The sequence below is a fragment of the Maribacter spongiicola genome, from assembly GCF_004364165.1.
Classification (GTDB): domain Bacteria; phylum Bacteroidota; class Bacteroidia; order Flavobacteriales; family Flavobacteriaceae; genus Maribacter; species Maribacter spongiicola.
The window spans coordinates 922741-980411 of the sequence record NZ_SOAY01000011.1; the positions used below are offsets into that span (position 1 = coordinate 922741).

At 35.0% G+C, this 57671-nt stretch carries 61 protein-coding genes (2 of these 61 only partly in view); 30 read left to right on the top strand and 31 right to left on the bottom strand.

Annotated elements, in window-relative coordinates:
* The 4 genes in view from CLV90_RS12400 to CLV90_RS12415 are tightly spaced (at most 1 nt apart) and all read left to right on the top strand, a layout consistent with a single transcriptional unit that may run on beyond the window.
* Window positions 1-129: the 3' end of an exonuclease domain-containing protein gene (locus CLV90_RS12400; protein ID WP_133687782.1), read on the top strand. 1239 nt of this gene lie to the left of the window's left edge; 129 of the gene's 1368 nt are visible here — the last part of the coding sequence; its start codon lies beyond the left edge, outside the window; its stop codon occupies window positions 127-129.
* Window position 130: 1 nt separating this feature from the next.
* Window positions 131-988: an ion transporter gene (locus tag CLV90_RS12405; RefSeq protein ID WP_243835411.1), complete on the top strand. Its 858-nt coding sequence runs from the start codon at window positions 131-133 to the stop codon at window positions 986-988.
* The gene (miaA, locus tag CLV90_RS12410) at window positions 981-1901 is read left to right on the top strand and encodes a tRNA (adenosine(37)-N6)-dimethylallyltransferase MiaA (RefSeq protein WP_133687783.1); all 921 of its coding nucleotides are present in this window, start codon (window positions 981-983) and stop codon (window positions 1899-1901) included. The genes CLV90_RS12405 and miaA overlap by 8 nt, the downstream gene beginning before the upstream one ends.
* Window positions 1894-2382, top strand: a complete 489-nt coding sequence (locus CLV90_RS12415; protein ID WP_133687784.1) for a gluconokinase — start codon at window positions 1894-1896, stop codon at window positions 2380-2382. Before miaA ends, CLV90_RS12415 begins: the two co-directional genes overlap by 8 nt.
* A 52-nt stretch (window positions 2383-2434) precedes the next feature.
* Here CLV90_RS12415 and CLV90_RS12420 read toward each other — a convergent pair whose 3' ends face one another.
* The 13 genes from CLV90_RS12420 to CLV90_RS12480 form a co-directional block, all read right to left on the bottom strand.
* On the bottom strand, window positions 2435-3148 hold the full coding sequence (locus tag CLV90_RS12420; protein ID WP_133687785.1) for a response regulator transcription factor: 714 nt from the start codon (window positions 3146-3148) through the stop codon (window positions 2435-2437).
* Window positions 3149-3154: 6 nt separating this feature from the next.
* Window positions 3155-4738 carry a sensor histidine kinase gene (locus CLV90_RS12425; RefSeq protein WP_133687786.1) on the bottom strand — a complete coding sequence of 528 codons (1584 nt, stop codon included), beginning with the start codon at window positions 4736-4738 and terminating at the stop codon, window positions 3155-3157.
* A gap of 83 nt (window positions 4739-4821) precedes the next feature.
* Window positions 4822-5406: a dephospho-CoA kinase gene (coaE, locus tag CLV90_RS12430; RefSeq protein ID WP_133687787.1), complete on the bottom strand. Its 585-nt coding sequence runs from the start codon at window positions 5404-5406 to the stop codon at window positions 4822-4824.
* Window positions 5403-6368: a CdaR family protein gene (locus CLV90_RS12435; RefSeq protein ID WP_133687788.1), complete on the bottom strand. Its 966-nt coding sequence runs from the start codon at window positions 6366-6368 to the stop codon at window positions 5403-5405. Before CLV90_RS12435 ends, coaE begins: the two co-directional genes overlap by 4 nt.
* Window positions 6368-7375: a glycosyltransferase gene (locus CLV90_RS12440; protein WP_133687789.1), complete on the bottom strand. Its 1008-nt coding sequence runs from the start codon at window positions 7373-7375 to the stop codon at window positions 6368-6370. The genes CLV90_RS12435 and CLV90_RS12440 overlap by 1 nt, the downstream gene beginning before the upstream one ends.
* Window positions 7376-7426: 51 nt before the next feature.
* Window positions 7427-8233 (bottom strand): enoyl-ACP reductase FabI, encoded by an 807-nt coding sequence (locus tag CLV90_RS12445; protein WP_133687790.1) that lies wholly within the window; start codon window positions 8231-8233, stop codon window positions 7427-7429.
* Between the two features lie 168 nt (window positions 8234-8401).
* Window positions 8402-10063 (bottom strand): DNA repair protein RecN, encoded by a 1662-nt coding sequence (gene recN, locus CLV90_RS12450; RefSeq protein WP_133687791.1) that lies wholly within the window; start codon window positions 10061-10063, stop codon window positions 8402-8404.
* Window positions 10064-10118: 55 nt separating this feature from the next.
* A complete protein-coding gene (gene porD, locus CLV90_RS12455; protein ID WP_133687792.1) occupies window positions 10119-11012 on the bottom strand; it encodes a type IX secretion system protein PorD in 894 nt (297 codons plus the stop codon).
* Window positions 11005-12210 carry a bifunctional phosphopantothenoylcysteine decarboxylase/phosphopantothenate--cysteine ligase CoaBC gene (gene coaBC / locus CLV90_RS12460; protein WP_133687793.1) on the bottom strand — a complete coding sequence of 402 codons (1206 nt, stop codon included), beginning with the start codon at window positions 12208-12210 and terminating at the stop codon, window positions 11005-11007. The genes porD and coaBC overlap by 8 nt, the downstream gene beginning before the upstream one ends.
* Window positions 12211-12215: 5 nt before the next feature.
* Window positions 12216-12542, bottom strand: coding sequence for a DNA-directed RNA polymerase subunit omega (locus CLV90_RS12465; RefSeq protein WP_133687794.1), 327 nt, complete (start codon window positions 12540-12542; stop codon window positions 12216-12218).
* A 17-nt stretch (window positions 12543-12559) separates the two neighbouring features.
* On the bottom strand, window positions 12560-13387 hold the full coding sequence (locus CLV90_RS12470; RefSeq protein WP_243835412.1) for an outer membrane protein assembly factor BamD: 828 nt from the start codon (window positions 13385-13387) through the stop codon (window positions 12560-12562).
* Between the two features lie 119 nt (window positions 13388-13506).
* The gene (dapA, locus tag CLV90_RS12475) at window positions 13507-14397 is read right to left on the bottom strand and encodes a 4-hydroxy-tetrahydrodipicolinate synthase (protein ID WP_133687796.1); all 891 of its coding nucleotides are present in this window, start codon (window positions 14395-14397) and stop codon (window positions 13507-13509) included.
* A gap of 2 nt (window positions 14398-14399) precedes the next feature.
* Window positions 14400-14933 carry a DUF6913 domain-containing protein gene (locus CLV90_RS12480; RefSeq protein ID WP_133687797.1) on the bottom strand — a complete coding sequence of 178 codons (534 nt, stop codon included), beginning with the start codon at window positions 14931-14933 and terminating at the stop codon, window positions 14400-14402.
* 45 nt (window positions 14934-14978) lie between these two features.
* Between CLV90_RS12480 and CLV90_RS12485 the strand changes: the two genes are divergently transcribed.
* The 7 genes from CLV90_RS12485 (at window position 14979) to CLV90_RS12510 (ending at window position 20932) form a co-directional block, all read left to right on the top strand.
* On the top strand, window positions 14979-15764 hold the full coding sequence (locus CLV90_RS12485; RefSeq protein WP_133687798.1) for a 5'-nucleotidase C-terminal domain-containing protein: 786 nt from the start codon (window positions 14979-14981) through the stop codon (window positions 15762-15764).
* 1 nt (window position 15765) lies between these two features.
* Entirely contained in the window at window positions 15766-16671 is a 906-nt protein-coding gene (locus tag CLV90_RS12490) for a bifunctional metallophosphatase/5'-nucleotidase (protein WP_133687799.1), read from the top strand.
* A 14-nt stretch (window positions 16672-16685) separates the two neighbouring features.
* Entirely contained in the window at window positions 16686-17138 is a 453-nt protein-coding gene (locus CLV90_RS12495; protein WP_133687800.1) for a GNAT family N-acetyltransferase, read from the top strand.
* A gap of 195 nt (window positions 17139-17333) precedes the next feature.
* Entirely contained in the window at window positions 17334-17474 is a 141-nt protein-coding gene (locus CLV90_RS19290) for a hypothetical protein (protein WP_166638576.1), read from the top strand.
* Window positions 17475-17576: 102 nt separating this feature from the next.
* The gene (locus tag CLV90_RS12500) at window positions 17577-18827 is read left to right on the top strand and encodes a hypothetical protein (protein WP_133687801.1); all 1251 of its coding nucleotides are present in this window, start codon (window positions 17577-17579) and stop codon (window positions 18825-18827) included.
* Window positions 18828-18950: 123 nt separating this feature from the next.
* On the top strand, window positions 18951-19565 hold the full coding sequence (locus CLV90_RS12505; protein WP_133687802.1) for a fumarylacetoacetate hydrolase family protein: 615 nt from the start codon (window positions 18951-18953) through the stop codon (window positions 19563-19565).
* Between the two features lie 467 nt (window positions 19566-20032).
* Window positions 20033-20932: a helix-turn-helix domain-containing protein gene (locus CLV90_RS12510; RefSeq protein WP_166638577.1), complete on the top strand. Its 900-nt coding sequence runs from the start codon at window positions 20033-20035 to the stop codon at window positions 20930-20932.
* Window positions 20933-20940: 8 nt separating this feature from the next.
* On the opposite strand, the gene CLV90_RS12515 is transcribed toward CLV90_RS12510, so the two are convergent.
* Genes CLV90_RS12515 through CLV90_RS12540 form a run of 6 tightly spaced genes read right to left on the bottom strand, consistent with a single transcriptional unit; the run spans window position 20941 to window position 26420 of the window.
* On the bottom strand, window positions 20941-21246 hold the full coding sequence (locus tag CLV90_RS12515; RefSeq protein WP_133687804.1) for a hypothetical protein: 306 nt from the start codon (window positions 21244-21246) through the stop codon (window positions 20941-20943).
* Complete coding sequence (locus CLV90_RS12520) at window positions 21243-22481, bottom strand: cation:proton antiporter (protein ID WP_133687805.1); 1239 nt, start codon at window positions 22479-22481, stop codon at window positions 21243-21245. Before CLV90_RS12520 ends, CLV90_RS12515 begins: the two co-directional genes overlap by 4 nt.
* A 6-nt stretch (window positions 22482-22487) precedes the next feature.
* Window positions 22488-24479 (bottom strand): NAD-dependent DNA ligase LigA, encoded by a 1992-nt coding sequence (ligA, locus tag CLV90_RS12525; protein WP_133687806.1) that lies wholly within the window; start codon window positions 24477-24479, stop codon window positions 22488-22490.
* A gap of 5 nt (window positions 24480-24484) precedes the next feature.
* Entirely contained in the window at window positions 24485-25066 is a 582-nt protein-coding gene (locus CLV90_RS12530; protein ID WP_133687807.1) for an LOG family protein, read from the bottom strand.
* A complete protein-coding gene (prmC, locus tag CLV90_RS12535) occupies window positions 25063-25932 on the bottom strand; it encodes a peptide chain release factor N(5)-glutamine methyltransferase (RefSeq protein WP_133687808.1) in 870 nt (289 codons plus the stop codon). The genes CLV90_RS12530 and prmC overlap by 4 nt, the downstream gene beginning before the upstream one ends.
* 2 nt (window positions 25933-25934) lie before the next feature.
* Window positions 25935-26420, bottom strand: a complete 486-nt coding sequence (locus CLV90_RS12540; protein WP_133687809.1) for a GNAT family N-acetyltransferase — start codon at window positions 26418-26420, stop codon at window positions 25935-25937.
* A gap of 77 nt (window positions 26421-26497) precedes the next feature.
* On the opposite strand from CLV90_RS12540, the gene ribD reads away from it, so the two are divergent.
* The 4 genes from ribD to CLV90_RS12560 are packed head-to-tail and all read left to right on the top strand — an operon-like array spanning window position 26498 to window position 29705.
* Window positions 26498-27604, top strand: coding sequence for a bifunctional diaminohydroxyphosphoribosylaminopyrimidine deaminase/5-amino-6-(5-phosphoribosylamino)uracil reductase RibD (ribD, locus tag CLV90_RS12545; protein ID WP_243835414.1), 1107 nt, complete (start codon window positions 26498-26500; stop codon window positions 27602-27604).
* On the top strand, window positions 27597-28199 hold the full coding sequence (locus tag CLV90_RS12550) for an HAD family hydrolase (RefSeq protein WP_133687810.1): 603 nt from the start codon (window positions 27597-27599) through the stop codon (window positions 28197-28199). The genes ribD and CLV90_RS12550 overlap by 8 nt, the downstream gene beginning before the upstream one ends.
* On the top strand, window positions 28200-29084 hold the full coding sequence (locus tag CLV90_RS12555; protein ID WP_133687811.1) for a DMT family transporter: 885 nt from the start codon (window positions 28200-28202) through the stop codon (window positions 29082-29084).
* Between the two features lie 18 nt (window positions 29085-29102).
* On the top strand, window positions 29103-29705 hold the full coding sequence (locus CLV90_RS12560; protein ID WP_133687812.1) for an IMPACT family protein: 603 nt from the start codon (window positions 29103-29105) through the stop codon (window positions 29703-29705).
* Window positions 29706-29708: 3 nt separating this feature from the next.
* Here the strand turns inward: CLV90_RS12560 and CLV90_RS12565 are convergent, their stop codons facing one another.
* Entirely contained in the window at window positions 29709-30107 is a 399-nt protein-coding gene (locus tag CLV90_RS12565) for an acyl-CoA thioesterase (protein ID WP_133687813.1), read from the bottom strand.
* Between the two features lie 202 nt (window positions 30108-30309).
* On the opposite strand from CLV90_RS12565, the gene dnaA reads away from it, so the two are divergent.
* The 3 genes from dnaA to CLV90_RS12580 all read left to right on the top strand — a co-directional run bounded on the left by dnaA (window position 30310) and on the right by CLV90_RS12580 (window position 33018).
* Window positions 30310-31734: a chromosomal replication initiator protein DnaA gene (gene dnaA / locus CLV90_RS12570; RefSeq protein WP_133687814.1), complete on the top strand. Its 1425-nt coding sequence runs from the start codon at window positions 30310-30312 to the stop codon at window positions 31732-31734.
* Between the two features lie 12 nt (window positions 31735-31746).
* The gene (locus CLV90_RS12575; protein ID WP_133687815.1) at window positions 31747-32205 is read left to right on the top strand and encodes a low molecular weight protein-tyrosine-phosphatase; all 459 of its coding nucleotides are present in this window, start codon (window positions 31747-31749) and stop codon (window positions 32203-32205) included.
* Between the two features lie 90 nt (window positions 32206-32295).
* The gene (locus CLV90_RS12580; RefSeq protein ID WP_133687816.1) at window positions 32296-33018 is read left to right on the top strand and encodes an SAM-dependent methyltransferase; all 723 of its coding nucleotides are present in this window, start codon (window positions 32296-32298) and stop codon (window positions 33016-33018) included.
* A gap of 56 nt (window positions 33019-33074) precedes the next feature.
* Here CLV90_RS12580 and CLV90_RS12585 read toward each other — a convergent pair whose 3' ends face one another.
* From CLV90_RS12585 to dapF, 4 genes are all read right to left on the bottom strand, one after another.
* Entirely contained in the window at window positions 33075-33704 is a 630-nt protein-coding gene (locus CLV90_RS12585; RefSeq protein ID WP_133687817.1) for a hypothetical protein, read from the bottom strand.
* Window positions 33705-33850: 146 nt separating this feature from the next.
* Window positions 33851-34894 (bottom strand): endolytic transglycosylase MltG, encoded by a 1044-nt coding sequence (gene mltG, locus CLV90_RS12590; protein WP_133687818.1) that lies wholly within the window; start codon window positions 34892-34894, stop codon window positions 33851-33853.
* Window positions 34894-35418, bottom strand: a complete 525-nt coding sequence (locus CLV90_RS12595) for a GNAT family N-acetyltransferase (protein WP_133687819.1) — start codon at window positions 35416-35418, stop codon at window positions 34894-34896. The genes mltG and CLV90_RS12595 overlap by 1 nt, the downstream gene beginning before the upstream one ends.
* Window positions 35412-36188: a diaminopimelate epimerase gene (gene dapF / locus CLV90_RS12600; RefSeq protein ID WP_133687820.1), complete on the bottom strand. Its 777-nt coding sequence runs from the start codon at window positions 36186-36188 to the stop codon at window positions 35412-35414. The genes CLV90_RS12595 and dapF overlap by 7 nt, the downstream gene beginning before the upstream one ends.
* A 126-nt stretch (window positions 36189-36314) precedes the next feature.
* Here dapF and CLV90_RS12605 point away from each other — a divergent pair, with 126 nt between their 5' ends.
* The 10 genes from CLV90_RS12605 (at window position 36315) to CLV90_RS12650 (ending at window position 48251) form a co-directional block, all read left to right on the top strand.
* Entirely contained in the window at window positions 36315-37706 is a 1392-nt protein-coding gene (locus CLV90_RS12605) for a S1C family serine protease (protein ID WP_133687821.1), read from the top strand.
* Between the two features lie 115 nt (window positions 37707-37821).
* The gene (locus CLV90_RS12610; protein ID WP_133687822.1) at window positions 37822-39270 is read left to right on the top strand and encodes a glyceraldehyde-3-phosphate dehydrogenase; all 1449 of its coding nucleotides are present in this window, start codon (window positions 37822-37824) and stop codon (window positions 39268-39270) included.
* 144 nt (window positions 39271-39414) lie between these two features.
* Entirely contained in the window at window positions 39415-40038 is a 624-nt protein-coding gene (locus CLV90_RS12615) for a tRNA (guanine-N1)-methyltransferase (protein ID WP_133687823.1), read from the top strand.
* Window positions 40039-40070: 32 nt separating this feature from the next.
* Window positions 40071-40514, top strand: coding sequence for a GNAT family N-acetyltransferase (locus tag CLV90_RS12620; protein ID WP_133687824.1), 444 nt, complete (start codon window positions 40071-40073; stop codon window positions 40512-40514).
* Between the two features lie 16 nt (window positions 40515-40530).
* Window positions 40531-41205: a tRNA (guanosine(37)-N1)-methyltransferase TrmD gene (gene trmD / locus CLV90_RS12625; RefSeq protein WP_133687825.1), complete on the top strand. Its 675-nt coding sequence runs from the start codon at window positions 40531-40533 to the stop codon at window positions 41203-41205.
* 136 nt (window positions 41206-41341) lie between these two features.
* On the top strand, window positions 41342-41692 hold the full coding sequence (rplS, locus tag CLV90_RS12630) for a 50S ribosomal protein L19 (protein ID WP_133687826.1): 351 nt from the start codon (window positions 41342-41344) through the stop codon (window positions 41690-41692).
* Window positions 41693-42287: 595 nt separating this feature from the next.
* On the top strand, window positions 42288-44504 hold the full coding sequence (locus tag CLV90_RS12635; RefSeq protein ID WP_133687827.1) for an NADP-dependent isocitrate dehydrogenase: 2217 nt from the start codon (window positions 42288-42290) through the stop codon (window positions 44502-44504).
* A 197-nt stretch (window positions 44505-44701) separates the two neighbouring features.
* Window positions 44702-47101 (top strand): TonB-dependent receptor, encoded by a 2400-nt coding sequence (locus tag CLV90_RS12640; RefSeq protein WP_133687828.1) that lies wholly within the window; start codon window positions 44702-44704, stop codon window positions 47099-47101.
* A 3-nt stretch (window positions 47102-47104) separates the two neighbouring features.
* Window positions 47105-48025, top strand: coding sequence for a DUF4249 family protein (locus CLV90_RS12645; RefSeq protein ID WP_133687829.1), 921 nt, complete (start codon window positions 47105-47107; stop codon window positions 48023-48025).
* The gene (locus tag CLV90_RS12650; RefSeq protein ID WP_133687830.1) at window positions 48012-48251 is read left to right on the top strand and encodes a DUF6095 family protein; all 240 of its coding nucleotides are present in this window, start codon (window positions 48012-48014) and stop codon (window positions 48249-48251) included. The genes CLV90_RS12645 and CLV90_RS12650 overlap by 14 nt, the downstream gene beginning before the upstream one ends.
* On the opposite strand, the gene CLV90_RS12655 is transcribed toward CLV90_RS12650, so the two are convergent.
* Window positions 48248-48940 carry a DUF4294 domain-containing protein gene (locus tag CLV90_RS12655; RefSeq protein WP_133687831.1) on the bottom strand — a complete coding sequence of 231 codons (693 nt, stop codon included), beginning with the start codon at window positions 48938-48940 and terminating at the stop codon, window positions 48248-48250. The two genes, CLV90_RS12650 and CLV90_RS12655, sit on opposite strands and share 4 nt — an antisense overlap.
* Before the next feature lie 104 nt (window positions 48941-49044).
* Between CLV90_RS12655 and CLV90_RS12660 the strand changes: the two genes are divergently transcribed.
* Complete coding sequence (locus CLV90_RS12660) at window positions 49045-50133, top strand: M42 family metallopeptidase (protein WP_133687832.1); 1089 nt, start codon at window positions 49045-49047, stop codon at window positions 50131-50133.
* A gap of 42 nt (window positions 50134-50175) precedes the next feature.
* Entirely contained in the window at window positions 50176-50730 is a 555-nt protein-coding gene (locus CLV90_RS12665; protein ID WP_133687833.1) for an NUDIX hydrolase, read from the top strand.
* A gap of 33 nt (window positions 50731-50763) precedes the next feature.
* Here CLV90_RS12665 and CLV90_RS12670 read toward each other — a convergent pair whose 3' ends face one another.
* From CLV90_RS12670 to rplI, 6 genes are all read right to left on the bottom strand, one after another.
* Entirely contained in the window at window positions 50764-51198 is a 435-nt protein-coding gene (locus CLV90_RS12670) for an RbsD/FucU domain-containing protein (RefSeq protein ID WP_133687834.1), read from the bottom strand.
* A gap of 79 nt (window positions 51199-51277) precedes the next feature.
* Window positions 51278-52048, bottom strand: a complete 771-nt coding sequence (locus CLV90_RS12675; RefSeq protein ID WP_133687835.1) for an SDR family NAD(P)-dependent oxidoreductase — start codon at window positions 52046-52048, stop codon at window positions 51278-51280.
* Between the two features lie 136 nt (window positions 52049-52184).
* A complete protein-coding gene (gene hisS / locus CLV90_RS12680; protein WP_133687836.1) occupies window positions 52185-53564 on the bottom strand; it encodes a histidine--tRNA ligase in 1380 nt (459 codons plus the stop codon).
* Between the two features lie 82 nt (window positions 53565-53646).
* Window positions 53647-54123 (bottom strand): DUF6495 family protein, encoded by a 477-nt coding sequence (locus CLV90_RS12685; protein ID WP_133687837.1) that lies wholly within the window; start codon window positions 54121-54123, stop codon window positions 53647-53649.
* A 61-nt stretch (window positions 54124-54184) separates the two neighbouring features.
* Window positions 54185-57292 (bottom strand): TonB-dependent receptor, encoded by a 3108-nt coding sequence (locus CLV90_RS12690; RefSeq protein WP_133687838.1) that lies wholly within the window; start codon window positions 57290-57292, stop codon window positions 54185-54187.
* A 103-nt stretch (window positions 57293-57395) separates the two neighbouring features.
* Window positions 57396-57671 carry the 3' portion of a 50S ribosomal protein L9 gene (gene rplI, locus CLV90_RS12695; protein WP_133687839.1) on the bottom strand. The gene runs 177 nt beyond the window's last position, so only the last 276 of its 453 coding nucleotides appear in the window; the start codon falls outside the window, past its right edge; its stop codon occupies window positions 57396-57398.

Here is a 57671-nt window from a genome sequence, read left to right on the forward strand (position 1 = left end):
CAAATAAATAATATTCATATCTTAGAAAGTATAATCACCCCTATGAACGGTACTCGAGATGCTAATTATCTTATTGAATCTTATTTAAGAAAGAAACGGGTACTTAAAATAATGGAAATAAACGATTAGTTTGAACGAGAACGAAAAACTGTCACCTTGGAGGAATAAGATTCATGAAATAATTTATGAAGCAGATACCCCTATGGGTAAATTGTTCGATATTATTCTCTTCGTGATTATCATTTTCAGTGTAATTCTTATTATGCTCGAAAGTGTAAAGGCTATTGATGCTGAATACCATGAAATTCTTTTTGTATTAGAATGGATAGTTACTATATTCTTTACCATTGAATACATTGCACGTATTATCTCCATTAAAAAACCGAGTCATTATATTTTTAGTTTTTACGGTATTATAGATTTCCTTTCTACTATTCCGCTATACATATCTTATATTTTGGCAGGCTCTCAAGTGCTATTGGCAGTTCGCGCTTTTAGATTACTGAGGGTTTTTAGAATTCTAAAACTTGCCCGTTTTCTTGGGGAAGCCTCGCAATTAAAAAGAGCGTTAAAAGCTAGTAGAGCAAAAATTACCGTATTTCTTTTTGCCGTACTTATTGCCTCGGTAATGATGGGTACCCTTATGTACTTGATCGAGGGTGATGAAGCTGGTTTTACTAGCATACCTACAAGTATTTATTGGACGATAGTAACTTTAACTACCGTAGGGTATGGTGATATTGCCCCTATCACTCCCCAAGGTCAGGCAATTGCTACCATAATTATGTTATTAGGTTATGGTATTATCGCCGTACCGACGGGTATGGTTACTGCCGAATTTGCGAAACAAGGAAAAGACACTTCTAACTTAAAAAATTCAGGAAGCTATGTTCATGTCAACACTCAATCTTGCCCTACCTGCAGCAAAGAAGGTCATAGAGATGACGCCAAACATTGTTATAACTGTGGATCTATACTAAATGAATAAAATTCTTATCTCTGTTGTTGGTCCTACTGCCATCGGTAAAACTAAATTAGCTATACGCTTAGCCCAACATTACAATACAGAAATCATTTCTGCCGATTCAAGGCAGTTTTTTAAAGAAATGAATATTGGTACTGCTGTACCCAGTATTGACGAACTAAACCAAGCCAAGCACCATTTTATACAGCATAAAAGTATTACCGAACAATATACTGTTGGTGATTATGAGCGGGAAGCTATTGAAAAACTAGCTCATTTATTTAAAATACATGATGTGGTCATTATGGTTGGGGGTAGCGGACTCTATGTGAATGCCGTTACTGACGGACTAAACACCTTCCCCACAGTAGACCCAAACATTAGAGAAGAGCTGAATACTGAACTCTCTAAGAAAGGTATTAGGGTTTTGCAGTCAAAACTAAAACAACTAGATCCTTTATATTACGAAAAAGTAGATATCCATAATCCGCAACGAGTAATTAGGGCTCTTGAGGTTGCCGTCGGTAGCGGACAACCTTATTCTTCTTTTATTAACAAGCCTAAGGCAAAAAGAGATTTTAAAGTTTTATCTGTCGGTATTAAGGCTGACCGCCCATTAATTTATGATCGCATTAATTCGAGAGTAGATATTATGATAGATACAGGATTGCTAGATGAAGCCAAAAGTGTAATGCCATTTAAAGATTACAATGCATTACAGACTGTTGGTTACAAAGAGCTATTTAAATATTTAGATGGCGAATGGACGTTAGATTTTGCCATCTCAGAAATCAAAAAAAATACTAGAAGATTCGCAAAAAGGCAATTAACCTGGTTTTTAAGAAATGAAATAACCAAATGGGTCGATTACGATTATAATGCGGAAACACTATTGCCAGAAATTGACAATGAATTATTAAATTTAAAAAATGGGTAACAAACAGATTTTATTTGTAATGGGCGTATCTGGTAGTGGAAAATCTACTGTAGGTAAGCTCTTAGCCGATAAATTGCAAATTCCTTTTTTTGACGGAGATAGTTTTCACCCAGAGGCAAACGTAAAAAAAATGAAAGAAGGCCACCCGTTAAACGACGAGGATCGTCAAGGGTGGTTAGAGAAGCTAAATGAAGTTGGTCTAGAGAATATCTCTACGGGAGCAGTAATTGTTTGCTCTTCGCTTAAAAAAAAGTATCGAACCATTCTTGGGCAAAACTTAGAAAACAAACATCAATTCGTTTATTTAGAAGGTAGCTTTGAGCTTATTAATGCTAGATTAAGTCAACGAAAGAATCATTATATGCCTGCGGGACTATTACAATCTCAATTTGATATACTTGAATTTCCTGATGAAGCTTTAACAGTATCTATTGACCAAACTCCCAATGAGATAGTAAACGATATTATCGAAAAGTTATAATAACAAAAAAGCATCCGAAAAGGATGCTTTTTTATGGTAACTCTTGTTGAAACTATTCGCCTTCCGTCTTTACTACCAAACGGAAACCTTCACCATGAATATTCAATATCTCTACGGTATTATCAACTTTTAAATACTTACGTAACTTTGCAATATAAACATCCATACTACGTGAAGTGAAGTAATTATCATCTCTCCAAATTTTGGTCAATGCTAACTCTCTTGGCATTAAATCATTTTCATGCAAAGCCAGCAAACGTAACAACTCATTTTCTTTAGGAGAAAGTTTAATAGACTCGGTATCTTTATATTTCAAAAATCTTAATTTAGAATTTAAGTGGAAACCACCAATTGTAAATTCAAATTTTTTGCTATCTGCCAATCCATTAGAAGCTTTTCTTTGTAGAATAGCTTTTAATTTCATTAATAGCACCTCAGAATCAAAAGGCTTGTTCAAATAATCATCTGCACCAGCCTTATATCCTTTAAGAACATCTTCCTTCATCGTTTTTGCCGTTAAAAAAACGATTGGCACGTTCTCATTCTTCTCACGAATTTCTTTCGCTAACGTAAAACCGTCTTTATAAGGCATCATAACATCTAAAATACAGATATCATAATTATCTTTTTTGAACTTCTCAAAACCTTCCATTCCATTCTTCGCCAATGTGACATCAAAGTCATTCATTGACAAATAATCTTTCAATACAATTCCGAAATTCGGATCGTCCTCAACTAAAAGTATCTTCTTGTTTATTGTTTCCATATTTTTTTATATTAACGGCAGTTTAATGTAAAATGTACTTCCTTTTCCTTTTTCACTCTCGGCATAAACTTCGCCTTGGTGGTCTTCCACTATTTTTTTAACGTATGACAACCCTAATCCATGCCCTTTAACGTTATGTAAATCTCCGGTATGTTCTCTATAGAATTTTTCAAACACCTTCTTTAGAACAGCTTTACTCATACCAGAACCTTGATCTTGCACTTTTATAATGATATAATTTTTAGCTCTTTCTGTAAACACATCTATTTTAGGTGCTTCTTCTGAGTATTTTATTGCATTATCCAGCGTATTTACGATGACATTGGTAAAATGCATCTCATTGGCCAAAATTTCATATCGTTCTGCATTTAAATGTGTGTGAATATACCCACCTCTATCATCAACGATCAATTGAACATGTGTAATGGCATCTTCTATAATGTCGTGAACATTAACCCTATCCTTACTTATATCAAGCTGATTTTTTTCAAGTTTCGATATACGCAATACATTTTCTACCTGAGCATGCATTCTTTTATTCTCATCTCGAATCATCTGCAAATACCTCAAAACCTTTTCATGGTCATTGATTATCTTCGGATTCCGAATTGCTTCAACAGCTAAATTTATAGTTGCAATGGGTGTTTTAAACTCATGCGTCATATTATTTATGAAATCCGTTTTTATTTCAGAAATCTGTTTTTGTCGAATTAACTGATAAATTGCACCCGCATAGGCTACTACAATAATAATTGTGAACAACAATGAAAGTAGTGCCAAACCTAAAATAGACTCTACTAAAAATCGTTTTTTCTTCGGAAAGGAAATTAACAAATCGAAATTTGAAACCCCTTCATAATCAACGAACATAGGAGATTTATAGATATTCGCCTCTGCATATTTAAATTTTGGCGATTTCACTTTGGTTGGTAGACCATTACTATAAACACCATATTCAAAAGCGATATCAACACCTCTATTCTCTAACTCGCGTTGCAATAACAGCTCTATTTCCTGTTTAGAAACACGTTTATGAATAGGCACACGCTTGGCATAAACCATAAACACATCTTCCATGGCGGCTTTTTCCATTTTAGTAATCCCACCAATTTTTTCAAATCGTTGTATAGGATTCAATCTTGGAGTATTGCCTTCTAAATCGAAATCTTTTCTAAAAATAGATGTCGTTCTTTTACTGGTATAACTTTTAATGATGGTGGTATCTGCACCATCACTACTATCAAAGAACGTAGAAGAAATACCATAATCCTCTTCTAAAATACCGTGTTCGTACAGTAAAATTTCATTAGAATTGACATCCTTATCAATAAAGAAAAAGTTTGTAAGCTGAGTACCTTTTAACTCTCCTCCTGCACTATCCTTCGCATGTAAATACCTGTCGAAATAATTTTTAGACTCTCTTTCTGTAATCTTATTGGTGACGCTGTTCAAGGCTTCAGATACACTGCTAGAAAATTGCTCTTCTCCGCTATCTATAGATTTACTAATCCAGAAACTTTGAACGAAAATCAGACCAATAAGAGAAAGGCTCATTAAAACTATTAAGAGCACAAATAACTTTTTGTTCATTGGGTGTTAAAATTAAAGATTTAACAGTTAGACGATAGTACGTTTAACCTAACCTTAACAAAAATGTTAAAATTGCCAAATAACTAGCAATCAGTTAAGATAGAAGCATGTACTTGAAGAACAATTGAGCTAGTTCTTTCTAAATCAATATTTTCGATTACGAAATTGCTTGTTTTAATTTTTATCTCATCATCAAGTTGATTATTCATTCTCGCCATTACCTGTTCTCTAGTTGAATTATCGCGATCTAAAACACGAGATATACGTAGTTCTTTAGGAGCTGTTACTACGATAATTCTATCATAAAAATTTTGAGAATTGTTCTCGAACAACAAAGCAGTTTCTTGAATTACATAGCAAGAATCTTGTTCTTTTACCCAGGCAAGAAAGTCTTGTCTAACTACAGGATGCACAATACCATTAAGATTTGCTAATAATTCAGAATCATTAAATACTTTTTTAGCTATAAACGGTCTATTTAACTGACCATTTTCATATGCTTCATCGCTTAATAAAGCAATTAGCTTTTTTTTGATTTCAATAGATGTATTCATTAAATACTTAGCTCGGTCGTCTGAGTTATATACGGGCACATCTAGTTCTTTAAACATCGTTGCCACAGTAGATTTACCACTACCGATCCCACCCGTTAAACCTACTATCATCATTCTCTTCGCAATATAAATTCAACTTCATTTGTGGTGATGATCGCATTATTCAACGTACTCGGATAACTGATCAATTGTATCGAGAGCCTATTATCTGTTTCTTTCGTTACCTTTTCATAATCTGCTTCAACTAAGAAATCTGTACTCTCCAATTCTTTTAAATGTTCTAAAGTACCTTGACAGCGTACGTCAACAATTTCTGGAAACGTACGAACTTTTACATTTGCCGGTAAATTAATTACGGTGATTGGTACCTCGATTACTTTTTCTGAAAACTTAACTACTTCGCCTGAAATAGTTACCATGTCCTTTGAAAAGGTAGTGCCATTCAAATGTTTAGGTAATTGAAGTGCGATTTCATCTGTAAAAGAATTATTTAATTCGCTCTTAGTAATAACTGCAGTTTTAAGCACCGAAATGGTATCGATTTGACTTTTAGGTCCTGAAATTTGAATAGAATCTGGACTAATTTTTATATCTCCTTCAAGAATATGATTTGCAGCAAAAGTAAGATCTAAGACAGCCCTTACCGCTACTTTCTTTGTATCTAATGATGTAAAGTCAAAATATATGGCGTCACTTTCAAAATCGGTCAGTGTGCTATAATTATTCAACTGGGCTTCTAGTTGAATTCTTATTTGATCAGCCGTTAGATAATAACTGTCATCTTTATGCATTACCTTACTTACGTCTAATTGAATATGCTTGGGGTTAAATTCATAGCCTAAAAACTGGAAGCCTGCCGCTTTTAAGCGCACTTGTATCTCATCTTTAGGAGTATTCGCCAATAAAAACTTTTTCGGAATATTTATGTATTCCACTTTAAAGGTCGTGTTATTGGTATAGGTAAGAGATAGTTTATTTATAAGCCATGCAAGAGACGCACATAACAAGAACATAAGAAAGACTTTTACCTTTCTTTTCTTCAATCCTGTCCGTATCCATTCTATTAGCCGTTCCATCAATTCACTCTAAAAAATAATTTTGGAAAAATTTCCTCTGGTTTTTTACTTGAAAAATTAATATACAAGGTTGATTTTAGAAATCCGTACCCATAACCGAAAAATTGTATCGCAGTTGCCATTAAAGATAAAAAGGCTACTTTTAAATTACCAGTTTTTCGAAGGGCGTCTACAAACAACAGCAAAAAATATATAGCATAGACATAAATCGGAAACATATAACCCGCCAACCCAAATACGACTGAAAACAATAATACTAAACAGAATACTGTCGGAAACCAATAGGTAATCTTCTTTGTTTCTGGATGCCACTTATTTAAAATTGGGCGTACCATACCAAATTTGTTGACTTGAATATAAAATTTGTTCCAGTCTATTCGTCTTTTATGATATACAAAAGCTTCAGAAATCAATTTTGTTCTATAGCCCTTGTTCCAAATACGAATGGTTAAATCTGGATCTTCACCAGGGTGAATATTTCCGTATCCGCCTACGTTTTTAAATGCTTCTTTAGAAATACCCATATTAAAACTTCTGGGCTGAAATTTATCTACTGCCTTTTTACCACCACGAATTCCGCCTGTGGTTAAAAAAGAGGTCATTGCATAATTGATGGCTTTTTGAACTGTAGAAAAAGATTCGTGTGCAGCATCTGGACCGCCATAGCAATGCACAAAATCTTCTTGCAAACTCTTTTCTGCTTCCACAAGATATTGAGGAGGCAGTATACAATCAGAATCTAATACGATAAAGTAATTGCCTTTTGCCCTGCTCATACCGTAATTACGAGAATCACCAGGACCAGAATTAGGTTTTTTATAATATGAAATTGCCAGAACGTCTACATACTCACCTATGACTTCTTCTGATGAAATGGTAGAGCCGTCTTCGACGATCACCACCTCAAAAGTTTTGTCATAAGTTTGTAAGCGTAGACTATCCAACAATTCTTTAATTTCGTTGGGTCTATTGTACACGGGAATTATAAAAGAAAACGATAAGTTCATTATTCCTCTCCTTTGAATAGGCTCCAACAAAATTGGAAAACTAAATCTATATTAAAACTTTTCTATTACTTCTTGACTAACCCCTGTGTTAGAGAAACCACCATCATGAAATAAGTTCTGCATGGTCACTTTTCTTGTAAGGTCAGAGAATAGTGTTATGGTATAATCTGCACAGTCTTGCGCAGTTGCATTCCCTAACGGAGACATTTTTTCTGCATAGCTTATAAAGCCATCAAATCCTTTTACTCCTTGTCCTGCAGTAGTTGCAGTCGGCGATTGAGAAATCGTGTTTACACGTACTTTTTTCTCTTTACCAAAGAAGTACCCAAAGCTACGGGCAACTGATTCTAAATATGCTTTGTTATCTGCCATATCGTTATAATCTGGGAATGTTCTTTGTGCCGCCATATAGGTCAATGCTACAACACTACCCCATTCATTCATAGCATCTGCCTTGTAAAGTGATTGTAATACTTTATGAAAAGAAAGAGCTGAAACATCCCATCCTTTTGCTGTGAAATCATATTTTTCATCTGTGTAAGCACGTCCTTTACGTACGTTAACCGACATACCGATTGAATGCAATACAAAATCAATTTTTCCTCCTAAAATTTCAACTGCCTTTGCTACTAAATTATCCAAATCTTCCACACTTGTTGCATCTGCTGGTATAATTTGTGAACCTGTTTCTTTAGCCAGTTCATCAATCTGTCCCATTCTCATGGCAATCGGGGCATTTGTCAATACAAAAGTACCACCTTCTGCGTGTACCGTTTGTGCCGTTTTCCATGCAATAGAATTCGCGTCTAATGCTCCAAAAATAATTCCCCTTTTTCCTTTTAATAAGTTATATCCCATGATGGTTGCTTCTATAGTTAGATTTAATATTCAAAGATATCTAAAATATGTTAAAAGAGAATTGATGTATCACGTTAAAAACCCTAAAACAATCGTCTTGCTTAAAGTGTTCGAACATCAAAATGCAAAAAGCAATATTTTACTATCTACAAGTATTTTCTTTTATGATTATAATGCAGCATTTAAAAGCTCTTTTGCATGTGCCAAAGCAGAATCTGACAAATCTTTACCGCTTAGCATATGAGCCAACTCTACAACCCTCTCATCATTGGTCAATTGCTTTAAGTTCGTCATGGTACGCTCCTTACCTTCGGTCTTAAAAACTTTAAAATGATGATTTCCTTTTGATGCTACTTGTGGTAAGTGTGTAATAGAAAACACCTGAAGATCGGCACTCATGTCTTTCATAATATCTGCCATTCGGTTAGATATTTCGCCAGACACCCCTGTATCTATCTCATCGAACATAATGGTCGGCAGCTTTTCATACTTAGCCAATATCGCTTTGATCACCAACATTATTCTTGATAATTCCCCACCAGATGCTACCTTTTTTAATTCGCCATAGCTACCACCTCTATTGGCCGTAAACAGAAATGAAAGCTCATCTTTACCGGTTGACATAAATGTCTCTGAAGCATTCAGTTTTATCTCAAACGATGCACTAGGCATACCCAAAAGCCCTAAGTCGGATTCTAATTTTTTCTTTAACTGAGGAATAACGGAATTTCGTTTTTCGCTCAACACTACCGCTTGAGCTTCTAAAACAACTTCTAACTCTTGAATCTCTTTAGTTTTTGTCGCAATTTTATTATCTAAATTGGCAGTTTCAAAAACCTTATCGGCGAGGTCGTTCTTTATGATAATTAGCTCAGCTATATCGCCAACATTATGCTTTTTTAATAAATTATATAGTAACTGCAATTTGTTGTTAACTTGTTCAAGCTGATCAGGGTTCGCTTCTACACCTTCTTGTAAGCGTTGCAATTCTGAACTTACATCATCTAATTCTATAAGTACAGATTTTACACGCTCAAACAAATCTTTATAATTCGATCCAAAATCGACCAATTTAGAAAGTGACTGACGCATTTCTGTCACCAAAGGTAAAACTCCAATTTGCTCATCATTGAACAATTGATCGCCTTTAGACAATTGCTCCATAATCAATTCTACATTGTTCAGCTGCTCATACTCTTCTTCTAATTCTTCTATAATACCTGCTTTTAAAGGGGCTTTCTCTAATTCTTCTAATAAGAAGGTATTATAATCTTGCTCTTTATTTGCAGTACTTTGTATATCGATTAAGCTCTGAAGTTCTTTCTCTGCTTTGCGATACGTCTTTAAATCTTTTCTAAATTCGCTTAATCGCTTTTGGTTATTAGCCAATGCATCGACTAATTTCAACTGAAAGTCGTTTTCGGTAAGCTGCATGGTCTGATGCTGAGAATGAATATCTATAAGATTTTCTCCCAATGAAGATAACACTCCTAAAGTAACGGGAGTATCGTTTACAAAAGCTCTTGATTTGCCACTTGGCAGAATCTCGCGTCTAATAACCGTACTATCTTCATAGTCCAAATCATGTTCTTCAAAGAATTTTTGGAGTCCGTAGGTATCTATTTTAAATGTACCTTCTATAATACATTTTTCATCCTTAACACGTAAAGATGTTAAGTCTGCCCGTTTACCAAGCACTAGTGATAAACCACCAAGTAAAATAGATTTACCAGCACCTGTTTCACCGGTAATAACCGTGAAACCTTTATCGAAGTCTACTTCTAGACGATTAATTAATGCGTAATTAGAAATGGAAAGGGTTGAAAGCACGCGTTAGAATTTTAGATTCACAAAGGTAATCTATAATTCCGTTTTGTAAAATGGTTCAATATTTAATATCGTTCCAAGTAGAAGCGTATAAAGGAGCAATTTTATTTAATGTTTCTTTCAGCTTTATAATATCTATTTTTGGTCCGTCAGAAAAAATATTTTTTATTTCTTCAGATTTTGCATCAAAGAATGTAGAAATCAAAAAAGCATTTGGTCTTCTATTGATCATTGTTTGAAACAGATTCATGGTACCCGCAATAACTTGCTTGCCCGTACTATTATTATCTGGCAAAATATCAAGACCTTTTCTATGATAGTTATACATTGCTATTCGATACTCTCTATAGGTATTCGATAAAAGATTATCTACCAGCTCAAATCTACTTCTGTTAGAGTCGGAAGACTGGCTCCATCCTGCAGAGTTACTTCCTTGGGCTTGGGTTACAATATTCTGTGCCTTTCTATAAAAATCTGTTCCGCCTTCTAAAGAAAAAGTATCGGCATCTAAGCCTAACATAATATATACATAGTAAGCCATAACGCTTACGAGATTAGATTCGAACTGGTTTTCATTAAAAATTAAAGGTTGAAATTCAATATATTGAAAATTGAACGCATTGTCTTTATAATTAAAAACCGGAGATGAGTAAGAAGTATTGTAAACTGGTCTAGAAGATTGTATTTGAATATTACCACTAAAATTATTTGATTCGAAAGAGGTAATGGTAATAAACATTTGGGCATTTACCCGTTCATTCTCTTTGTAGACACGGTTTGTCCATTTTGTTTTATTAATGAAATCATTTAATGAACGCTCTAAAGTCTTAAATACCTGCTGCTCACCTCGTGATAATTGATCGGAATTTACCGTAATCGTACAGGTTAGTTCTTGCGCATGTGATACTAAGCTAAAAAAGGTAAAAAGTAATAGAAATATAGCCTTACGCATACTGTCTTTTAATAATTTCATTAAAGATATCCACAGCAACTTCTGCCTTGGTCTTTAGTTCAAACGTAGTAATGTTAGAATTGGTATCTATAAATGAAATTTTATTGGTAACACCGCCAAAGCCAGCACCTTTATCTCGCATTGAATTTAATACTATGGCATCTAAGTTTTTACGTTTTAACTTACCTTTTGCGTTCTCAACTTCATTTTCGGTCTCTAATGCAAAACCTACCAGAAATTGATTTTTTTTATGATCACCGAAAGTCTTCAAAATATCTTTATTCTTTACCAATTCAATAGTAAAGTTTTCTTCGGATTTTTTAATCTTTTGTTCCGCTACAGTTTTAGGTCGATAATCTGCAACTGCTGCTGCACAAATGACAATATCTGAAGTATCGTAATACATTTGGGCGCTATGATACATGTCGTCTGCAGAAACTACATTGACAACGTGTATATTATCATGAATGACGGACAAATGTGTGGGTCCGGTAACCAAATAGACTTCAGCTCCAAGACCGGCCGCTGTTTTGGCAAGTTCAAAACCCATTAACCCAGAGGAGTGATTACCAATAAAACGTACAGGGTCAATTGCTTCATATGTCGGCCCTGCAGTAATCAACACTTTTTTACCTGATAACGGTAATCCATCAAATAACTGCTTTTTTATAAAGCTTACAATATCTTCAGGTTCTGCCATTCTACCCTCGCCATGTAAACCACTAGCAAGTTCGCCACTTGTTGCCGGAATTATCATATTACCAAAAGATGCAAGGGCATCTAAAGAACTTTTGGTACTTGGGTGCTTGTACATATCAAGATCCATTGCGGGAGCGATGAAAACAGGACATTTAGCCGATAAATAGGTAGCCATTAAAATATTGTCGCAATTACCTTTTGCCATTTTAGACATGGTATTCGCTGTAGCCGGCGCAATGACCATTAAGTCTGCCCATAGTCCCATTTCTACATGATTGTTCCAATCCACAGTATTCTCTTCTGTCTTAACAAAATCAAGTACTACAGGGTTTTTAGCCAAAGTAGCCAGGGTTAGTGGGGAAACGAAAAAGCTGGCACTATCGGTAAGTATGACCTTAACGTTAGCGCCAGCTTTTATAAATAAACGAACTAAGAATGTAGTTTTGTAAGCGGCAATTCCTCCGGTAATTCCTAAAAGAATATTTTTGCCGTTCAACATAATTCTTAAGCGTCTTTTTCTGTATTTCTATGGTAGATCTTATCCATCAACCACTCTTCTACTGCCATAGCGTGTGGCTTAGGTAATTTTTCATAAAACTTAGAAACTTCTATCTGCTCTTTGTTTTCAAAAACTTCTTCTAAACTATCGCTATAAGTAGCAAACTCTTCTAATTTCTCTAAAAGTTCTTTCTTAATTTCAGAATTGATCTGAATAGCACGTTTAGAAGCTATTGAAATTGCCTCATAGATATTTTCAGTAGGTGCATCGAACTCATTACGGTCAATAGTTACCGTTGACACAGCTGCTTTAGAGTTTTTTAAATCGTTCATATTCATAATTACATTATTTATTTTGATTCAACGTTTTGCGCTTGCATACGTTGTAATTCTTTATCAATTTTCTCAATTAAATCTGTTGCCTGCTTGTCGAATTTAGAATCTGGAAATTGCTTTTTCAAGGCAACATGAGCAGTTTTAGCATTTTTCAAACGCTCTTCTTTTACCTGTTCGAAACTATTTACCGCCATATGTGTTAAGGCATCAACCTTAATATACATCGCTTCTTCTCTAAAAGGAGAACCAGGATTATCGGAAACAAAATTATCACTTGCCGCTACGGCAGATTTTAGCATATCATAATTGAAACGACCAAGTTTATTATACTGCTTTACAATTTCAAAAGCTTTTTCTTCCTTTTTGGTAGTTAACTCCTGAGCCATTGCATTAGCTTCTGCGAAGTATTCTGAATCAGGGTTGGTGTTAATGAAATTCTGTAATTTCAATAGTGCTTTATCTGTATCTGTTTGGTCTAAAGAATATTCTGGCGATAATTCATAGAAACTTTTTGCACCTAAGAAATTTGCCTCAATAGCCTTATCACTTTTAGGATATGATTTTACAAAACGCTCGAATTGATAACCGGCCATGTTGTAATCTTCTCGCTTAAAGTAACTATTAGACAAAAAGAACATAACACGCTCACCTTGAGGTTTACCTACATATTTAGGTGCAATTTGCTCAAGCAATCTATTCGCTCTTTTAAAATCACCCGCTTCGTAGTAAGTTTCTGCCAAATCGTATTTAGCTTTTACGTCATCGTGCTTCAGTACTTTTTGGTACTCGCTACATGATTGTAAGGCTATGGCAATCAATAGTAATGGAAAAACTCTCCTCATTTTAAAAAACATTTTGCAAAATTAGTGATTATCAATGGATTTAAAAAACATTTTAAACCAATAAAAATACAGGCTTTACAGCACACGAATGTCCTACTAAGTGAAGATTTAACGAATATTTATGCTGGTATGCGTATCATAGATTCCATAAATGAAACAATTCTATGCTTTAAGGCATCACTCGCAGTAATTAATGGTAATCTTACAAAAGGCTTTGCAAGACCTAAGTATTCAAATATAACTTTGATACCTGCTGGGTTTCCTTCTTCGAAAATCAACTTCATGCCATCTTGCATTCTATAATGATAACTGTAAGCTACTTCGGTATTACCATCTAATCCTTCATGCACCATTTTAGAAAACTCTTCTGGCAAACCTTGACCGATTACAGAAATTACTCCATCACCACCCGCAACTATAGTTGGTAATGCTGTAATATCATCCCCAGAAAGCACTAAAAATCCTTCTGGTCTTTTTGATATTAGTTCTTGTACCTGTGTCATATCACCACAAGCCTCTTTTACTGCCACTATATTATCAAATTTCTTTGCTAGGCGTACTACGGTTTCCGGTAACATATTACTACCCGTACGACCAGGTACATTATATAAAATGATTGGTAAAGGCGACGCTTTAGAAAGCGCTGCGAAGTGCTGATAAATACCTTCTTGTGTAGGTCTGTTGTAATATGGAGAAACAGATAAAATGGCATCGTAAGCAGATAAGTCAGCCGATTTCAGTTCTTCTACCAAAGCCATGGTATTATTACCACCAATACCTATAACCAATGGTAAAGCTCCTTGATTCGCCTCTTCAACAGTGCGCATAACCAATTGTTTTTCTGCTTTTGAAAGTGTTACAGATTCTGCAGTAGTACCTAATACCACCAAGTAATCTATATTGCCTTCAATATTAAAAGCTACAATTTTTCTAAGAGCCTCTACATCTACTGATCCATCTTCTTTAAAAGGCGTAATTAACGCTACTCCTGCTCCCCTTAAATCTCTCATAATTAAATTTCTTTAAAAATGCCCAAGTACTTTTTCAATTCTTTTTTAAATATTTGAAAGTCCTTTAGCGGCGTATCTAACATTAAATCATTGTAAGTCGGACCCACTTCTTTAAACCCGACTCTTAAACGAGCTTTTGCCTTCATCGACATTAAATTCAACAGTAGGCTATCCTCATTATAATAATTAACTAAAAGGTCATATTCTCGTCCTAAAAACTCAAGGGCATAACTGTTTTCTATTTCACCGTTCCATCCCAAATCCTTATCTGAAAAAACAGGAGTGGCATATGGTGAGTTTTTATCATAAAAACGTTTATATCCAATAATTTTAACCGCATTGGGATGCAACGATAGCTCCTCTTGAAACTGAAAAAACAATTCAGTTTTCTCAAACTTATCTAGATCCACAATACAACCTACAGAACGTATTCCCTTACCCTCACGCGTTACAGCAACTGGTGTTGCCACCAACTGTTTTAATATCTTACGGCCAGATTTCCGTTTAAACTTGTCCTTAATTCCTTTTAAAAACATGTATTTTTACATTTAGACAAATGTAAATAATATCCCTGCAACTATATGGCGAAGTTAAAACACTTTGGTATTTTAAAAATAAAACATTTTGTTATATTTTTAACATTGCTCAGTTTAGCATCTTGCAAAAACAACCCTGAGCAACTAAAAGAACTGACTGGCAAGCAAATACCTATCGATACAAGTTTTACATCAGTTGATAGTATTCAAAAATTTATTCTGCCTTATCATGATCGCGTTGAAAGTATTTTAGACAGTACTTTGGCATATGCACCTTTTGTAATCACTAAAACCGATGGCAAATTCAATACAACAGCGGGTAATTTAATGGCAGATATTGTATTAAGCGAAACCAACCCAATATTCCATAAGCGAACTGGACAAACAATTGATTTGGTTTTATTGAACCATGGCGGTATTCGTTCTATTATCTCTAAGGGTAATGTTACTTCAAGAACTGCATACGAAGTGATGCCTTTCGAAAATTCTGTGGTCGTCGTTGAACTTAAAGGCGATGCATTATTAAAGATGGTCGAGTACCTCATACAATCTAAAAGAGCGCACCCTGTTGCCGGCATACAGCTTATTCTAAATAAAGATAACACGGTCAATACTTTTACAATTAACGGGAAACCTGTAGACAAAAACAAGTCTTATTATGTTGCTACTTCTGACTACCTAGTAACTGGTGGCGATAATATGAGCTTTTTCAAAGAAGCACTTTCTAAGACAGAAACCGATTATAAAATACGAAATGCCATGATAGATTTCTTTTCTAAAGTGGATACCCTTGCCCCAAAAGTTGATTTAAGATACTATCAATTACAGTAAAATGGAAAGAAGAAAATTTATAAGAAATACTGCCGCATCCTCTAGTCTTTTAACCCTTGGTGGTTTGAGTCTAAACTCGTGCAACGTATCTAAAAAGAAACACATTACCATTTTACATACCAATGATGTGCATAGTCATGTTGATGCTTTCCCTAACGATCATGCAGATTTTCCTGGGTTGGGCGGGTTAGCACGTAGAGCAGGTTTGGTAGATAGTATTAGAAAAGAGAATCCACATACTTTACTTTTTGATGCTGGAGATATTTTTCAAGGTACCCCCTACTTCAATTTTTATGGTGGTGAATTAGAATTTAAACTAATGAGCATGCTTAATTACGATGCGACCACTATTGGTAATCATGATTTTGATAATGGTATTGACGGATTATTAGCTCAAATGCCCTACGCTAAATTTAATTTTATTAGTGCCAATTACGATTTCTCTAATACGGTTTTAGACGGATTAACACAGCCCTATAAGATTTATGAGAAAGACGGAATTAAAGTTGGTGTCTACGGATTAGGAATTAAGTTGGACGGACTGGTTACAAAACAACTCTATAAAGAAACTGAATTTCTAGACCCTTATGAACTGGCAACCGATATGGAGACCAAACTTAAGGAAGAGGAAAAGTGCGATTTGGTCATTTGCCTTTCTCACTTAGGATATGAATATAGCACTGAAAAACCCGATGATTTAAAACTTGCCAAAAGAACTAAGTACACCGATTTGATCATTGGCGGTCACACCCATACATTTTTAGATAAACCCACCATTGTTACTAATGCTGCTGAGCGTGATGTATTGGTAAATCAAGTAGGATGTTTTGGAGTAAACCTCGGTAGAATTGATTTTTATTTTGACAACAGCACTGTTAACGCAAATGGCTACACTATTAAAGTCTAAAAAATAGACCTCTTATGCTTTACTACAAACGTTGTTCTAGCGATAACCAAAACTTCAAAGAATTAGTAGCCTTACTTGATGCTGATAAAGCACTACGAGATGGTGATGAAAATGCTTTTTATTCACAGTTTAATGGTATTGATACACTGAAAAACTGTGTTGTCTTTTATTCGGATGAAACCCTTGTTGCTTGCGGTGCTTTCAAAGAATTCGACAAAGATTCCGTTGAGATTAAACGAATGTACGTTCAACCCCATTTTCGTGGTAAGGGTATTGCCTCAAAAGCGCTAGTTGTTTTAGAAGAATGGGCAAAAGAACTGAACTACTCCTACACTGTTCTAGAAACCGGATTACGACAACCAGAAGCCATTGCACTTTATAAAAAGAATAATTATACAGTGATTGATAATTACCCACTGTACGAACATATGGCGAATAGTGTATGCTTTAGGAAGGTGTTAAATTGAAATACTAATTAAACATCAATCAATCTTCTAATTAGGATTCTCAAAAAAAGCACCTCTAAAAAGAGAGCTCAATAATTAATCCTACTCAAAAAAATCATATTCGCATTTCTTAGCTAATACGATACTATTCACACGTAAATAAATGATTTTCAAATGATTAATTTTTATCTTAGATACTCATCTAAACTCAATATTATGCAAGTAGACATTTTACAGGAAAAATATTCTATCAAAAACAACATTAAATTGAATGCTTTAGAAAAGCCAAATGAATTGAAAAATGGCAAGGAGATGTTTTTTGAAAAGAAAACTCAAGTTATGGGGACCCTTTACTAATTCTATCAATACATAATGCTGTAAATAACATAAGAAGGAAATCTTCTGAACGGGTTACTGTAACATTTTCATGGTTTGGTTATCTCTAGTAAAAACCAAACCATGAAAAGATTATTTACAGTTTTATTTACGTTGTTATCACTTCACTCCTACTCCCAATCAAAAGTTGATTACTTAGAAAATAATCGATTTGATATGACGGGGCCAAATTTTGATTTCCCTCAAAAAGACTTCAACATCATCGGTTTTGGTGCTTACCATGGCAGTGTAAAAACTGAGGCTGTAGAACACGCTCTTCTTACTTCGCTAACTAAAGTTGATGCTATTCAGTATTACTTACCTGAAACAGATTTTAGTCTTGGTCATTATTTTAATACATACCTACAAACTGGTGACACTTTATTACTAAAAGATTTAGTAATTAATTATGGTGCTAGAGTACCACAAGAGCGAAGTATTGAAACTTATGAAAAGTGGAAAGGCATTAAAGACCTCAACGATAAATTACCTAGAAAAAATAGATTCTCCGTCGTGGGTATTGATCAGGTAGTGACTTATAAATACACGGCCAGACACCTTTTAGAACTTTTAAACTCTGATAAAATTCAGGATAATGCAGTGCAGCAACTAGAACAGATGGTTGCTTTAGATACCACAGATTATTCGCCATACTACGATAGTTATTCTAAAAGTATTATGAAGGCATTTGTAGAATCTTATGAGGCAAATACTGCGTTGTTCTCAAAGTCCGTTATTGATAAATTTGCCTTTAATCATATTATTCAAGACTTAAAGTATTCATTTAATCCCGATGTAAATCGTGAAGAGGTTATATTCAATAATTATGTGCACCTCGACTCCATTTACAACTTCAAACAAAAACCTCAATTTTTAAGGTTTGGTTTCTTCCATTTAGAGAAACAGAGAGAGGGTAATAATCCATCATTTTTCACCAGACTAATTGAAAATAATTTTTATCCAAGAAATAAGGTAATTTCGGTTATTGGCTATTTTACAGATAGCCGTGTACTTTGGGACCATTTGTATGATGACAACGGAACATATCAATCTTTTACCACCGAGGGCGGATTCGGAATTGGGGATTATGAAAAAGAATATTTTCTCGGCATTGAGCACCTAAAAAAGTCTAAATTTTCTGACATGACTTTATTCCGCTTAAATGCTACCGACACACCGTATAGCGACGGAATGCCAGATTTAATAGAGGTTGTTACGCAAGATGAACCATCTAATGGTGAAGCAGTCAAAAGAAAATCTACCACAGAGTTTATCGATTATGCTATTTTAATTTCGAATTCAAAAGCGAACACTCCGATTGAAGAGCTGAAGTAAATATGCTAAGCCGTCAACTCTTCAAACAAAAAATAGTATTAATGTGATTTCTACCAAAACACAATTCTATGCTTGGTATAATGTTTAATTTTACCGCATAAATAATACACTAACACCACAATCATGAAAATAATAGGTATTGGCAAGAATTACGTAGTAGATAAATCTGAAATTGACGGGTTAAAAAATGACGTACAGCTCATTTTTACCAAACCAGATTCTACACTTGTCACAGATAGTAAAGATGTAGCGTTTCCTGTTATCACCAATGAATTAATTTATGAAGTTGAATTGGTTGTGAAAATTGGTAAAACAGCTAAAGATGTTAGTATTGCAGATGCAAACTCTTATATCTCTGAAATAGGTATAGGTATTGACTATACCGCTAAAGATGTTCTTACTGCAAGTAGAGAGAAGAAAGGTCCCTGGGCTTTGGCGAAAGGTTTCGATGGTGCTTCACCTATTGCAGGTTTTAAACCAGTATCTGACTTTCCTGAATTAGATAATATTAATTTTGATTTGGTAATCAACGGTGAAAAGAAACAGGTTGGTAATACTGGTTATATCATTTATAACTTTGCAGAAATTATCAGCTTTGTATCTACATTTATGACCTTGAACCCTGGGGACATGATTTTTACCGGTACACCTGCAGTTGGTGCAGGTCAAACATTTAAGGGTGATCACTTACAAGCTTCCATTGAAGGAGAGTTATTGTTAAATTTTAAAATGATATAAACTTTTTAATAATTTTTATATTGAACCGGACACCCATAAGGCGTCCGGTTTTTTGCTAAAAATATAGTTTCATTTCACTCACAGTTCTTAAGTATTCCTCTTAAAACACCTACCCACTATAGATTACCAGCTTTTATAAATTCATCTTGCATTTCTATTTTCGTACTTTTTATATTGTAATTTCGTACGCTTTATTATATATTATACAAAATAGTTGAATGAACTTTGTTTTCCTGTTAGTTGCAATCTTCGGATTTTTCTTAACCGTCTTACTACTTCTAAAGAAAAATGTAAATAAGCTACCTCAGTATTTTCTTGCTTTCTTTTATTTTATTTATTCTATATACTCCCTACAAACTTATATTATTACAGAAGGTTTATTAACGCAATTTAAATGGTTCTATTTTTGGCCTTTACTACTCTATAGCATCATAACCGTGCCTGTATACTTCTATTTTAAGACGGTTATGGACGATAAATTAACATGGAAATGGCAATACCTTTTACTTTTCGTTCCATTTATGATGAGTGTTATAGATGTTACTTTAGTATTTTCTAAACCGGCAACCTATTATAGTGAAATTGTAGAAAATGCTATTGCTTTCCCCAAAGAGCGGTTCAATGCTCAATATGGTTTACTTAATTTAAATGAACATTATAGCTTGAGGCATTTATGGCAAGTAGTATATCTGTTTTCTTTATTACCGTTGTTAAAGCGATTTTTGACTATAAACCCAAACGACAAACTAAAGGTTGTTCTTAATAGATGGCTGCTCTTGTTTTATTCAGCATTATGCACAATGGGTTTCATCACCTTATTCCTTGGAGTAGAACGGCTATTAGGATTGAACACTTTACAAATAAACAACTCTAGTTTGCTAAGCATGAACCTTATATTATTATTAGTATTATTGGTGATTAGCATTGCTCCCTTGTATTTTCCTTCTATACTCTACGGATTTCCAAAAAATCAATTATTGGTATCATCACCGATTTCAAATAATACAACATCTACAGAAAAGATGTACGGATTAAATAACCAAGAGCTGAATAACTCACTAATCTTAATTGAAGAACAAGGAGCTTTTCTGCAACAAGATTTTAATCTAAAAGCATGTGCAGATATTTTACAAGTGCCGCCATATCATGCCGCCTATTTTTTCTATCAGACGAAAGGCATCAGTTTTACTTCTTATAGAAACAAAATTAGAGTAGAAAAAGCAAAGCAGCTATTAGATTCGGGATATTTAGAATCGAATAATCTAAACGCTCTTATTTCTGCATGCGGATTCAATAGCAAAAGTGATTTCGAGAAGACTTTTGAGAGATTGACATCTACTAGTTACAATCTATATCAATTGAGGTAATATAAAGTCTAGGCTTTATCTTGTATAATATATTCCACAATTACCCTAAGCTCTTCGTCTAAGGAAATTGTGGGATATTCTTTTTTCGCCAAACGATACCAATAACCTGCATTAAAGCGGTCGCCTTCCTTTCTATGCAAATAGGCATGTAACCAACTACCTAAAGTATTATGCATATCCTGTGCTATGTTATGAGAAGCTTCCCAATTGCCCTTGGCATCATACCATATCGATTTTAGTCCTTCTGACCATTCTTCTGGTACTTGAGACAACTCTAAGCTCTTTTCAAATTCTAGGTAAGTCTTTGGTATCATTTTACAACTCTTTTAATAAGCTTCTCTACCGTTAATCCCTGCCCTATAATAGAGAATACCACAACTATATATGTAATTACTAAAAATGCATCTCTATGCATCTCATCAGATAAGCCTAATGCCAGTGCTATAGATATACCGCCACGCAATCCGCCCCACGTCATTACCAAATTAGTTTTCGGTACAAAATCCAATTTCTTTTCAAAAAATTTAATGGGAATTAATAACGACAAATAACGACAAATCAATACTAAAGGAATTGCCAGCAATCCGGCAATTACGTATTCTGTTTTAAAGGATAATACGAGCATTTCCATCCCAATTAAAACAAATAAAAGCGTATTCAAAAGAATATCTAAAAGCTCCCAAAATTTATCTACATAGGTCTCTGTAGTTTCTGACATGGCAGAGTCACGCACCGTATCATTACCCACAACTAAACCTGCAGCTACCATCGCCAAAGGAGCTGATAAATGAAACTTTTGGGCAATTAAGGTACCAACCATTACCGTAGCCAAGGTGATGATTACTTCTATATCATAATCATCTATAGATTTCATAAGCTTCCATGTTCCCCAACCTAAGGCTAGACCTAATGCCAACCCACCAATGACCTCAACACCAAAAAGTTCTAAGATGTCTAACGGACTAACCGCTACGTCAGTTGCCGATGCCAGTTGAAAAATGGTTAAGAAAACAACCACTCCTACTCCGTCATTAAACAAAGATTCACCTACAATTTTAGTTTCTAGTTTCTTTGGCGCCCCTGCTTTCTTTAATATACCTAATACGGCAATAGGGTCTGTAGGTGAAATCAATGACCCGAACAGTAGACAATAGATAAAAGAAACTTCCATCCCTATAACTTGTAACAAATAATACATGCTTGTACCTACTAAAAAGGTCGACACCAATACACCCAAGGTAGAAAATACCAATATAGGCCAGCGTTGTACTTTTAATTGTTCAAAATTGGTGTGAAGTGCACCTGCAAACAACAGAAAACTCAACATAATATCCAACAATACAGATTTAAAATCTATTTGGGTAATTATATAACGTTCTGCATTAATTAAGGTGTCATCAATATAACCTATTAAGAAAACCGCCAAGGTAAATAGAATTGTAATCAGCATTAAGCCGATACTGTTTGGTAGCTTTAGAAAACGCGCATTTATATAGCCGAATATTGCCGATAGAAATACTAATACTGAAATAATTGTAAAAATGTCCATAGTTGTTTATGCTATCATATTTATAAAATCTTGCTCACTAATAATTGGTATTTCTAGCTTCTCTGCCTTGGTACGCTTGCTTGGTCCCATTTTATCACCTGCTATCAAGAAACTAGTTTTTGATGATATAGACGATCCTACCTTACCGCCATTATCTTCGATTTTCTTTTTAAGCTCATCTCTACTTAGAATCTCAAACACACCTGATACTACAAAGGTTTTACCCGCCAACATATCGGTCTGGTTTTCCAACTTCTCGGCAGATATTGCTAATTGTACGCCGCAGGTACGTAATCTTTCTATGGCATCTATATTCTTTTCGTTAGCAAAAAAGTCTATAACACTTTGCGCTATACGCTCACCTATTTCATCAACCGAAGTCAAATGCTCTAGGGTAGCTTCTCTCAAGGCATCTATATTTTTATATGCCTTTGCCAATTTCTTTGCTACAGTCTCCCCTACAAAACGAATACCTAAAGCAAATAGTACACGCTCGAAAGGTACTTGTACGGATTCGGATACTCCTTTTACCAGATTCTCGGCGGACTTCTCAGCCATTCGCTCCAAAGGCAATACATCTTCTTTGGTGAGTTTATACAAATCGGCATAATCGTCTATTAAACCTTCTTTAAACAGCAATTCTACCGTCTCACCACCTAAGCCTTCAATATCCATTGCCTTTCTAGAAATGAAATGTTGAATACGACCAGTTATTTGTGGCGGACAACCATATTCGTTCGGACAGTAATGTTTGGCATCACCTTCTGAACGGGTCAACTCTGTTCCACATTCCGGACATTGATGAATATACTCCGTGGGAACCGAATCCACAGGTCTTTTAGTTAAATCTACCGCTATTATCTTCGGAATGATCTCTCCTCCCTTTTCTACAAATACCGTATCACCAACACGAATATCTAATTTTGCTATCTGGTCTGCATTATGCAACGATGCTCTTTTTACAGTTGTACCTGCCAGTAATACTGGTTCTAAATTTGCCACGGGAGTGATAGCACCTGTGCGCCCAACTTGATATGTAATTTCATTAAGCGTAGTAGAAACTTGCTCCGCTTTAAATTTATATGCCATTGCCCATCTTGGAGCTTTAGAGGTAAAACCTAATTCTTCTTGATTCTGAAGACTATTTACTTTGATTACTACTCCGTCCGTCTCATAAGGCAATTCATGGCGTTTTACGTCCCACTCCTCTACAAATGCCATAACTTCATCTGTGGTCTGGCAAAGCTTTGCTACTGTTGGCACTTTAAAACCCCATTCACGAGCTTTCTCTAACATATGATACTGAGAGTCTATATTCAGGTTTCTACCAACAATACTGTATAGCAAACACTCCAACGGTCTTTCAGCAACAGCACTACTATCCTGCAGTTTTAAACTACCTGATGCCGTATTTCTTGGATTCATGTAGGGGTCTTCACCATTTGCCACTCGTTCTTCGTTCATTTTTAGGAACCCCTCGAATGGTAATACTATCTCTCCTCGTATATCGAACTTCTCTGGATAATCTCCCTTTAGTTGTAACGGTACTGATTTAATGGTTTTGATATTATTGGTAACATCATCTCCTTGAATTCCGTCGCCACGCGTAACTGCTTTTACCAGCTTACCTTTTTCATAGGTTATGCTGATAGATGCACCATCGTACTTTAACTCGCACGTAAACGCTACAGGCACATCACCAAGGTTACGCTGAATTCGTTTTTCCCAATCTTCTAAATCTTCTTTGGAGTACGAATTATCTAAGGAATACATTCTGTGTTCATGAACTACAGTTGCAAAATTCTTGGTGATCATGCCACCCACACGTAAGGACGGCGAACTGGCATCATAGAATTCTGGATGCTTTGCTTCCAGCTCCTGTAATTCCTTCAACTTCATATCGAAATCATAATCAGAAATGGTCGGATTATCCAACACGTAGTAATTGTGATTGTGCTCGCGTAATTCTTTTCTTAGTGCTTCTATTTTTGCTTTCATATTCCCTAAAGCTGCTCTTTATTAATCCATTTTGGTGTTAGTAACGGAATGTATTTTTCCATTTTCTCTAGCAATGTGTCTATATCATCAGCTACCAAAATAGTATTTATATGTTCTTGTTTTACAAATCCTTCGCTGACCATGTCATGCATCATCTTTAAAAGAGAATCGTAAAATCCGTTTGTATTTAATATTCCTATCGGATATTGATGTAGCCCCAATTGCGACCAGGTCAACATTTCAAAAAATTCTTCTAGTGTTCCGAATCCGCCAGGTAGCATTAGTATGCCGTCAGATAGGTCATGCATCTTCAATTTACGTTCATGCATATTTTGGGTAACGATTAATTCTGTTAACCCTTCATGAACTACTTCTTTCTTTCTTAAGAATACAGGAATAACACCTACTACCTTTCCGCCGTTGTTTAAAACTCCTTCAGCTACTTTACCCATGATGCCAATTTTGGCTCCGCCATACACGAGCTGAATAGTTTTCTTTGCGAATGTCTCTCCCAATTCATACGCCTTCGAACCATATTCAGAATTGACACCTTCACTACTACCGCAAAACACTACTATACTTTTCATTTTCTTATTCCTTTTATCATGCGGTCATTGCCAAACATATCTTTTCTTAATTCAATAGTCTTAAAATTAGAGTCTAACAATAATTGCTTAGTTTCTTCGCCCAAATACTGATTGATCTCTAAATACAGACAACCATTTTCATTCAAATGTTCTGCTGCAAATTTAACCACTGCGGTATAAAATTTTAATGGGTCTTCGTCTGGTACAAAAAGTGCTAAACTAGGTTCATGGTCTATGACATTATTATGCATTTCTGCTTTTTCTAATTCTCGCACATATGGCGGATTAGAAATAATAATATCAAATTTCTGGTTTAATTCCTTTGCTGAGGTTTCCGTATTCAAAGACAGCATATCTGCCTGTAAAAACTTGACACCAGCACCAAGCAATCCGTTATTTTCCTCAGCTACTTTTAAAGCATCCGTAGAAATATCTAGTCCGAATACTTTTGTATGCGTTAGGTTTTTATCCAAAGAAATTGGAATACAACCGCTACCTGTACCCATATCTAAAATGGTCAGCGCTTTTGCTGCAGTTTTAAAATCATCTAAAATCCAACGAACCAACTCTTCGGTTTCTGGTCTTGGTATTAATACATGCTTATTGACCATAAAATCTAGGTCCATAAAATATGCCGTGCCTATAATATGCTGAATAGGCTTCTCTAGTTTTAATTCAGATAAGGCTTGGAATATAACAGTCTCTTGTTCTTTATCAATAACCAGATTTGGCTGAATTGCTAATACAAAACGTTCTAAATTAAAATAGTGCTCAATAAGTAAATAGAAAAAGCTATCTACTTCTTCCTTACCATAAATAGCATCTAATTCTAAATGAAAAATATTCTTGATTTCTTTAAGCAGCACCTTTAAAATGTTTTTAGCATGAACACCGGACAAGAATAATGACCTGTATCGCCCATTCTGGCATCTATATATTCAAAGCCCATTTTCTTGTATAATTTCTGAGCAGCCTCCATATTTGGCATAGTCTCTAAATAACAAGCCGTGAAACCATATTCTTTGGCACGCTCTAAACAAACTGTAATTATTTTGTGACCTAAACCCTTACCTCTCGCCTCTTCTAAAAAGTACATTTTCTGAAGCTCACAAACATTACCGTCATAATTGTCTAGCTGCGCTACACCCGCACAACCTAAAATAGAACCATTAACTTCGGCTACAAAATAAGTCGCCTTAGGTTTCTCATAATGCTTAAACATGCTATCTAATGAAGGATCCTCATAAGCTGTGCCTACTTTTGGCACACCCATGTCTGCCAATACTTGTCGTATAACTTTGGCTACTTGCGGGTTATCTTCTTTTCTAATTTCGCGAATAATGACATTTTCCATGGGAACAATACAATAGGTTTTAAAGTACTATTTTTGAGGTGTGAAGATACGTGATATGCGTATAATGTTAAAGTTTGATGTCCATTAATAATCTAGATTCCAATAATTCGATGTCTTTACAAAGTGATGCGCTTTCTACCCATGATACCTACATGCTTCGTTGTATACAAATTTCAAAGAACGGATTAGGTACTACTGCACCCAACCCAATGGTAGGTGCCGTTATTGTGCATAATGGTAAAATTATTGGCGAGGGATTTACTAGTGCCTACGGTGGCTCTCATGCTGAGGTAAATGCTATTAACTCTGTTTCTGATGTTTCCCTTTTGAAATCATCTACCATTTATGTTACCCTAGAACCTTGCTCCCACTATGGTAAAACTCCGCCTTGTGCAGACCTGATTGTAAAAATGGGAATCCCTAGACTAGTTATTGGTCTTAAAGACCCGCATGAAAAAGTAGCAGGTAACGGAATTAAAAAATTAGTAGCTGCGGGATGCATTGTTCAAGTAGGTATTCTTCAAAAAAAATGCGAAGAACACCATAAACGCTTTCTCACCTTTTTCACTAAAAAAAGGCCATATATCATTTTAAAATGGGCAGAAACAGCTGATGGATTTATTGCTCCTGAACCTTTGAAGCGAGGAGAAGAAAAGAAGCCTTATTGGATCACCAATACCAAATCGCGACAATTAGTGCACAAATGGCGCAGTGAAGAGGCTGGTATTTTAGTAGGTACAAATACCGTCTTGGCTGATAATCCGCAATTAAACCTAAGAGATTGGACTGGCAAAGCACCTACACGCATTGTTTTAGATAGAAGCTTAAAGATTTCTAGAGATTATCATGTTCTTGACGGAAAACAAAAAACCATTATTTGCACCGAAATAACTGATCGCAAAGATGAAATAACTGGAATAACTTATAAAATTATCAATTTTAATGCTGATGTACCCCAACAGCTGTGTAATGTGATGTATGAAGAACAAATACAAAGCGTCATAATCGAAGGTGGCTCACATACACTGCAAAGTTTTATTGATGCTAACCTTTGGGATGAGGCTCGAATTTTTAAAGGAGCAACCAATTTTACAAAAGGTATCGCTGCACCAAAAATAGTAGGACATACCCAACAACAAATTCAAATTTTAACTGACCAACTAACCATAATACGTAATGATTAAAAACATCATATTTGATTTTGGAGATATCTTCATTAATCTAGATAAGCAAGCTCCTCTTTTAGAATTGGCAAAATTCGGATTCACCGAATTGACCCCGGAATTGGATTCCATTTTTAAAGCATATGAAATGGGCTTAATGGAGTCCGATGAATTCGTGAATCAATTACAAGCTATTTTCACCAATGCTACCAAAGATCAAATTAAAGACGCATGGAATTCTATTATTTTGGATTTCCCTGAGGACAGACTTAAATTCATTGAAAAACTAAAAAGCGATAATCAGTACCGATTATTCTTGTTAAGTAATACCAATGATCTACATATAGACAAAGTGAAAGAATCAATGGGACTGGAACGTTTCAATAGATTCAAAAATTGCTTTGAGGTTTTCTACCTATCTCAAGAAATGAAAATGCGTAAGCCTAATGCTGATATCTATGAGTTCGTCTTGAACGAAAATGAATTAAATGCAAATGAAACCTTCTTTTTAGATGACACTAAAGAAAATACAGATGCCGCGTCTAAACTAGGTATACATTGCTGGAATCTTCAAGTAGGCAAGGAAGATGTTCTTGAAACTTTAAGCAATCTCTAAATGATATATTTAGCGTTTAGCATTCTATTTTCAAGCTTAATTTTTGTCATTTTTAAATTGTATGCCAAATATCAAGTTCAAACAATATATGCCATAATTACCAATTACTTTGTTGCCTGCACCGTAGGAATCTTCTATTACAAAGAGCCGATACACCTTAATGAAATACCACAAAAAAGTTGGTTCTGGGGAAGCGTCGCTCTAGGTCTTCTTTTCATACAAATATTTAACTTGATGGCAGCTACCTCTCAGAAATTAGGCGTATCGGTAGCTTCAGTAGCCACCAAAATGTCGCTTACCATTCCGGTTTTATTCGGAGTGTTCTATTATAAAGAATCTCTTGGAGTATTAGAAATTATAGGAATTTTACTTGCCCTATTAGCTGTTTATTTTACATCGTTAAAGGAAAAGAAATTAAAAGCAGAAAAATGGGCTTTCGCATTACCTGTTTTAGTTTTTCTTGGATCGGGAACTATAGATACCAGCATAAAATACTTTCAAGATGCACATATGCCAGAAGAAGAATATGCGTTATTTTCTGCTACGGTTTTTGCATCTGCAGGTATATTCGGTCTATTTTTCATCGGATTCAAATCTACTCAACAACGATTAAAAGTAAATTTCAAAAATATAATTGGCGGTATCTGCTTGGGAATTCCTAATTATTTTTCCATCTACTTTTTATTAAAAGCACTACAGCACCCTACTTGGAACAGTGCATCGATTTTTACCATCAATAATGTGGCAATCGTAATGTTCTCTACGCTATTAGGTATTATACTGTTTAGAGAGCGTTTAACGGTTAAAAACTGGTTCGGAATAGGATTGGCTATCTTTAGCATTGTACTAACAGCTTTCGGTCAACAACTAATGACTTTCTTTTAAACAATTACGATTACATATATGGATGCTTATAAAACAATCTCTAAACCATCTGAAAATGTTATGTTCAAAGAGCGAAAGAGCAAGTTTTACGGCTATTGCTTTCCGGTTTCTGATGAAGACACCATTAAAGAACATATAGAAGCGCTTAAGAAAGAATACCCCACGGCAAACCACGTATGTTACGCTTGGCAAATAGGAATTGAAACAAAATCATACCGCGATAATGATGATGGTGAACCAAACAACTCTGCTGGTATGCCCATTTATGGTCAATTGCAGTCTTTTGATGTCACGAATACCTTAGTTGCCGTAGTTCGTATTTTCGGTGGAACCAAATTAGGTGTCGGCGGATTAATTAGTGCTTACAAAGAAGCCGCTAAGTTAGCATTAGAAAATGCTACAATAATTACGAAAGTTTTACAAAAGCAATTATCGGTAACTTTTGAATACTCAGAAATGGATATTGTTATGCGTTTGGTAAAAAAATACCAACTCAATATTGTATCGCAAGATTTACATTTAAAATGTAAAATGTTACTGTCTGTCAATAAAAGTGATTTCAAAAAGACAATGAAACTTTTAAAGGCGCATCACAAATTAGAAATTAAGGAAATTGATTAATTTCTAATATTTCAATTTATCTAAAAGTATTTGCGGACATTTAGTTGGTCTTTTACGCTTCATATCCATAAACACCAAAACTGTATTCGCGGTCGCTAACAAATCTCCTGCTTCATTTAAAATTTCATAGTCAAATTCAATTCGAACAGCCGGCTTTTTAGTCAAAATAACTTTCACTGTAATTAAATCGTCATACAGAGCTGGCTTTAAATATTTTATTGACAAACTTATTACAGGAAGCATAATTCCGCCTTCCTCCATGCTTTTGTAAGAAATACCTAACGACCTTAACCATTCAACTCTTGCCAATTCTAAATATTGAGCATAATTGCCATGATAAACCACGCCCATCTGGTCGGTTTCACTGTATCTAATTCGAAAAGAAATTTCGTTTGTACGCATTTATATGAAGTAAAAAGTATATATTTAAAAACTCCCCTATAGAGTAAGCGAACATGCGAAAAAAAAAGGTCAAATTCAATCACTATCGATTTTTTTTTTCAATAAATTGTTCACATATTTGTCCAAGTTGAAAGAGAACCTATATTGATTTTTTATAATCACCTATAGTTCAACACTAACCATTAAAAGTGAAAATTTTATTATGAGTGTTACTGCAAATTCCGTCTGGAAAAACTGTTTGGTGTTTATAAAGGATAATATCCAACCGCAGGCATTCAAAACTTGGTTTGAACCTATTAAACCTGTCAAGCTATCTGAGAACGCATTAAGCATTCAAGTACCTAGTAAATTTTTTTACGAATGGCTAGAGGAACATTACGTGAAACTTTTGAAAGTTGCCCTAACTAAAGAATTAGGTGAATCTGCAAAATTGGTGTATATCATTAGAATGGAAAATACCTACGGTAACAAAGAACCTTTTACCGAAAAGATTCCTAGTTCAAACAGAGGAGCCATGGCAGCTCAAGAAATGGATGTTCCTATTAAATCTAAAAATCCTGAATTACGTAATCCATTTGTTATTCCTGGGATTAGAAATATTAAGATAGAATCGCAGTTAAACCCTAATTATAATTTTGATAATTTTTTAGAAGGTGATTCTAACCGTTTGGCAAGATCTGCCGGTATGGCGGTTGCCAACAAGCCAGGTGGCACATCTTTTAATCCGTTATTAGTTTTCGGTGGTGTTGGACTTGGAAAAACACACTTGGCGCATGCCATCGGTGTTGAAATAAAAGATAAATATCCAGAACGTACCGTACTTTATATTTCTGCTGAGAAATTCACGCAACAATATATCGAGTCAGTTAAAAAGAATACTCGAAATGATTTTATTCACTTCTACCAATTAATAGATGTATTGATTATTGACGATGTACAATTCTTATCAGGTAAATCTGGTACGCAAGATGTATTCTTCCATATTTTCAACCATTTACATCAAAACGGTAAACAAGTTATTCTTACGTCAGATAAAGCACCTGTAGATATGCAGGATATTGAACAACGCTTACTTTCTCGTTTTAAATGGGGATTATCTGCAGAATTGCAGAGTCCTGATTACGAAACAAGAATCTCCATCTTAAAGAACAAGTTATATAGAGATGGTGTTGAAATACCTGATGACATCATAGAATATGTAGCTAAACATATTAAAACAAATATTAGAGAATTAGAAGGTGCTATTATTTCTTTGATTGCACAGTCTACCTTGAACAAAAGAGAAGTTACTATCGAACTTGCCCAACAGGTTGTTGAGAAATTCGTAAAAAATACCAAACGAGAAGTTTCTATCGACTACATACAAAAAGTAGTATCAGATTACTTTGAAATGGATGTAGCAACTCTACAGTCTAAAACAAGAAAAAGGCATATTGTACAAGCAAGACAATTAGCGATGTTCTTTGCCAAAAAATTTACCAAAGCTTCATTAGCAAGTATAGGTTCGCAAATCGGTAAAAGAGATCACGCTACTGTTTTACATGCTTGCAAAACTGTTGACAATCTTGCCGAAACCGATAAGCAGTTTCGTAAATACATAGACGATTTAACTAAGAAATTTTCTTAAAATTTACGTTGCATGAAAGTGTTGATGGTATGCCTAGGTAATATATGTAGGTCACCATTAGCTGAAGGTATCCTAAAAAGTAAGGTCGATACTACCAAAATACTTGTTGAATCTGCCGGTAAAGCTGGTTATCATATCGGTAAAGCGCCAGACCCAAGATCTATTAATGTAGCCAAAGAATACGGCATAGATATAAGTTCGCAAATTTGCCGAAAGTTTATTGTTTCAGATTTTGATTTTTTTGATATCATATATGCCATGGATAAAAGTAACTATGGTAATATTATTGATTTAGCAAGAAATAAAGGAGATGCCCAAAAAGTGAAGCTTATTTTAAACGAAATAGGTTCTTCAGATAAAGAAGTTCCAGATCCATATTATGATGCCGAAGACGGATTTGAACATGTTTTTCAAATGATTGATCAAGCTTGCGATAGCATAGCAAAAAGACTAGAAAATAAAAAACCTTAAAGCAAGCACACGAAGCGTTCGTAGTAGAACACCATTATATTATGATGTAAGCCTTGGAGCATTTAAATCTCCATTATCAACTAAACAGTAATGAGCACACAAAACGGAAAAATAGGGAAGGTATATTTAATACCAACAACATTGGGCCATATGCCCCCATTAGAAGTTTTACCCATTTCAATAAAGCAAACTATTGAAAAATTGGACCACTATATCGTTGAAAACGAAAAAACCGCTCGACATTTCATAAAAAAAATCAGTCCTAGAAAATCGCAACCCAGCTTAAAATTATTTGCTTTAAACAAGTTTACCGAAGCGGCAGAGATTCCTAGTTTTCTAAATCCTTGTTTAGAAGGTTACGACGTAGGCATACTTTCTGAAGCTGGTTGCCCCGGTATTGCAGACCCAGGTGCAGCAGTAGTCAAAATTGCACACGATAAAAATATACAGGTTATTCCCCTAGTTGGGCCGTCTTCAATTCTCTTGGCATTAATGGCAAGTGGCATGAACGGTCAAAATTTTGCCTTTAATGGTTATTTACCTATTGATGGCGCGGATCGTAAAAAATATATTAAAAATCTAGAGCGTAGATCAAAAGAAGAAGACCAATCGCAAGTGTTTATTGAAACGCCTTACAGAAATAACAAAATGTTAGAAGAGCTGATTAAAACCCTAGCTCCTAGTACTCGCATTTGTGTAGCCGCCGATATTACCTTACCAACAGAATATATTAAAACCAAAACTGCCATAAATTGGAAGACAGAAAATGTAGATCTACACAAAAGACCTGCAATTTTTATTATTCAAGCATAAAAAAACCTTGACAACGAAATTGCCAAGGTTTCACATTTTCATATCTACTTAAACTCTTAAATTCTTGGATTTCGTTTTGCTTCTATCATAGAAACATCGTAACCAGAAAACTTTTTCATATAGTTAGAAATACTGGTACCATAACCATCGGAAATTTCCATTCGACCATGTGATCTTAGATATAATTTTACATTACCTGCACCTGCTAAATGTGCGGCTGCCAGAATACCAGACTCTGTAACTTCTACTCCATTCATACGTACACCTACGTAACGCTTAATATCTTTTCTAAGTATCCACTTATTACGGGATGTATTTATATGAAAAACTTTTTCTTGCAATACAGGATTGCTTAAAAACTGATTTCCATCATACACACCAACTAATTCTAAGGTGCTCAACCCAAATTGATATTTCCCCAAATACCCAAAAGTATTGGTAACAAAATAGTTACCTTGAGACTCTTTAAAAGCTAACGCTTCTTTAAAGCCTATAAATTGACTACCAAGAAAGGGGGGAGCGATTTGATAATTTGATAAAAGAGCTTCGTCTTGAGGAAACGAAACCATAATAGGTTTTTTTACTTTTAACTGCTCTGGCACTTGAACCGTAAAGGGTTTAAAGCCATAACCAGATAAAATAAACATCACAATAAGAGGACAACTTGCTAATATCCATCTTCTCATACCATATATTTCTTAAGACCTACAGCGACTATTATTGCTTGCTTAAATTTCTGAGGCAAAGGTAGACCTGAAATTATAAGAGTTTAAGAAGGTTCTGTTAAAAGAATACAGATTTAGTTAAGAAGTTCAAAAATTCGGTTGAAAGTTTATCTATTGATTTTCTGAGCATTGATCCATCGGATGTACTGTGCTTTATTTCGGTTGTGCTGCGCTAAATTCTCTGCAAACATATGATAACCGAACTTTTCTACATTAGCCACGAAATAGTAATAATTATGTTTTTTAGGATTTAAAACAGCATCTATTGCCGTAATATCGGGCATTGCAATAGGGCCTGGCGGCAAACCTGCATACTTGTACGTATTATAAGGTGAATCCATCTCTAAATCACGGTACAACACTCTTTTTATAATCGTATCGAAATTTCCGGTTTCTTTCTTAATTGCATAAATAACTGTTGGATCTGCCTGCAACAACATCCCTTTTCTTAGCCTATTTAAGTACACACCCGCAACTGTTGGTCTTTCGTCTACTTTTGCCGTTTCTTTATGCACAATCGATGCCAAGGCAATTACTTCATTAGGCTTTAAGCCAAGTGCACTAGCCTTCTCTTTACGGGTATCGGTCCAGAAACGATTATATTCCTTTAACATTCTTGCTCTAAATGATTCTGCCGAAGTGTTCCAAAAGAACTCATAACTGTTCGGTATATAAAGTGATATTTTATTGGCGTCATCAAAACCATTCGCTTTCATAAAATCTTTATCGCCGAACGCTGCAACTAAAGAGATACTATCTGCCTCAATTTGACTTGCAATTCTACCTGCCAGATCATTTAAATTTTCTTGATTGTTGAAAGACACTTTAACAGGTATATTGCCGCTTCGTAATGAGTTTACTATCTCATTATTATTCATACCATTACTTAACCTATATTTACCTGCTTTGATTTTATTTAAATATCCTTTTCTATCAGCTGCAGATTCAAATGAACTGAAATCTTTTACAAGCGGAGTCAGTTGTTCTTCTAAGTCACTAATTGCAGCATCGGTAGGTATAAAAACTATAGCTTCATCATTGTCAAAACTAGTATTGGGAGTGAAAAAAGTACGATATGCCGAATACCCAAAAATTCCGCCACCAATTAATCCTACAACTACTACACCTAATAATATACGCTTGATGCTCATTAATTATTTATTTTTTGTAATAAAACTTCATTCTTAAACATTCCCTTAAATCGTACCCAATCTTTCTTCATTCCAACTTCTTGAAAACCTAACTTTTTAAATAAATGTAAGCTTGGTGCATTTTCTTCTAAAATATTGGCATATACCTGCCTTAAGCCTAAAACTTCAAACAAGTAATTGCACAGCAACGTAACTGCTTCTGCTCCTACTCCTTTATTTCGTTGATTTTCATTGAGAATAATTATGCCAATACCAGCTCTCTTGTGATTTGGTTCAAAATCAAAAACATCAATAAGACCTATAGCTAGGTGCTCATGCGAACATATCACTAAACGCAATTGTTTTACATCATAAATATCTCGATGGGCATTATCAAGATAGAGCTGTAATACATCTTTTGAATATGGAGTAACCGTACCGCTAACTTCCCAAACATCCGTATCATTCTCAAGTGCATACAGAAAATCCAGGTCTTTTTGTTCTAAAGCCCTTAAATAAATCTGTTCTCCTTTTAATGTTACCACAACATCTCTCCTTTAAATACTTGTTTGGCTTCTCCTTTTAAATAGATATCGCTATAAGAGCCTTGATTTTCTTGAAAAGTAACCTCAAGATTACCACCAAGTGCATTCACAGCAATAGTATTATTCTTGGTATTACCTAAATGATACATGCTCAATGCAATTGCCGTTACACCTGTACCACACGATAAGGTTTCATCTTCAACTCCGCGTTCGTAGGTTCTAATATCAAATCCGCCTTCAGCATTGGCTTCTACAAAATTGATATTACTTCCTTTTTCTCCGTAAATACCATAACGCATACGCGCACCTTCTTTAACAACATTAAAAGACTTTAAATCTTTTACCATTTGAACATGATGTGGCGAACCCGTATTCATAAACAACGCATTTGGCTTCTCTTTTACTTCACTCACATCCGCCATTTTAAGACTTACAACTTCACCAATAATCGTTGCTTCGTGTACCCCATCTACAGCAATAAATGTGGTTTCCCTTTTTATAATTTCAAGAAAATGGGCAAAGGCAACAATGCATCTTCCCCCATTACCGCACATACTTCCTTCTTTTCCATCCGCATTAAAATAAACCATTCGAAAATCGGTAGTCTCGTCATTTTCTAATAAAATGAGTCCGTCAGAACCTACTCCGAATCTTCTATGACAGATTTTAGCGATTAACGCATTATTTTCTTTCGGGAACTGCCCATTGCGATTGTCGACCATCACAAAATCATTTCCCGTACCTTGATATTTATAAAATATATTTTTCATCCTCTAGTAAAGCCCAAAGATAGTATATAAATAGGTTTTCTTTGGTAGTTAAAAAGTAGTTAAACGCTTATCAAATAGCGCAAAAACGAGTAGTTTTGCGTAAAATATGTTAAAACATTAATGAATATGAAAAGAATAGCAAGTCTGTTATTTGTATCAATTTTTGCCGGTGCAATTACATTGGGTGCTTACAAACTTTTTTTCGAGAAGGAAAATTTTACCATCATCAGCCAAGAAAACAATGGCGGTGTTATTAACGCTAGTTATACGCCTACGTCTGCTAGAGGTGCCGGAATCAATGAGGTCGACTTTACCAGTGCTGCTGAAAATACGGTAAACGCAGTGGTTCACGTTAAAAATATTACCCTTAGCAAAGGACCAACAACTATATTCGATATTTTTTATGGAACTGGCGGTAGTGCCGTACCACAAGTAGGTACCGGATCGGGAGTAATTATTTCTTCTGACGGATATATAGTTACCAATAACCATGTCATTAATAAAGCTACACAACTACAAGTTACGTTAAATAACAACAGAACATATAAAGCAGAACTTATTGGTACTGATCCAAATTCTGACATTGCTCTTATAAAAATTGATACAGATGAGAAATTGCCCTATTTAGCATTTGGCGACTCTGATCATACAAAAATTGGAGAATGGGTTTTGGCAGTTGGCAATCCCTTTAATCTTACCTCTACGGTAACAGCAGGTATTGTAAGTGCCAAAGCTAGAAATCTTGGAAAAAATCAGTCTTTTATACAGACAGATGCAGCCGTAAACCCTGGAAACTCAGGTGGTGCTTTGGTAAATACTAACGGTGACTTAGTGGGTATAAACACCGCGATTACTTCACAAACTGGTTCTTATGTAGGTTATTCTTTTGCGGTACCTAGCAATATTGCCAAAAAGGTTGTTCAAGATATTTTAGAATACGGTAATGTTCAGAAAGGATTTATGGGGATTAGCCCTGCGCCTATAGATACTAGAGATGCTATTGAAAAAGGAATTAATAATATAGATGGCGTGTATATTGAATTGGTAGAAGAAGAATCTGCAGCGCAGGAAGCAGGAATTGTTGTCGGCGATATCATTAAAAAAGTCGATGAAATAACTGTGCACAAATATCCTGATTTAACCGGATACCTTTCTACAAAAAGACCAGGCGATACTTTAGCCTTTGTTATTGATAGAGATAAAGACCTCATTACTTTACCACTAGTTTTGAAAGAAAGACAAAAATTGGTTGTGCCTGAAATGGGCTTAGAAGTTAAGAACCTTACCGAGCATGATAAAAAGGTTTACAAAACAACATCGGGAGTAAAAATCACCGGCGTACCCGAAAGATACAGAGGTTATGGTTTATCTGAAAAAGTTATCGTTAAGGTAGACGATTTTGAGATAGGAAATATTGACGACGCCTATAATGCTTTCGGCGCTATTTCTAAATACGGAAAAACAGTTATTGTTATGGTAGGATCCAATGGAGAACGAGACCGATTAATCTTCCAATAAAAAATAACTAAAAAATACAGCCTTCGTAAAAACGAAGGCTTTTTTTTGAAAAATATTTATTTTAAGTGGTTAATTTTTCTAGTTTTGTGCGAATTATAAAAATAATCAACTAATTATGGCTCCACAAACCACTTTTGAAAAAGAGCTGGCATTTCAAGCAGACCGTAGAAAAGCTACAACTGAATTTATTAAAATTGTTAGCGATTTATGGTATGATAAATCTATTGAAATTGTCCTTTTTAAAAATCAGGTTATTGATAAAAACGTAAGTGACATCATTCATTTACACGAGTATGCTGGTGAATTCGTGCAAAAACCAATATCAATTTTTGATTCTGTTGAAATTTTGCGCTCCATCTCAGATATGCTTTTACCACCTTCTAAATTAGATATCGGTAAATTAACTTACGAGTACCATTCTGACACCAATATCTTAAACAATGTAAAATCTTTTGTAATTGATAAATTACAATCTGCGCAAGACTTTAAAAGCATAGAACCGAAAGATGTTGTTTTATACGGTTTTGGACGCATTGGCAGATTAGTTGCCAGAGAATTAATGTCTAAAACCGGTAAAGGAAATCAACTTCGATTAAGAGCTATCGTGGTAAGAGGTAAACCTAGCATTGAAAATCTTGAAAAAAGAGCCAGTTTACTTAAAACAGATTCTGTTCATGGTATTTTCAATGGTACTGTTAAGATTGATTATGCTAATCTTAAACTAGTTATTAATGGAACCACGGTGCATGTCATTTATGCAAACATGCCAGAAGAAATTGACTATACCGAATATGGTATTAATGATGCTTTGGTTATAGATAATACTGGCGCATTTAGAAATAAAGAACAATTAGAAAGACATTTACAGGCCAAAGGAGCATCTAAAGTACTTTTAACGGCCCCTGGTAAAGAGGTCGCAAATATAGTTCACGGAGTAAACCATTTAGAATATAATCCAGATGATACTGAAATATTTTCAGCAGCTTCATGCACAACGAATGCCATTACCCCTATTTTAAAAGCTATCGAAGAAACTTTAGGAATCGATAAGGGACACTTAGAAACTATTCACGCATACACGAACGATCAAAATTTGGTCGATAATATGCATGGCAAATACAGAAGAGGTCGTGCTGCCGCACTTAACATGGTCATAACAGAAACTGGAGCCGGCCAAGCCGTTACAAAAGCATTACCGTCATTAAAAGGTAAATTGACATCTAATGCCATTCGTGTACCTGTACCAAACGGATCATTAGCTATTTTAAATCTTGATGTTAAACAAAAAACATCTCTTGAAGGTGTAAACACCATGATTAAAAAATATGCCCTTGAAGGTGATTTAGTAGAGCAAATTAAATACTCGTTAGATAAAGAATTGGTATCCTCTGACATTATTGGTACTTCTGCCCCGTCTATTTATGATAGTATGGCGACAATTGTATCTGAAAGTGGCAAAAATATTATTCTGTACATCTGGTACGACAATGAATATGGCTATTCGCACCAAGTTATTCGTTTGGCGAAGTATATTGCCAAAGTACGTCGTTTTACATATTACTAATTTTTTTAAATAATAACGTCTATTTGTTGATATGCTACGTAGTTAAATAAACGTTTTTTAGCATTGACTTTTTTTTATAGTATGATAATTATAAAGTACTTTAGTCAACTCTAAATTATTCAAATTAACCTAAGAATCTATTACATGAAATTCTATAGAATACTATTGTTACTGGCATTACTATTGGCTAGTAACTTACAATTTGCGCAAGACACTGAAGAAGAGGACGATAAACTGTCTTTAGACGAAGGTCCTATTAGCAATCAATTCGATTTTATTGCTAAGCGATCAGGTAATTATAGAGCTGATGGTATTAGGTATGAAGTAGTAAAAGAAACCAATCTTTTTAAAATTCGCGAGAATGTTCTGGATTCTATAGCGGCCATGAATAAAAAAACCGGCGAGCTTAAGGCCACGATTGCAGAACATGAGACAACAATTACGTCTTTAAATAATAAGTTAGAGGAAACGACAACTAATTTAGGCGCTGTTACAGAAGAAAAAGATAGTATGTCATTTTTAGGACTACCTGTTTCTAAAGGAACATATAATTTTGTTCTATGGACGATTATTGGGGCATTGTTTCTAACACTTGGCTTCTTTATCTATAAATTTAGAAATAGTAATATTTTGACTCAAGAAGCAAAACAAAACCTTTCTGAACTAGAGGTTGAATATGAAGACCATAGAAGAAGATCCTTAGAGCGCGAGCAAAAAATAAGTAGGCAACTACAAGACGAAATTAATAAACAGAAGAAAACTAAATAATTAAAAGCTCCTTAACGGAGCTTTTTTTAGATATGAAAAGTATACGTAGAATTACAGGAACAGATATTATCGATATTATTTCGCTTTTCGATGGGTATAGAGTATTCTATAAAATGAAATCAGACCCAGATGCTGCAGCCGAATTTCTAAATGATAGAATTACCAAAGATGAGTCTATTATTTTCGCAGCTTACGAAGATGACAAGGCTGTCGGCTTCGTTCAGCTATATTACACGTTCTCTTCTGTAAGTTTAGAGAAATCATTAATTCTAAACGATTTATTTGTAGATACTAATTTCAGGGGCGAATCTATTGGTGAACAGTTATTGTTAAAAGCGCAAGAATTTTGTAAAATGAATCATTACAAAGGACTCGCACTAGAAACCGCCATTGACAATCCGGCTCAAAAATTATATGAGAAATTAGGATGGACAAAAGATTACCACGCTTTTCATTACTTTTGGCAGGCTAAATGATGATGCAAAATAAAAGATGCGAATAGATATTATTACCGTATTGCCCGAGTTACTTACCAGTCCCTTTGAAGCCTCTATTCTAAAAAGAGCTGTTGAAAAAGGATTGGTAGAAGTCCACTTTCACAATCTTAGAGATTATACCGACACGAAATACCGTAACGTCGATGATTATCAATTTGGTGGCGGAGCCGGAATGGTGCTTATGATAGAGCCAATAGATAAATGTATAACCGATTTAAAAGCACAGCGCGATTACGACGAGGTTATATACATGACGCCTGACGGTACTACCTTAAACCAAAAAATAGCAAACACATTATCTATGGTCGAGAATATAATCATTCTATGTGGTCATTATAAAGGTGTTGATCAGCGAGTAAGAGATGCATTTATCACTAAAGAAATATCTATTGGAGATTATGTACTTTCTGGCGGAGAATTAGGTGCCGCAGTATTATGTGACGCCATAATACGATTATTACCAGGGGTATTAAACGATGAAACATCTGCCCTAACGGATACTTTTCAAGACGGACTCTTAGCTCCGCCGATTTATACAAGACCTGCTGAGTATAAAGGAATGCATGTACCTGATATTCTATTAAGCGGAAACTTTGGCAAGATCGAAGAATGGCGAGAAGATAGGGCGTACGAGCGTACCGTAAAATTACGCCCGGACCTGCTTGAGTAGCTTAAGTTTGATTTTTAAAGAAAAACAATATAAATACTTGTGTGTTTTAATTTAAATATTATTTTTGCACCCTGTTAGAACAACCTCTGACGATAATCGTGAATGTTGCTTTAATTTAATTCCTATTAACTATACAATGGAATCATTAATAAAATTTGTACAAGACGAGTTCGTAACTAAGAAAGATTTTCCAAAATTTTCTTCTGGTGACACAATTACTGTATACTACGAAATTAAGGAAGGTGAAAAAACAAGAACTCAGTTCTTTAAAGGTGTTGTAATACAACGTAGAGGTTCTGGTTCAACTGAAACTTTTACAATTCGTAAAATGTCAGGTACTGTTGGTGTTGAGCGTATCTTCCCAATTAACTTACCTGCACTTCAAAAAATTGAAGTTAACAAGCGTGGTAAAGTACGTAGATCTAGAATTTACTACTTCCGTGAATTAACTGGTAAAAAAGCTAGAATTAAAGAGATTAGAGGATAAATTTATCTTCTAAAATTATACAAAGCACCGTGTCAAAATGATACGGTGCTTTTTTTATGAACAATAGTTAATAATACATGTTCATAAAGTGTTGATTAATAAAAGTTTACAAAAATAAGGTTTGAACTACTTTTTTTTGTAAATTACATTATGGTTAAAGAATGAAAATGAGAAAAATTCATTTAAAACCACTACGAAGTTTACGTTCTATCGTATTATTGTTTGACCATACATTTAATGATTATTAAATGAGGGTGAATTTTAAAAAATCTATATACTAGGTTTTTAATCTTCAATGAAGACAATAAAAAAGAAATGATGTGTAGATGTTAGGTTACGTACCTGAGAATCGAAAAGCATTTTAAACGTTGAATTAGTGAAACGGGTGCAATCAAGGGTTGCCGTTTTAATGAAAAATTAGAACAAACTGTCCGTAAACTATTTCTAAAAAGCCATATCATTGTATGCGTACATTGATATGGCTTTTATTATTTAACAAATCCACCTTCGCGACCTAAAATATTAAGACCTCTCCCCGCTTTCAAACTTTTAGAAAATCGTATATTTGTTCCGCTTAAATTAAAACAAACCGCAAATGTCCAAAATTTTTTATACCAAAACAGACGAGGCGCCTGCATTGGCAACGGAGTCTTTTTTACCTATTGTAAAGGCGTTCACTAAATCATCAGGAATTGAAATTGAAACTAAAGACATTTCTTTAGCTGGTAGAATAGCTGCTACTTTTCCCGAGTTTTTAACGACAGAGCAACAGGTGTCCAACGATTTGGAAGAATTGGGCAATATGGCAAAACAGCCAGAAGCGAATATTATCAAATTACCTAACATTAGTGCTTCGGTTCCTCAATTGAACGAAGCTATAAAAGAATTACAATCTAAAGGTTATAAATTACCTAGCTACCCAGATGAGCCTAAGAACGATAAGGAAAAAGAGATCAAGGCAAAATATGATAAAATAAAAGGTAGTGCAGTAAACCCGGTATTACGCGAAGGCAACTCTGACCGTAGAGCACCTAGAGCTGTAAAAAATTACGCAAAACAAAATCCGCACAGCATGGGTGCTTGGAGCTCTAGCTCAAAAACTCATGTAGCAACAATGGGTGATGGTGATTTTCAAGCCAATGAAAAATCATTGACTTTGAACAATGCTACATCTGTACAAATTAAATTAGTCTCAGAAGGTTCTGAAAGCATCTTAAAAGACAACTTGGCTTTGCTTAAAGGCGAAATTATCGATGCTACGGTAATGAGCAAAACAGCTTTACTTGATTTCTTGAAGAAAGAAATAAAAGATGCTAAAGATAAAGGTGTTCTATTTTCTGTGCACTTAAAAGCTACAATGATGAAAGTTTCTGATCCAATAATCTTTGGGCATGTTGTAGAAACTTTCTTAAAATCTGTTTTTGAAAAGTATGCTGGCACTTTCGATAAATTAGGTATTAGCCCTAATGACGGTTTAGCTAGTTTATATCAGAAAATTGAAGTGCTTCCTGCAAGCGAAAAAGATGCTATCACTAAAGATTTAGATGCCGCATTAATGAACGGACCTGATTTGGCTATGGTAAATTCCGATAAAGGTATTACCAACCTTCACGTACCAAGCGATATTATAATTGATGCCTCGATGCCGGCAATGATCAGAAATTCCGGTCAAATGTGGAATAAAGAAGGTAAAGCTCAAGATACAAAAGCTGTTATACCAGATAGCAGCTATGCTGGTATTTACTCAGCAACGATAGATTTCTGTAAAAAGCATGGTGCATTTGACCCTACGACTATGGGTACTGTACCAAATGTTGGCCTTATGGCTCAAAAAGCTGAAGAATATGGTTCACATGACAAGACTTTTGAAATCAAACAAAACGGAAAAGTTCAAGTTGTTGATGTAGAAAGTGGTAATGTTTTAATTGAACATTCAGTAAGCGAAGGAGATATTTGGCGTATGTGCCAAGTAAAAGATGCTCCTATACAAGACTGGGTAAAATTAGCTGTGTCAAGAGCTAAGGCTACGAATGACCCTACTATATTTTGGTTAGATAAAAATAGAGCACATGATGCCGAGCTGATTAAAAAAGTAAATACTTATTTAGCTCAAGAAGATACTAATGGTTTAGACATTCAAATAATGTCTCCTATTAAGGCTACTGAGTATACGTTAAAAAGAATGAAAGCTGGAAAGGATACTATTTCTGTATCTGGTAACGTATTACGTGATTACCTAACTGACCTATTCCCTATTTTAGAGGTAGGTACAAGCGCGAAAATGTTGTCTATTGTTCCTTTAATGAACGGTGGTGGACTTTTTGAAACTGGTGCAGGTGGTTCTGCTCCAAAACACGTAGAGCAATTTATAGAAGAAGGTCATCTTAGATGGGATTCCTTAGGTGAGTTTTTAGCACTAGGAGTTTCATTAGAATTTTTTGGTGAGAAAAATTCCAATCCAGCAGCTAAAGTTCTAGGCGATAGCTTAGATAGCGCAACTGAAAAGTTTTTACTGAACGATAAATCTCCTTCTAGAAAGGTTAAAGAAATAGATACAAGAGGTAGTCACTTCTTTTTAGCTAAATATTGGGCAGAGGCATTGGCATTGCAAGATGACAATGCTGAATTGAAATCTATATTCTTAAAAGTTAGCACAGAAATTAATCATAATGAATCTCAGATTCTTTCTGAATTAATAGACGCTCAAGGTTCTAAACAAGATATCGGTGGTTACTACAAACCAGACCCAATTCTAGTCGAAAAAGCTATGAGACCAAGTAAAACTTTAAATGGTATTTTAGATTCTATTTAACTTAATAAACTTCGTTACAAAGCACCCTAAATACATTTTGAGGGTGCTTTTTTTTGTATCATATTGAAGAAGTAAAAAGTTCACAAGTATACAATCATAGAATATTCAAAAAACCGCTTGGTGTTTAATCTACTGAATCGAGCTAAATTTGTTTTAGGAGCATCAGCAATTTCTAAGTATTTTTACAAAAAAAATTGATGAAGGGATATTTACCAATTATTCTTATATCGCTGCTATGCCTCTCATTTTCATCATGGGGACAACAAAAATTTACCCTGAGTGGCACCATATCAGAATCTAGTAGTAACGAAACACTAATTGGTGTTACCATTGCTGTTCCAGAATTGAGTACAGGAGTAACTACAAATGAATATGGCTTCTATTCTTTAACACTACCAGAAGGCACATACAAAGTTTTAATTAGCTACCTAGGCTTTAAAGATGTTCTCCAAGAAATAACGTTGACAGAAAACAGACGTTTAGATTATTTACTTGACGAAGAGGCAGAAGAATTAGAAGAAGTTGTGGTTACCGAAAATGTGGAAAAGATGGATATCAGAAAACCACAAATGAGCGTTAATACGTTATCGGTTGGTACCATCAAAAAAATACCGGTAATTCTTGGTGAAGCCGATGTCATTAAATCTATTTTATTGCTTCCTGGTGTTACCAATGCTGGTGAAGGTGCTTCTGGTTTTAATGTTCGTGGTGGCTCTGCAGATCAGAATCTAATTCTATTAGATGAGGCTATCATCTTTAACTCATCGCACTTATTCGGATTCTTTTCTGTTTTTAATCCTGATGCAATAAAAGATGTAAAACTTTATAAAGGTGGAATTCCCGCACGTTACGGTGGTAGAGTTTCTTCTGTCCTAGATATTTTTCAAAAAGAAGGAAATAGTAAGGAGTTTAAAATGAATGGTGGTATTGGGGCCGTGGCGAGTCGACTTTTGATCGAAGGACCTATAAAAAAAGATAAAGCCGCTTTTCTTATAGGCGGTAGAGCTTCGTACGCTCATCTTTTTCTGCCGCTATTCGATGTGGACAATACTGCTTACTTCTATGACCTTAACACCAAATTAAACTACAGAGTAAACGATAAAAATAATATTTTTCTGTCCGGTTATTTTGGTAGAGATGTTTTCGGCATAAACGATAGCTTTGTTAATACCTACGGGAATACTGTAGGTAACTTTAGATGGAACCATTTGTTCTCTGATAAGCTTTTCTCTAACCTATCTCTAATTTATTCGGATTACTATTACGGATTGAAATTAGATTTTGTTGGATTCAATTGGAATTCAGGTATTCGTAATTTCAACATCAAATATGACCTAAAACACTACGCTACAGATAAGTTACAGGTAAACTACGGTATCAATAATGTATACTACGAATTCAATCCTGGTAAAATAGAACCTAGTAATGATGAATCAGGAATTGTTGAAGAGCAACTGACTCAAAAATACGCTAATGAATTTGCGGCCTATGTAGATTTTGAACATCGAGTTACAGATAATTTAAGCCTTGGCTACGGGTTACGATTTAGCCATTTTACGAGACTTGGTCAAGATGAATTAAATGTCTATGCCAATAACAATCCTGTTGAGTTCGATCCTTTTTTGCTGATTTACAAAGAGGCTGAACCTATTGATGTTATAAATCCTGGTAAAGGAACCACTTTATCTGATTTTAGCAATTTTGAGCCAAGGGCATCTTTATCTTACACCTTAAATGAGACCAGCTCAATAAAAGCTAGCTATACAAGACTGGCTCAATACCTACATCTACTTTCAAATACAAGCTCTCCTACTCCTTTAGATGTTTGGACACCAAGCGGACCGTTTACCAAACCACAATTATTGGATCAATATGCCTTCGGATACTTTAAAAATTTAAAGGACGGTGATTACTCCGTTGAAACTGAGGTGTTCTATAAAGATGTTCAAAATAGAATAGATTACATTGACGGTGCTAATTTAATTGCGAACAATGCTATTGAGCAAGTAATTTTAAACGGAGAAGCTCGCGCTTACGGTTTGGAGTTTTTGTTACGCAAAAATGAGGGTAAATTACAAGGCTGGCTAGCATATACATTATCTAAATCTGAGCAACGTACGCCTGGTAGGGCATCTACCACAGATGACGGTCGAAGTAATTTAGAATCAGGTATTAACTTTGGCAATTGGTACAACACCCCTTACGACAAAACGCATGATGTGTCTTTGTTCGTGAATTATGATTTTAATGAAAAATGGAGTGTTAGTAGTAACTTCACCTACCAAACCGGACAACCTACCAACTACCCTATTGGCCAATTTCAATTTCAAGATTTAACAGTACCCTATTATGGTCTTCGAAACACTCAAAGACTACCAGCATATAATCGTCTTGATTTGTCCGCAACATTAACACCCAGAAAGAATAAGAATAAAAAAATAAAAGGAGAATGGGTATTTAGCCTTTACAATGTTTACAACAGAAGAAATGCAGCTTCAATTAACTTCAGGCAAAATGATGATACCGGTGTCAATGAAGCTGTTCGTACCTCAATTTTCGGTATCGTACCTGCTGTTACCTATAATTTTAAATTATAAGCCATGAGACGTCATTTGTTGATATTATTTGCCATTGCGTTTTGCATTTCTTGTGAGGACGTTATTGATGTTGATTTACCAGAAAACGAAACTAGACTTATCGTAAACGGAGTTATTAGAGTTGATGAAACACAAGAGTATCTACCTATAGAGATAATGGTTTCTCAAAGTAGTTCGTTCTTCGACGACAACACTGTTGCGACAATTAAAAGTGCCATTATATATTACGGAACTCCAAGAGAAGATGCCCCAGAAATTTTAGAAGGTGGTGGTGTATCAAACTTAGCGGAAGTGGAACCAGGTAGTGGCAAATGGGTGCCAGACCCCTCGTTTGATAGTGACCAACGAATTAGAGTAAATAGCATTAATGAAGGTGATGTGTTTCAGCTGATTCTTGAAACAGATGAAGAACGCTATTTCGCAACCACAACTTATGTGAAATCTGTACCAATAGACTCGCTGGTTCAAGGTGATGAGACACTCTTTTCAGGTGATGAAACAGAGGTCATCGTAACCTTTACAGACCCTGACGAAAGTGATGATTTTTATCTTTTAGACTTAGATTTCGGAGAATTTCTGGTAACTGAAGATGAATTTTACCAAGGTCAAACTTTTGTGTTTTCATACTTTTATGACAATGATTTAGAATTAGATTCAAGCTCAGTGGTCAATATAAGCCTTTTAGGAGTAGATGAATCATTTTATAATTACATGAACCAAATCATCGTTCAGTCTGGTGGTGACCAAGGTCCGTTTCAGACACCGGCAGCAACGGTACGCGGCAATATTATAAATATTACAGGCATCGATAATAACGAGGTTTTTGATAATGTAGAACGATCAGATAATTTTGCCTTGGGTTATTTTGCTATCGTAGAAGAATACAAAGACAGTATAATAATTACCGAGAATGAGACGAACTGATAAAGATTTACTTGTTACAGGTTTAAAAAAATTAGCGATAACCGTAGTGCTCATGTTTACGGCGCCTATAGTATTGTATCAAGCATTTAAAAATCAAGAAAATTTTTTGTTCTGGCCTGTTTGTATTGTTGGCATAATTCTGGCATTCTTCGCCGTTAGAACAGGCTTTAAAGGCATTATGACAATAATGGATTCTATGTTCGGCAAAAAACCAAAATCATCTTAATCTTTAGGTACTTTTGTAGTTCTTTTCCATTTATTATACAACTTATCATAATCGTAATCAAGAACGGTTTCTTGCCGTTCTAATTTACCTTTAGAAAAAGCGCGTTGTAAAATATCTTCTATTAAGTAATCTTCCTCAATCAAATCAGGATGAAATTCTTCTTTAATACTAATACTAAAAAGCTTTGCCGTGGTATTGTACCAAAATGCACGCCATCCGTTTCTTAAATCTTTCACTAGATCAAAAGCAGTAGTACCTGTTTGTCTATAAATTAGTTTTACTAAAATCTGCCCTTCGGTTCGGGTCAATTTTTTCAACTCTTCAGAAAACTCCTCTTCAATAAATTTCTGTACTTTTTTGGTATATTTTTTTCTTTTACGATTGTTCTTCATGTTCGCCAAACTATCATTTAGCTCCACCAAACGCTCCGCCGCCATTTTTGCGTACGGATACACTTTTTGTGTTTTTCTACGTAAAATATAATATCTTAACTTTTCGTCGTAAGAAGAGAATTTAAGCTTACCAAATACATAAGCTTCTTCTAGGGCAATAGAACTTTGCAGTAAAGAATCACCCGTAATGATGATCATTTTTTCGGTAATAGAATCAAGCTCTTGTTCTTCCACTTGGGCATTACCAGTAAAAACACCAGTAAGAAGTATTAAAAGAAGTATTAAATTATATTTCATTACCATTGGTTAAACAAAAGTCCTGCCAAAATTAACGATTATTAAAGAAGGTTATTACTAATACAACGCTAATATTCTTAAGTTTGTATCCTAAATTTACATTGATGGCTAATAAAAATATAATTACCAAAAAGTCTGAAGACTTTTTCGAAAAATACTTGAATAACGCTGCCCCGACAGGATATGAGTGGGAAGGGCAAAAAATATGGATGGACTATCTAAAACCTTATGTAGATACGTTCATTACCGACACATACGGTACTGCTGTTGGTGTTATAAACCCTGATGCGAAATACAAAGTTGTTATTGAAGGGCACTCTGATGAAATTTCTTGGTATGTAAATTATATCACTGATAACGGTTTAATTCATGTAATTAGAAATGGTGGTAGTGATCATCAAATAGCGCCATCTAAATGGGTAAATATCCATACTACAAAGGGAATTGTAAAAGGTATATTTGGCTGGCCCGCAATTCATACACGTAAGGGAGATAAGGAAGAGACACCAAAAATTGAAAATATTACGGTTGATGTTGGTGCAACAAATAAGGAAGAAGTAGAAAAACTTGGGGTTCACGTTGGTTGTGTAATTACTTACCCAGATGAGTTTCAAATTTTGAACAAGAATAAATATGTTTGTAGAGCAATAGACAACAGAGCTGGCGGTTTTATGATTGCTGAAGTTGCACGTTTATTACATGAGAACAAGGTGAAATTGCCATTCGGACTTTACATCACTAATTCTGTACAGGAAGAAATAGGTTTACGTGGTGCAGAAATGATTACACAAACTATAAAACCTAACGTAGCAATAGTAACAGATGTTTGTCATGATACCACAACACCAATGATTAAAAAAGAGGTACAAGGACATACTGAAATTGGTGCAGGTCCTGTTATTTCTTATGCTCCTGCAGTTCAAAACAAATTGCGCGAACGTATCATCAAAACAGCTGAAGATAACAAGATACCATTTCAAAGAATGGCTGCCTCTAGATCTACAGGTACTGATACAGATGCTTTTGCCTACAGTAATGGCGGAGTTGCATCTGCATTGATTTCACTACCATTACGTTACATGCACACAACGGTAGAAACGGTTCATAAAGACGATGTTGAAAATGTAATTCGTTTGATTTACGAAACACTCTTAACAATCAAAGACGGAGAAACTTTTAGCTACTTCGATTAAATTTATATAATCCCTCTTTCACCGGAGGGATTTTTTTATTTTATGGATGAATTAATTGACATTTTAGATCCTGATGGAAACATGACGCATACGACTGCCATGAAGTCTGAAGCGCATAAAAATGGATGGTTTCACCAAACTGTTCATATTTGGTTGTATACTTCGGATGGAGAAATTTTACTGCAGCAACGCGGTAAAGAAAAAAATATATACCCGCTATTGTGGGATGTTTCCGTTGCAGGTCACATTGGAGCAGGCGAATCAATACTAACTTCAGCGGTGCGTGAAGTACAAGAAGAAATAGGATTGAAAATTTCATCCTCTGACTTAGAAAAAATAGGAATATTTAAATCCGTCAAAAATCATTCTGAAACTTTGAAAGATTATGAGTTTCATCACACGTTTATAGCCGAACTAAAAACACCGTTTAGCGCATTGCAAAAACAGGATAGTGAAGTTGAAGCCTTAAAACTAGAATCTATAAAACAATTTATCAAGGCTCTAAATGACACTTCAAACTACAAATACGTACCTCATGACATTTCATATTTTGAAACTATACTAGAAGAAATATCAAATAGATTAAATAGCATTTAAAAGAATTACTTACGCAGAGCAAAATGGAATTAACTAAAATCCGGATTCTTCAGCCCTCTTAACTACACCAACGGTTAAAATCAAATTAGCGAAACGACGCTGCTCTCCTGTTTGTATAATTAAGGTCGTATTTTGGTCTCTTATTTTATCATAAAAAGCCCAACGCTCCATTTCATCCCAAATAACATCGCCAAGTAATTTTTTATAGGCATCATGAATTTCAGCGTTTGCTTCTGCAGGTTTCTCCATTACAATTGCACCTTGTACCGGACAAACTTCTAAAATACCTTCTAGAACTGTAAGTGCATCTAACAATCCAGGACGAAAATTTAAATGTACCGTTGTAGAATTAGGACCGGTCATAGCACCTACCGGTAAATTACCATCTGCAATGACCACTTGCGCATAATGACCTGAACGCCCAAGAGCTTCCATAATTGTTGGATGAATAACCGGAGTCTTTAGCATATTTATTTTTTTAAGAATAATGAGAATAAAACCCTAATTGCCAGATTGCAAACTAGGGTTTTTATAGATTTATCTGGCACTACATGTTGTAAACTCCGCCGTTGATATCAAGCGTAGCTCCTGTAATAAAGCCATCGTATTCAGATGCTAAATACAAAACTGCTCTGGCAACATCATCTGCATTACCCGCTCGTTGAATAGGAATACCTTTTGTAGTTTCTGCAGCAGATTCTTTGGTTGTGTGTGTATTGTGAAATGAAGTACCTAAGATAAGTCCTGGTGCAACAGCATTTACACGTGTGCCTTGAGGCCCTAATTCTGAAGCAAGTGCCCTAGTGTAGGTTAAAATAGCGCCTTTACTTGTAGCATAAACTAAAGATCCTGGGTGACCTCCTTTACGACCTGCCAACGAAGCCAAGTTGACAATGCTACTATTCTCATTTTTTGCTAAATAAGGTGCTGCTGCTCTTGTAACAAACATCATTGATGTAAGATTGATATCCATCACTTTGTGCCAAAATTCAGTTTCCATTTCGCTAAGCATTTTACGCGCAACTAATGAACCTGCATTATTGATTAAGATGTTAAGACCTCCCAAAGCTTCAACTGTTATCTTTACTAATGCATTGGCGTCTTCTTCTTTCGTTAGGTCTCCACTTATGGCGATCGTCTTTAAGCCCTTATCTGTTGCATATTTTACTAATTCGTTTGCAGTATCTGCACTTGAAAAATAATGAATAGCAACATTGGCACCACTGTCAATAAAATGCTTTGTAATTGCCTCTCCTATTCCTTGAGCACCAGCAGTAATAAGTATATTTTTTCCAGATAATTTGTTACTGTTCGTCATAATTTTCAATTATAAATCTTGATATTGTTTCGGTTGAAATCCAACCCAATTACACAATATAAAACTGCTTAACCAAATTGGTTAACCAAATATAATCAAAAATGACTCAGTAAAATAGTATCTGATTTTAAAGTACTTAACTTAAATAGGTAACAAATTGATAAACATTGTCTAAACTATACTCTTGCTGCGAACCTTCTTTCATATTTTTAACGATGAAAGAATTATTATTTAGTTCTTGCTCCCCTATTAAAATGACATAAGGCACATTACGATTATTGGCGTATTTCATCTGCTTTTGCATCTTAGCACTTGATGGGTAAATATCTGCTTTAACACCCGCCTTACGCAACTGACTTACCAATTTCAATGCAGCCATAGCTTCATTATCACCAAAATTGACACATAATACTTGGAGCGATTGATTAATAGCTTCAGGGAAAAGATTTAAATCTTCTAACACCAAATAAATACGGTCTAACCCAAAAGAAATACCTACACCGCTTACATTTTTTAGTCCGAAAATACCGGTAAGGTCGTCATAGCGACCGCCACCACCTATAGATCCCATAATCACACCTTTTGGTGCTGCAACTTCGAAAATGGCTCCTGTATAATAATTTAGTCCGCGTGCAAGAGTTACATCAATCGATAAATTAGCAGATTGCAAACCTAAAACAGCTATCGTTTCTAAGATAAAACGAAGTTCTTCCAATCCTTTTTTACCTTCTTCCGAATCTTTTAGAAGTGCATCTAAACGCTCTAATTGCTCTTCATTAGTAGATTGAGGTAAAAATAATGGAGATGCTTTTTCAATAGCTTCTCCAGAAATTCCTTTAGCAAGCATTTCTTTTTTAACGCCGTCCTCTCCTATTTTATCTAACTTATCAAGTGCTACGGTAAAATCTATCAATAAATCTTTTGCACCGATAACTTCAGCTATACCTGCCAAGATTTTTCTATTGTTCATTTTAATCGTTGCACCTTCCAATTTTAAATCAGAAAATACAGCATCATACAATTGAATCAATTCTACTTCTTGCAATAAGGAATCTGACCCTACAACATCGGCATCGCATTGAAAAAATTCTCTAAACCGACCTTTTTGTGGTCTATCCGCTCTCCAAACTGGTTGAATTTGATACCGCTTAAAAGGAAAATCCAATTCATTTTGATGCATTACTACGTAACGCGCAAACGGCACTGTTAAGTCATATCGTAATGCTTTTTCCGTAATTTTCGGTGCAATACTGTTCGAATTTTTATCAGCATAAGTGGCGTCATCTACCTTACTTATAAAATCACCAGAATTTAATATCTTAAAAATTAATCGATCACCTTCTTCTCCATATTTACCCAAGAGCGTATCTGAATTTTCAAAAGAAGGAGTCTCAATCGGCTGAAATCCATACGTTTGAAAGTTCTTTTTGATAATATCAAAAATGTAATTACGCTTAGCTATTTCAGATGGATTGAAATCTCTGGTGCCTTTTGGTATGGATGGTTTCTGTGCCATTAATTTTTTATTGTATTACAAATATAGCCTTCAAATAACTTAGGCAATATTTCTATAGTGTGAATACTAGATTATTATTGTTTTATTTGGTAACGATTACTTTTTCGAACCATTTATACAATTCTCCTTTTGTTATAACCGCTCCTTGCTGTAGCAACAAAAATTTGTCTACATTCTTATCATCGGTATATGCCTTTGCTGCAGTCAAATATTCTACGAAGTCTGATTGCCAGTTTCTTTTAAACCAATCGAACCCTACTGATGTGGTTAAATCTATTTCAGGATTCATCACTTTCACCGATATCAGTTTCATCTCTTTATCGGTTAAATGAAATAGGTGCATTTGCTTATCTGAAATATTCTCTAAATAAGAAACCTTGCTCAACACTCCTTCCCAAACCAAATCGCTAAAAACGTCTAGTTCTTCTTCCGCTACTTTTGGTTTATCTCTCTTAATTTCATCCCACTCATCGCCCGTAATAGATTGTGTTGCCAGAAAATTAATGAATTCTGGATGCAATTCTTCCAATTGCTCTTTTGTAAGCCTCGTGTATTTCATTTTGCAAAAATAAAAAGCCCTAACATATTTGTTAGGGCTTTTACAACTTAATTTTAAAAACTTAGAAGATATATCTCAATCCTACTTGTGCTTGCCATCTAGATAACAAACTTGCATCATAACCAAAAGTTTCTGTCAACTCTGGATTAAACGTGTATGTTGGTACACTTGTATTTGGATCAACAGTTACACCTACTGGCTGAATGTTGTTCGGTTGTTGCACCAAGCCCCAATCAGAACTGATCATATTACCAATATTCAATACATCAACACTAAATTGAATAGTATTTGTTTTCCCTTCTGAAACAGTTATCTTATAGTCTTGTAAGAACTTAACATCCCATCTACCTCTCCATGGTGCTAAAGCTCCGTAACGCTCTGCATACTGCCCTCTTTGACCACTTAAGTAATCATCTTGAGCAATATAAGCATCAAAAGCAGCACCTTGACCAGCTCCTGCAAATTGCATCTGTCCTATTTCTGCAGATGTTGGTACATAAATAAGGTCATTTAAGCCTGATCCATCTCCATTAATGTCACCACCATAAGTATAGTTGAATCTACCACCTTGTGCATACTCAAAGAACGTAGAAAGAGTACTACCCCATTTACCGTTTCCGTATACCCAATTTTTACTGACAACACCAATGAATCTGTGCTTATCTCCATATTTAGAAGGTGCTAAAACGTCTGCATTTGCATCGTTTACAACTGGGTTACCAACGAAAGCATCTGATGTAATTTCTGCTTCAATAGAATTCACATCTTTAGCATCTAAATAGCTATATGCCAACATAGTATATAAACCTTTATCAAATGTCTTTTGAGCTTTAAAAGAAGCGTTCCAAATTCTACCCTTATTTGAGTTTGTAAATACATAAGGTCCCGCTCCTAAACCAAAGCTATTTAATAAATCGCCCGATGTATATGTCGGTCTAGTATCAACCCCAGATAAATTACCTGAAGGAGATGTCAATGCCCAGTTTTGTACATGTGGTCCATTAATATCTTTAGTATACGATAAATCTGCCGTAAGCACCATACCATTATCTAAACGTTTATCTGCACCTAAATTCGTTCTCCAAACTTGTGGAAATTTGTAATCTGGATCAACTGCTTGTAAGAAAAATACGTCTGGAGAAGAAATTTGGTTTCCTAGCCATACGAACGGGAAACGACCTGTAAATAATCCAGAACCACCACGTAATTGCAATGATCTATCGCCATACACATCATAGTTAAAACCAACTCTCGGTGAAATTAACCAATCATTAGAAGGCATTTGAGTGTTATCTATAAATACTGTTTCACCAGTATTTGGATTTTGGTAAGGCTGATCAGCAATTATAAAACCTCTGTCGATTACATCTTGTGCTTTCTCCGCAGAGTCAAAGAACAAAGGCTTATCAAAACGAACACCGTATGTTAATTTAAATTTCTCATTTACGTTCCATTCATCTTGCACATAAAATGCCAATTGACCTACATTGGTTTCTGCCAAAGCCCAACCTTCGCCATCTGGCACAGCATTATTTGCATTAAATGTTGCTTGTGGACCAGCAAAATCATAAGATGATGCATCAAAATCCGCAATATCTACACCACCAAATAAATCAAAACCATAAGCGGTTAGGTTAAACGAGTTGTCAAACATAAATTTCTCTAATGAAAAACCTACTGTATACGTATGATCACCTTTATAAAAGTTAAGGTTGTTAGTAATTTGAAGTACCTTTTGATCTAATCTGTTATTTGCTGAAAATGGCTCATGACCAGCAATTATATAGTTAGAACCATCTTTTGTAATGTTAATAGAAGGAGCAGGAGTAGAAAACGGATTTCTAAAATCGTTAAAATGAGTATAACCTACTTGTAATTTATTTGATGCCGTTGCAGACAAAGTTGAGTTTAACTCTACTTGAATAGATTTTAGCTCATTGTTTATCTCATATCCTGAATTCTGAAACTGCAATGTGTTTGCATTCGGACCTCTAAATTGTATCGCTGATGGGTGAGCTGGCTTTTGCTTAGATGCATTCAAAAAGTTATAAATAACTGCTAAACGGTTGTTATCATTAATGTTCCAATCTAACTTAAATAGACCTTTTGTAGATTCTGCATCATGCGTAAAACCTTGATAAGCACCCGGATCATATCCTGCTGCCAATAACTGATTTTGCACATTAATCAAATCACTTTCTAATACTCTAGATTCATTAATTGCTCCTGAACCTGTATTTGGCACCCAACCGTTTGTACCTAAATCTGTACGCTCATCTCTTTCAAAGTTGGCGAAGAAGAATAATTTATTTTTCACGATTGGTCCACCAATACTAACACCGTATTGACTTTGATCTAACTTAGGCTTTACAATCTCATCTCCTTTAATTTTACCACCGGTCATATCTTCATTTCTAAAGAAACCATATACTGTACCGTGAAAATCGTTAGAACCACTTTTAGTCACTGCATTTACAGAAGCTCCTGTAAAACCTGATTGCGTAACATCATATGGTGCGGTTGAAACTTGAATTTGTTCAATTGCATCTAGTGAAATTGGCTGAGAATCTGTTTGACCACCTGGTGTAGCTGCATCTAACCCGAAAGGGTTATTAAAAATAGCACCATCCAAAGAAAAGTTATTGAACTGATCATTTCTACCTCCGAAAGAATTACCACTCGCCGTTGGCTCTAAACGTGTAAAATCTGCTGCAGAACGTGAAATAGTAGGAAGACGTGTTAATTCTCTTCTACCAACACTCGTTTCTGCACCTGTACGGTCGCTACTAAAAGTACCTGAACGGTCAGAAACTACAGTAACTTCGTCTAATGCTTGGCTTTCACTTGCTAATTTAACATCTACATTGAAAGTTTGCCCTAATGACAAATTAACATCGGTAAGTTCGTAAGGTTTAAAGCCTACATAAGTAATTTCTACTTTGTAAGGACCACCAACACGAAGATTTAGAAGGTTGAACCTACCATCTTCATTAGTAATTGACCCATACTTTGTACCTGTAGGGGTGTGGACAGCGACAATGTTAGCGCCGAAAAGTGGTTGATTCTGATCATCTATTACTAAACCTCTGATATTAGAGGTGGTAACTTGACCGTAAGTTGCGCTTACAAAAAGTAGCAACAATACTTGAAAAAGCAAGCTGTTTTTCATTTTTATTGGTTTTGAGTTATTTATGAGTTCTTTAACAAAAATACCAATAAAAAAAGAGCTATGCACGCATAGCTCTTTTAAATTTATCAACTTAGATAGTTAATTATTTCTGTTCGGCAACTACTTCGAAACCAAAGTCAACAATTACCTCACGGTGTAATCTAATTTGTGCATTGTAAGGTCCAGTTCTTTTAACTGCACCACCTTGAATGTTAATGAATTTCTTGTCGATTGAATGTCCTTCTTTCGCAATTGCATCAGCCAAATCACCATTAGTAACAGAACCGAACAATTTATCGGCAGCACCTGTTTTAGCAGTAATTTTCAATTCTAAAGCCTTTAATGCCTCTTCAATTTTCTTAGCAGCATCAACAACTTT

Coding starts and splice junctions, on each gene's coding strand:
- miaA (WP_133687783.1), top strand. CDS start 981: ATGAATAAAATTCTTATCTCTGTTGTTGGTCCTACTGCCATCGGTAAA.
- CLV90_RS12415 (WP_133687784.1), top strand. CDS start 1,894: ATGGGTAACAAACAGATTTTATTTGTAATGGGCGTATCTGGTAGTGGA.
- CLV90_RS12420 (WP_133687785.1), bottom strand. CDS start 3,148: ATGGAAACAATAAACAAGAAGATACTTTTAGTTGAGGACGATCCGAAT.
- CLV90_RS12425 (WP_133687786.1), bottom strand. CDS start 4,738: ATGAACAAAAAGTTATTTGTGCTCTTAATAGTTTTAATGAGCCTTTCT.
- coaE (WP_133687787.1), bottom strand. CDS start 5,406: ATGATGATAGTAGGTTTAACGGGTGGGATCGGTAGTGGTAAATCTACT.
- CLV90_RS12435 (WP_133687788.1), bottom strand. CDS start 6,368: ATGGAACGGCTAATAGAATGGATACGGACAGGATTGAAGAAAAGAAAG.
- CLV90_RS12440 (WP_133687789.1), bottom strand. CDS start 7,375: ATGAACTTATCGTTTTCTTTTATAATTCCCGTGTACAATAGACCCAAC.
- CLV90_RS12445 (WP_133687790.1), bottom strand. CDS start 8,233: ATGGGATATAACTTATTAAAAGGAAAAAGGGGAATTATTTTTGGAGCA.
- porD (WP_133687792.1), bottom strand. CDS start 11,012: ATGCGTAAGGCTATATTTCTATTACTTTTTACCTTTTTTAGCTTAGTA.
- coaBC (WP_133687793.1), bottom strand. CDS start 12,210: ATGTTGAACGGCAAAAATATTCTTTTAGGAATTACCGGAGGAATTGCC.
- CLV90_RS12465 (WP_133687794.1), bottom strand. CDS start 12,542: ATGAACGATTTAAAAAACTCTAAAGCAGCTGTGTCAACGGTAACTATT.
- CLV90_RS12470 (WP_243835412.1), bottom strand. CDS start 13,387: ATGAGGAGAGTTTTTCCATTACTATTGATTGCCATAGCCTTACAATCA.
- dapA (WP_133687796.1), bottom strand. CDS start 14,397: ATGAGAGATTTAAGGGGAGCAGGAGTAGCGTTAATTACGCCTTTTAAA.
- CLV90_RS12480 (WP_133687797.1), bottom strand. CDS start 14,933: ATGTTTTTAAAAGGAATTAAGGACAAGTTTAAACGGAAATCTGGCCGT.
- CLV90_RS12485 (WP_133687798.1), top strand. CDS start 14,979: ATGGCGAAGTTAAAACACTTTGGTATTTTAAAAATAAAACATTTTGTT.
- CLV90_RS12490 (WP_133687799.1), top strand. CDS start 15,766: ATGGAAAGAAGAAAATTTATAAGAAATACTGCCGCATCCTCTAGTCTT.
- CLV90_RS12495 (WP_133687800.1), top strand. CDS start 16,686: ATGCTTTACTACAAACGTTGTTCTAGCGATAACCAAAACTTCAAAGAA.
- CLV90_RS19290 (WP_166638576.1), top strand. CDS start 17,334: ATGCAAGTAGACATTTTACAGGAAAAATATTCTATCAAAAACAACATT.
- CLV90_RS12500 (WP_133687801.1), top strand. CDS start 17,577: ATGAAAAGATTATTTACAGTTTTATTTACGTTGTTATCACTTCACTCC.
- CLV90_RS12505 (WP_133687802.1), top strand. CDS start 18,951: ATGAAAATAATAGGTATTGGCAAGAATTACGTAGTAGATAAATCTGAA.
- CLV90_RS12510 (WP_166638577.1), top strand. CDS start 20,033: ATGGACGATAAATTAACATGGAAATGGCAATACCTTTTACTTTTCGTT.
- CLV90_RS12515 (WP_133687804.1), bottom strand. CDS start 21,246: ATGATACCAAAGACTTACCTAGAATTTGAAAAGAGCTTAGAGTTGTCT.
- CLV90_RS12520 (WP_133687805.1), bottom strand. CDS start 22,481: ATGGACATTTTTACAATTATTTCAGTATTAGTATTTCTATCGGCAATA.
- ligA (WP_133687806.1), bottom strand. CDS start 24,479: ATGAAAGCAAAAATAGAAGCACTAAGAAAAGAATTACGCGAGCACAAT.
- CLV90_RS12530 (WP_133687807.1), bottom strand. CDS start 25,066: ATGAAAAGTATAGTAGTGTTTTGCGGTAGTAGTGAAGGTGTCAATTCT.
- CLV90_RS12540 (WP_133687809.1), bottom strand. CDS start 26,420: ATGGAAAATGTCATTATTCGCGAAATTAGAAAAGAAGATAACCCGCAA.
- ribD (WP_243835414.1), top strand. CDS start 26,498: ATGTCCATTAATAATCTAGATTCCAATAATTCGATGTCTTTACAAAGT.
- CLV90_RS12550 (WP_133687810.1), top strand. CDS start 27,597: ATGATTAAAAACATCATATTTGATTTTGGAGATATCTTCATTAATCTA.
- CLV90_RS12555 (WP_133687811.1), top strand. CDS start 28,200: ATGATATATTTAGCGTTTAGCATTCTATTTTCAAGCTTAATTTTTGTC.
- CLV90_RS12560 (WP_133687812.1), top strand. CDS start 29,103: ATGGATGCTTATAAAACAATCTCTAAACCATCTGAAAATGTTATGTTC.
- CLV90_RS12565 (WP_133687813.1), bottom strand. CDS start 30,107: ATGCGTACAAACGAAATTTCTTTTCGAATTAGATACAGTGAAACCGAC.
- dnaA (WP_133687814.1), top strand. CDS start 30,310: ATGAGTGTTACTGCAAATTCCGTCTGGAAAAACTGTTTGGTGTTTATA.
- CLV90_RS12575 (WP_133687815.1), top strand. CDS start 31,747: ATGAAAGTGTTGATGGTATGCCTAGGTAATATATGTAGGTCACCATTA.
- CLV90_RS12580 (WP_133687816.1), top strand. CDS start 32,296: ATGAGCACACAAAACGGAAAAATAGGGAAGGTATATTTAATACCAACA.
- CLV90_RS12585 (WP_133687817.1), bottom strand. CDS start 33,704: ATGAGAAGATGGATATTAGCAAGTTGTCCTCTTATTGTGATGTTTATT.
- mltG (WP_133687818.1), bottom strand. CDS start 34,894: ATGAGCATCAAGCGTATATTATTAGGTGTAGTAGTTGTAGGATTAATT.
- dapF (WP_133687820.1), bottom strand. CDS start 36,188: ATGAAAAATATATTTTATAAATATCAAGGTACGGGAAATGATTTTGTG.
- CLV90_RS12605 (WP_133687821.1), top strand. CDS start 36,315: ATGAAAAGAATAGCAAGTCTGTTATTTGTATCAATTTTTGCCGGTGCA.
- CLV90_RS12610 (WP_133687822.1), top strand. CDS start 37,822: ATGGCTCCACAAACCACTTTTGAAAAAGAGCTGGCATTTCAAGCAGAC.
- CLV90_RS12615 (WP_133687823.1), top strand. CDS start 39,415: ATGAAATTCTATAGAATACTATTGTTACTGGCATTACTATTGGCTAGT.
- CLV90_RS12620 (WP_133687824.1), top strand. CDS start 40,071: ATGAAAAGTATACGTAGAATTACAGGAACAGATATTATCGATATTATT.
- trmD (WP_133687825.1), top strand. CDS start 40,531: ATGCGAATAGATATTATTACCGTATTGCCCGAGTTACTTACCAGTCCC.
- rplS (WP_133687826.1), top strand. CDS start 41,342: ATGGAATCATTAATAAAATTTGTACAAGACGAGTTCGTAACTAAGAAA.
- CLV90_RS12635 (WP_133687827.1), top strand. CDS start 42,288: ATGTCCAAAATTTTTTATACCAAAACAGACGAGGCGCCTGCATTGGCA.
- CLV90_RS12640 (WP_133687828.1), top strand. CDS start 44,702: ATGAAGGGATATTTACCAATTATTCTTATATCGCTGCTATGCCTCTCA.
- CLV90_RS12645 (WP_133687829.1), top strand. CDS start 47,105: ATGAGACGTCATTTGTTGATATTATTTGCCATTGCGTTTTGCATTTCT.
- CLV90_RS12650 (WP_133687830.1), top strand. CDS start 48,012: ATGAGACGAACTGATAAAGATTTACTTGTTACAGGTTTAAAAAAATTA.
- CLV90_RS12655 (WP_133687831.1), bottom strand. CDS start 48,940: ATGAAATATAATTTAATACTTCTTTTAATACTTCTTACTGGTGTTTTT.
- CLV90_RS12660 (WP_133687832.1), top strand. CDS start 49,045: ATGGCTAATAAAAATATAATTACCAAAAAGTCTGAAGACTTTTTCGAA.
- CLV90_RS12665 (WP_133687833.1), top strand. CDS start 50,176: ATGGATGAATTAATTGACATTTTAGATCCTGATGGAAACATGACGCAT.
- CLV90_RS12670 (WP_133687834.1), bottom strand. CDS start 51,198: ATGCTAAAGACTCCGGTTATTCATCCAACAATTATGGAAGCTCTTGGG.
- CLV90_RS12675 (WP_133687835.1), bottom strand. CDS start 52,048: ATGACGAACAGTAACAAATTATCTGGAAAAAATATACTTATTACTGCT.
- hisS (WP_133687836.1), bottom strand. CDS start 53,564: ATGGCACAGAAACCATCCATACCAAAAGGCACCAGAGATTTCAATCCA.
- CLV90_RS12685 (WP_133687837.1), bottom strand. CDS start 54,123: ATGAAATACACGAGGCTTACAAAAGAGCAATTGGAAGAATTGCATCCA.
- CLV90_RS12690 (WP_133687838.1), bottom strand. CDS start 57,292: ATGAAAAACAGCTTGCTTTTTCAAGTATTGTTGCTACTTTTTGTAAGC.